Source organism: Cellulosimicrobium sp. KWT-B, assembly GCF_002127155.1.
Taxonomy (GTDB): domain Bacteria; phylum Actinomycetota; class Actinomycetes; order Actinomycetales; family Cellulomonadaceae; genus Cellulosimicrobium; species Cellulosimicrobium funkei.
Genome location: NZ_NEDO01000004.1, coordinates 459862 through 517532 on the forward strand (window position 1 = coordinate 459862; position 57671 = coordinate 517532).

Sequence of the window (57671 nt, forward strand, 5' to 3'; positions counted from 1 at the left end):
CACCGCCACCACTGCCGCCAGTCGCGCAGGTCGACCGGGCCCGCCGTCGGGGTGAACACGAGGCCCCCGGGCACCAGGTCCACCGGGTCGGCCCCCGGGAAGTCGGTCGGGTCGAGCGGACGCTCCGCGACCGTCACGTACCCGGTGTCCGCGACGAACGCCGCGAACTGCGCGTTCGTCACCGCGTGCCGCTCCAGGAGGAACGGCTCCACCTGCCGGTCGTGGGCCGGACCCTCCTCCGGGTAGTGCCGGTCCGAGCCCATGCGGAACGTCCCGCCGGGGACCGGGACCAGCACGGTGAGGGTCACGTCGCCAGGATAGGTGCGGCGCGCACCGGCGGCGCGGCGGCCACCGCGCTCGCCTCCCTCGCGCGCCGCGAGGCCCACTCGACGTCGGCGGCAGCGCGAGGGCCGCGATCGGGGCAGGAGGCTCCGGAAAAGACGAGACCCTCGCCGTCTCAGGTCGTCGACCTGGTCTGGCGAGGGTCTCTCCGGTGGAGCTAGGGGGATTCGAACCCCCGACCTTCTCATTGCGAACGAGACGCGCTACCAACTGCGCCATAGCCCCTCAAGCGAGGAACAGATTAGCACCCCGAGGGCGGGGTCTCGCAAACCGGCCGCCCTCAGGGGGTCTACTGCCCTGCCGCCCGACGTCGCGCCAGGATCTCGTTGAGGTCCAGGCCGAGCGTCTCCGTGGAGGGCTTGCGCTCGTCGCCCGCGGCCGGGGCCGGGGCGCCGGACCGGGCGTCGGCGGCCACCACCGGCTCGACGCGGGCCGACACCGTGGGCGAGACGACGTCGTCGTCCGTGAGCGGGGCGGGCTCGCGGCGGGGGGCCGTGGGCTTCATGGTGTACGTCGGCGGGGGCACGGGCACGGGGTCCCACGCGCGGCCCGTCGGGACGCGCTCGGCGTCGACGACCTCGACCTCGACGACCGGGGTCGTCTCGCGAACGGTGGTCGGCTCGTCGGCCGCTGGGGCGGGCTCCTCGGACGCGGGGCCTTCGGCCGGACCGGACGCGGTGGCCCGCTCGCGGGACGACGCGCCCGTCGTGGCGGGCGCGCCGGCGTCCGCGGAGGCCGCGGCGTTCGCCCGCGCGAGGTCCTGCGGCGTGACGCGCGGGATCATCTGCGTGCTCACCTGCGACCCGTGGACGGCGCGCCCGGTGACGCGCGGGCGCGCGCCCCGGGGGGCGGGCGGTGCGCCGAGCACGGCGCCGCGCGCCGCGCGGGCCGCGGCACGACGCTCGGCCAGCCACGCGGCGTCGGACCGCTGGGCGGCGAGCACCGCACGACGGCCGAGCACGAGCACGAGCCCGAGGAACGCCGTCGGGACCACGCCCGCCCACCACGGGACGAGCCCGAGCGCGACGACGACCCACACCCCGACGGTCGCGAGGAGCAGCACGACCGTGAGCGCGAGACGACGGCGCGCCGCGGCGGCACGCCGCTCGAGGAGCTCGAGACGGGACTGCTCGGAGGCCGGCTGACGGCGCGGCGGTGCCCCGCGCGAGGGTGACGCGCTGACGGTGCTCCCCATGGCGTGCGTTCCCTCCTCGTCGTGCGTCCGGCCCTCGGACCGGCTCTGCGTCCCGGCGGCCCCGAGCAGGGGGCGCCCTCCGGCTCCGGCGGGACCGGAGGCGATCGCCGCGACGGTCGTGACGCCGTCGAGCCGGGCGTCCCAGCGGTCGAACCCCCCGCCGCCCGGGCCGGCGACGGCCAGGACGCGCAGGGAGCCGGAGAAGCGGTCGTCCGTGCGCGCGTCCAGCAGCTGCTGCCGGTGACGCACCCGGTGCGGGACGTAGAAGCCGACCCACAGCAGGAACACCGCGAGCGCGACGATCCCCGAGGCCGATTCCACATCACGACCGTAGGCGAGGCCCGCGGCCTCGCTCCGCACGCGCCCCGGCGTGTCGGGCGGCTCAGATGCTCTCGCGGCGTGTCGCCTGCCAGCGCGCGAGGAGGCCGTCCGGGACCTCCTCGCTCGTGACGGCGAACGTCCGGTGGTCGCGCCACTCCCCCTGGATGTGCAGGTAGCGCTCGCGGACCCCCTCGTCGCGCAGCCCCAGCTTCTCCACGACGCGCAGGCTCGGGCCGTTCTCCGGGCGGATGTTGATCTCGATCCGGTGCAGGCCGAGGATCGTGAAGCAGTAGTCCGTGGCCATCGCGACGGCGGTCGGGATGACGCCGCGGCCCGCGACGTGCTCGCTCACCCAGTAGCCGATGCTCGCGCCGCACAGCGAGCCGTACGTGATGGACGACACGGTGAGCTGGCCGACGAGCTCGCCGTCCAGCTCGACGGCGAACGGCAGCGAGGACCCCGCGCGCGCCTGCGCCGAGAGGACCCGGACGTACTCCGCGAACGTGGGCGGCCCGCCCGGCGTGCCGGGGCGCGGCGACGTGCCCTCCCACCGCTCCAGCCAGTCCGCGTTGCGCGCGCGCAGGCGCATCCACGCGTTCGCGTCCCGGCGCCGCAGCGGACGCAGGACCACGGACCCGCCCAGGGTGTCGTCCCGCAGCGTCACGGGCCACGGCTTGGCGACGGTCCAGCCGCGCGCGATCTTGTGGGTCATGCGGCGGTGTACCGTCCTCGGCCTGTCGGTGGGCTTGGCGACGAGGACCGACGGTGCGCCCGGCCCTCGGTGCACAGGGTGACACCACCGGGCGCCCGCGCGCCACCGACCGGTGACGCGGGCACCCGGTGGTGTCCCCGTGCTCAGACCCCTGCTCGGCCCCGTCCTCAGCCCAGCGTGACGACGACCTTCGCCTCCGTGCCCGCGGGCAGCGCCGGGATCGGGGTCGCCGGGTCGTGCTCGACGCCGTCGACCGTCACCGAGCGCACGCCCTTCGACACGTGGTCCGGGTTGCGGACCTCGATGTCGTAGACGGCGCCGCGCCACTCGCGACGCACCTCGAACCCGTCCCAGTCCTTCGGGATCGACGGGTCGACGACCAGGCCGTCGAGCGCGAGGCGGACGCCGAGCACGTACTTGGTCACGGCGGTGTACATCCAGCCGGCCGTGCCCGTGAGCCACGGGTTCTGCGCCTTGCCGAACCACTCGTGGTCGCGGCCGTAGAGGAACTGGACGTACGCGTAGGGCTCCGCCCCGCGGACCTCGATGTTGTCGTTCTGGTGGTACGGCAGGATCGCGTCGTAGAACTGCACCGCCTCGTCGCCGCGGCCCAGCATCGCCTCGGCGATGATCGGCCACGCGTTCGGGTGGGAGAAGATCGCGGCGTTCTCCTTGATGCCCGGGTACACGCGCGTCACGAAGCCGACCGTGTCGTCGACCTTCGTGAACGCCGGCCAGTTGAGGTGGTTGCCGTACTCGGAACCGAGGAGCTCGCGCACCGCGTCCATCGACGCCTCGCCGCGCTCCTGGCTCGTGATGCCCGCGATGACGGGCCAGGCCTGGTGCTCGAGGAAGATCTTGCCCTCGTCGTTCTGCGCCGAGCCGATCTTCACGCCGTCGCGCGTGTAGCCGCGGATCCACCAGCGCCCGTCCCAGAGCTGCGCGTCCGCGACCTTCGCGATGCGCTCGCGCTCCGCCGTGAACCGGACGACGTCCGCCTCGGCGCGCTCGTCGCCCGCCGCCGCGAGCGGCTCCGCGACCTCGAGGAACGCGCCGATCGCCCACGCGTGGAGGAAGGTCACGAGCGACGTCTCGCCGCCGCCGAGGTTGAGGCAGTCGTTCCAGTCGGCGCGCAGGCCGAGCGCGACGCCGTTCTGGCCCACCTGCTCGGCGGAGAACTCGAGCGCGCGGACGAGGTGGTCGTAGACGGTCGCGGGCGTGCCCTCGGCGAACGGGATCTCCAGGTCGAGGAACGCGCGGTCGCCCGTCTCCTTGACGTACTCCACGACCGACGGCACGAGCCACAGGTGGTCGTCGGAGCACGTGTCCTCGAGGCCGTGGATGAGGTCCTTCGGGTCGACCGTCGGGACGATCGTCGGCGACGGGACGTCGGGCAGCTTCTCCGCGTCGGGGTCGAACGCCTTGGGGTCGAACAGGTGCAGGCCGTAGCCGGCCTCCGTCTGGGCCCGCAGCAGCTCGACGATGCGCTGCCGCGTCTTCGTCGGGTTCGAGTGGATGACGCTCATGACGTCCTGCGCCGTGTCCCGGTAGCCGAGCCCGGCGCGCCCGCCCACCTCGACGAACGACGCGAACCGCGACCACACGACGCACGTCTCCGCCTGGAGCAGCGTCCACGCGTTGATCATCGTGTTCATGCCCTCGTGGGGCGTGCGGATGCGCAGCTTGTCCTGCTTGGCGCGCCAGTAGTCGCGCAGACGCTCGCGCTCGTGGTCGACGGCCGCGACGTCCGAGTACTTCGCCTGGATCGCGCGCCCGGCCGCGTCGCGCGAGCCGTAGCCGAGCATGAAGACGAGGCGCTTGGTCTCGCCCGGCGCGAGCGTCACCCTGTGCAGCAGGGCGCCGCAGTGGTTCTGCGTCGTCGCGCTCGCGTTGGAGCCCTCGCCCCGCTCGATCGCGACCGGGTTGCTCTCGGTGCGGTACGGGCCGATGAAGCTGTCGCGCAGCGAGTCGTACGACGACGGCGTCTCGCTCGACGCGAAGTAGTGGTACGTCCAGGGCTCGTAGTAGAAGTCGTACTCGATGATCCCGTCCTCGTACGAGGAGCCGGACGCGTAGAGCGACATCTGCAGGTTCTGGTTGTCGATCGTGATCGTGTGGAACGAGAACTCCACGTACGACCCGACGGTGAGCTCGCGCACCTCGTCCGTCGTGTTGGTGACGCGCACGTCCCACAGCTCGACGTCGTCGTCGAGCGGGATGAAGACCGTCTGCTCGGCGTCGATGCCCTTGTACTCGGAGCGGAAGGTCGTGTAGCTCAGACCGTGGCGCGTGGTCCAGCGCCCCGCGCCGCCGGCCGGGTCGAGCTCCTCGTCCGGCCCGACGAACGGCTTGCCGACCGGCTGCCAGGACACCGACCAGTAGTCGCCGTCCGCGTCGTCGCGCAGGTAGACGTAGTGACCGGGGCGGTCGAGCGGCACCCCGTTCTGGCGGAAGCGCGAGATGCGCCCGTACTGCGAGCTCTTGTAGTACGAGTACCCGCCGCCGTGGTGCGACAGGACCGTGCACATGTCCCGGGTGCCGAGGTAGTTCGTCCACGAGACGGGGACGTCGGGGCGCTCGACGACGTACTCGTCGTGCGCGGTGTCGAAGTGGCCGTAGCGCATCGTTGCTCTGGTTCCTGTCCTGGGGTGGGGCTGGGGGCTGGGTGCGGCGGGGGTGCCGGGTGGGGGCGCGGGCGTCAGACGCCGGCGGTGACGAACCCCTGCAGCCACTCGAGGAGCTCGGCGGCCTTCTCGGGGGTGTCCGCCTCGACGAACATGCGCAGGACGGGCTCGGTCCCGGAGAACCGCAGGAGCGCCCAGTTGTCGTTCTCGAGGAGGATCTTGGTGCCGTCGAGGTGGGAGACCGAGACGACCGGGTACGGCCCGACGTGCGTGAGGGGCTGCGCCTCGAGCCGGCGCGGCACCTCGACGCGCATCTCCGGGGTGGCCGGCACGCCCGCCTCGAGCGTGTACAGGCGGCCGGTGATCTCGTAGAGCATCGCGCGCAGCTCGGAGATCCGCTTGCCCGTGCGCGCCAGCATCTCGGCCACGAGGGCGCACGCGAAGATGCCGTCCTTGCCGAGGATCCAGCCGCGGATCGTCAGCCCGCCGGACGACTCGCCGCCGAGCACGGCGCCGATCTCCGCCATGCCCGCGGTGACGTGCTTGAACCCGACCCTGACCTCGCGCGACTCCTCGCCGAAGTGCGCCGCGAGCCGGTCGAGCAGGTGCGTCGTCGCGAGGTTGCGCACCACGCCGCCCTTCTCGCCGCGGACCTCGTGCAGGTACCAGTACAGGAGGAGGAGCAGGTCGTTCGTCGAGATGTACTCGCCCGTCTCGTCGACGATCCCGATGCGGTCCGAGTCGCCGTCCGTCGCCATGCCGAGGTCGTAGCGGCCGCCGCCCTGCTGGATCATCGTCACGAGCGTGCTGAGGCGCTGGAGGTCCGGTGCCGGCGCGACGCCGCCGAACAGCGGGTTGTGCGCCGCGTGGATGAACTCCGACCGCACGCGCATGTCGGACAGGATGGTGCCGAGCGTCAGCTGGCTCGTGCCGTACATCGGGTCCACGACGACCTGCAGGTCCGAGCCGCGCACGGCCTCGACGTCGATGATCCGCTCGATCGCGTCGACGTACGGGTCCGTGAGCGACCGGTCGACGACGACGCCCGTGCGGCGGGCCACGTCGATGTCGAGAGTGATCACGTCGTCGACCGACAGCGCGTTCGCCTCGTCCTGGTAGCGGTCCGTCTCGTCGTCGAGCGGGAGCGAGCCGTCCTGGCGGAACACCTTCATGCCGTTCCACTCGGGCGGGTTGTGGCTCGAGGTGACGATGATGCCGTAGGCCGCCCCGAGGTAGGGCGCGGCGAAGGTCACGAGCGGGGTCGGGACGTCGTCGGGCAGGAGGGTCACGGCGATGTTGTTGCCCGCGAAGACCTCGGCCGCGGCGATGGCCGACTCGCGCGAGAGGAAGCGGCGGTCGCCGCCGATCACGACGCCCTTCCCGTCCAGCCCGCGGCGGATCGTCTCGTTCGCGATGGCCTGGCACAGCCGGCGCACGTTGGCGAGCGTGTAGCCCTCGCCGATGACCGCGCGCCAGCCGCCGGTGCCGAACACGATCTTCGTGTCCGTGTTCTTCTTCGGCACGAACAGGCGCTTGAGGACGATGTCCGCCGCCTGGGCGAGCTCGTCCGGGGTGTTGATGCCGCGGACCTCGTCCACGTCGACGATGCGGTACGACGAGATGCGCTTGCCCGCCCCGATGACGCGGCGCGCGAGCTCGGTGAGCCGGTGCTCGCCGTCGGCCGCCATGCGCTCCAGCTCGCCGAACAGCAGGCGGGGCGCCGCGACGTACGCACCCACGTTGATCTCGGTGCCCGGCTCGGGCGTGACGTCCGCGACCTCGGACGACTCGAGGATCGCCGTGATCTCGCCCCCGGCGCGGACCACGCGCCCGTAGCCGTCCGGGTCGTCCACGACCGCGGAGAGCAGCGACAGGTCCGCGCCCGTGAGGGTGTGGCGCGTCAACAGCCCGAGCAGCGACTCGGAGCGCAGCAGCGGCGTGTCCGCGTAGGCGACGAGGACCGGCTCGTCGACGCCCGGCCCGAGCACCGACGCGATCGCCTCGCGCGCCGCGAGGACCGCGTCGCCCGTGCCGAGCGGCGACTCCTGCTCCACGTAGACGACGTCCTCGCCGAGCAGCTCGCGCACGGTCGGGTCGTCGGGCGACACGACCACGACGATGCGGCCCGCGTCGACGACGCGGCGGACGTTCGCGACCGCCAGCTCGACGACCGTCGCGTCACCCAAGGGCCGCGACAGGAGCTCGCGCGACGCGTCGTCGTGGCCCGCGGCGAGCACGACGGCGGCCCGACCGGTCCTCGGGTGGGCGCCCTCTCGTGGGGTGGTCTCGGTGGGGTTCGCGGTCGTCGCGGTCATGGCGTCCTCACTGTCGGCACCTTGTCGGACGGCGACCCATTTGTCAGGAGTCCGAACTACTGGCTCCCTCCGATCATAGGCACCCCGGACGCGTCCGCGGAACCCGCTCCGGGCCTCCGGGGCCGAAGGTCACCCGCGCGGCGTCGGCGCGGACGCGCGCGCCGGGTGACAATAGGGACATGAGTGGCCCGGTCCAGCCATACCCCCTGCACGGAAGCATCGAAGCCGAGGACGCGAAGGAGATCCTCCGCAAGGCCATCCGCACCCACCGTCAGGCGCGGTCGGAGCGGCTCCGCAAGGAAGCGGACGCCGCCATCGCCGACGTCGTCGAGACCATCCCCGAGGTCGCCGCCGCCACGTGCGTCGCGACCTACGCCGCACGCCCGGGTGAACCCGGCACGTCGGCGATGCTCGAGCGCCTCGCCGCGCGCGGCGTCCGCCTGCTGCTCCCCGTGCTCGGCGCGGGGCTCCAGCGGGACTGGGCCGTCTACGACGGCCCCGCCGACCTGCAGGTCCGCGCGCCCGGGCGGCCGCCCGAGCCCGGCACCCCGACCCTGGGTCCGGAAGCGATCGCCGAGGCCGACGTCGTCGTCGCGCCCGCGCTCGCCGTCGACTCGCGCGGCGTCCGGCTCGGCCAGGGCGGCGGGTGGTACGACCGCGCGCTCGAGCACGTGCGCCCCGGCACCAAGGTCGTGGCCGTCGTGTTCCCGGAGGAGGTCTACGACGCGAGCGACCGGCCGCTGCCGGTCGAGCCGCACGACCGCACGGTCGACGCCGTCGCGACGCCCCTCGGCTGGCGCTGGCTGCCGTAGCGGGCCGCGCCGTCCGCCACCGCGCCGTCCGCCACCGCGCCCGCGCACGGGGCGGACGCGCCGGCGGCTCCGCTACGGCACGAGGGTGAGCTCGTCCTTGCTCGCCTCGGCGACCGCCTCGGTGGAGAACGGCCACGCGTACGTCTCGCCGCGGGACCAGGTCTTCAGCTGGTCCGCGTAGTGCTTCGACGCCGGGTGCCCCGAGGTGCCCGTGACGGTCACCCACGTCGAGCGGTCGAGGTCGCCGAGGTCGACGACCATGCGCATCGACGGCCCGGCCGTCACGTCGAACGACCCGGACGCGGCGTCCCACGCGGTCGCGTTGACGATCGACGAGCCGCCCGGCATGCCGACCGGGGTGGGGTTGACGTAGTCGCGCACCGGCCCCGGGATCGACTCGCCGCCCAGCACGGGGTGCTTCAGGGCGAGCACGTGGATCTTGCCCCACGCCCAGTCCGACGGCTGCTTGCTCTGCTCGACGGTGAGGTCGAGGCGCGCGGAGACGAGCGCCTGCGTGAGCACCTCGTCGCGCGTCTCGACGACGCTGACGGTCTGGCGGTCGTCCCAGAACGGGTCCGTCGGGTTCTCCAGGAGGTTCTGCACGACGGCGAGCCAGCGGCTGCCGCCACCCGGGCGCGCCGACTCGGGCAGGTCGTCCCAGAACGTGAGCTGGAGCAGGTTCCGCCACACGGCGGCGAAGTACGCCGCCGCGGCGGAGTCGGTGTCGGTCCGGTAGTCCCAGTCCGCGAGGAGCTGCTGGCCCTCGGCGGCGAAGTCGTCGTCGATCTCCTGCTCGAGCAGGGGCTGCACGAGCACCTCGGCGTACGGGCTGCGGTCGTCGACCTGGACCTCGTTCATCGTGTCGACGTCCACGGTGCGCCCGGCCGAGATCTCGGCCTCGAGGAGCTGGCGGATGCGCTGCGAGCGGTACCCGTAGTCCCAGTCGGTCGTGAGGAACGGCGCGACGCCGTCCGGCAGCACGGCCTGGTTGGCGGCCACGATGAAGCCCTCGGCCGGGTCCACGACGCGCGGCATCTGCTCGCTGGGGACGTAGCCCTGCCAGTCGTAGCGCTCGTCGGAGCCGTCGCGCGGCCACGTGCCGTCGGAGGGCACCTCGGCGTCGGGGACCGCCTGTCGCACGGGGATCTTCCCGGGCGCCTGGTAGCCGATGTGGCCGTCCGCGGTCGCGAAGACGATGTTCTGGGCCGGCACCTCGAAGAGCGCGGCGGCCGCCTGCATGTCCTCGGCGTCCTGCGCGAGGTTGAACGCGAAGACGGCGTCGGCGGTGCGGCCCGGCTCGAGCGCGGTCCACTGGAGCGCGACGGCGTACTCCCCCAGCCGCGTGTCCAGCGCGGGCGTGTCGACGGCCGCGTCCGTCGCCGGGATCGCCTCGGAGACGATCGGCCCGTGGAGCGTCGAGCGGACCTCGATCTCGATGTCGTCGCCCCCGGCGACGCGCAGCGTCTCGGTGCGGGTCTCCAGCGGGACCCACTCGTCGCCGCGCAGGTAGGTGTCGTCGCGCACGCGCTCGACGAAGAAGTCGGTGACGTCGGCGCCCATGTTCGTCAGGCCCCAGGCGAGCTGGGCGTTGTGCCCGATGACCACGCCGGGGAAGCCGGCGAACGAGAAGCCCGCGACGTCGAACCCGCACGCCGGGGAGACCTCGTTGCAGTGCAGCCCCACCTGCGCCCAGATGCCGGGCGCCCCGAGGGCGAGGTGCGGGTCGTTCGCGAGGATCGGCTTGCCCGACGCCGTGTGCTCGCCGGAGACGACCCACGAGTTCGAACCGGTGCCCTCGCCGCGCCCGATCAGCACGGGGACGGCGCCGAGCGCGCGGTCCGCTGCCTGGAGCGCGGCCTGGAGGTGGTCGGAGCCGTACTCGGCGCGGGCCTGCGGGCCCAGGTCGAGCGCGACCTCCTGCGGGTTCTCGAGCTCGCCGGGCTCGAGGATCGGCGCGTTGAGCTCGGACGGGTAGGCGGGGAACAGCTCCCCGACGCGCGCCGTGTCCTGGAGCGTGCCGTAGGCCAGCGCGCGGTCGAGCTCGTCGTCGTAGTTGCCGCGCAGGTCCCAGGCCATCGCCTTGAGCCACGCGAGCGAGTCGACCGGGTCCCAGGGCTCGGGCTCGGCGACGTCGACCTGCAGCCCCAGCACCGTGTACTCGAGCGCGATCTCCGACGGGCTGCGGTCCTCCAGGTAGGCGTTCACGCCCTCCGCGTACGCCTGGAGGTACGCCTTCGTCTCGGGGGAGACGACGTCCCACTCCTCCTCCGCGACCTGGCGCCAGCCGAACGTGCGCGTCACGGTGTCGGCGGCGATCGCGTCCGGGTTGTCGCCGACGAGCTCGGCGAGCCGCCCCGACGTGACGTGGCGGCGGTAGTCCATCTCGAAGAAGCGGTCCTGCGCCTGGACGTAGCCCTGGGCGCGGAAGAGGTCCTCGGGAGTGTCGGCGTAGATCTGCGGCACGCCCTGGGCGTCGCGCAGCACGGTCGCCTCGCTGCCGAGGCCGGGCACGGAGATCTCGCCGGACGCCTGCGGGAGCGGGCGCCGGACGGTGACCACGACGAACGCGGCACCCGCGACGAGCGCGACGACGAGCAGCGCCGCCACGCCGATCAGGACGCGCCGGCGCGCGGACCGGCGACGGCGCCGTGGCGGGGCCGCGGCCTCGCCCGGGGTCGCGGGGTCGGCACCGGTGGCGGGGTCACCGGCGGGGGCCTCGGCGGGTTCGTGCACAGACACGGATGCGAGACTACCCCGGCCCTGCCCGGGCGCCGGTCCGCGTATGATTAGCACTCGGAAGTTTCGAGTGCCAGGCGGTGTTGACACCGTCGACCAGGCCGAGACCGTCCCGATCCCGACCCGCCGGTGGCCGCCTCGACGGCCGTCTCGTGAACGAGGAGAACCCGTGCCCACCTACGCCTACACCTGCACCGCCTGCGGTCACGCCTTCGACATCCACCAGTCGTTCAGCGACGACGCCCTCACGGTGTGCCCCGAGTGCTCGGGCCGCCTGCGCAAGGTGTTCTCCTCCGTGGGCGTGACGTTCAAGGGCTCCGGCTTCTACCGCACGGACTCGCGGTCCGGCGGGAAGACGTCGACGGCGCCCGCCGCCTCGACGTCCAGCGCGTCGTCCTCCTCGTCGTCGTCGGGGTCGTCGTCGTCGGGCGGCACGAGCTCGGGCGGCGCGTCGAGCAGCTCTGCCGCGTCGTCCTGACCTGACGCGGCGCCGTCGGGTCGCTCGCCCCTGACGCGCCCGCGCTCCGGCGTCGCGCCGCACCGGTGCGCGGCCGACCACAGCGGGTCGGTCGGCTCACGGTGCGCGGGCCGCGTGCCGCGTCGTCCACAGACCGCCGCGCACCGCGGCCACCGGCTCGCCGCGCGCGGCTACGGTCGCGCCATGCCTCGCTCCTCCCGCCCGCCCGGCCCGTCAGCCCACCCCGGCCGCGCCGCCGCCCGACGGCGGCTGCTGCACGGCCTGTGGTGGCGGTCCCGGTTCGTGGTCGCCGCGCTGTGCTGCGGGCTCGCCGCGTCGGTCGTCGTCGGTGCGCTGCGGCCCCCGCCACCGCCGACGGCTCCCGCCGTCGTGACGGCCCGCGCCGTGCCGCCCGGCACCACGCTCGCGGCACCCGACGTGCGGGTGGACCACGTCCCGGCCTCCCTCCTGCCCGCCGGGGCACCGACCCGGGCCGACGACGTCGTCGGGCGCCGCGCGACCGTCGCCCTGCCGGAGGGCACGCTCCTCCAGGACGGCCTCGTCGCCGGAGGAGAGCTCGCCGCCGGGGCGCCCGACGGGACCGTGGTCGCCCCCGTCCGGCTCGACCCGGGCGTCGCCGCGCTCCTCGGGCCGGGCGACCGCGTCGACCTGCTGGCCGCGGGCGACCCCGCGCTCGCCCCTGCGCCCACGGAACCCGCGGAGACGGGGTCCGCTCCCCCGGACGACCCGTACCTGGCCCGCGCCGCGGTCGTCGTGCCGGCACCCGAGCCCGACGACGGCGGCGGCCTGCTCGGCAGCGGCGGGTCGGGCTCCGACGTCGTGACGCTCGTCGCGGTGCGCCCCGAGGAGGCCGTCCGGCTGGCGGCGCGGTCCGGGCACGCCCCGGTCACGGCCGTCCTGGTCCCGTGACGACACCACGAGACCGCCGACCCGCCGGGCGAAGCCGTTGCCGCTCGCCGCGCCCGTTGGCAGGATCGCGCGTGCACGTGTCGTGGCGCCGCCGCCACGCGTGGCCGTCGACAGGAGAGGGAAGCAGCACATGAAGGGCGTGTTCCAAGGGTTCAAGGAGTTCGTGCTCCGGGGCAACGCGATCGACCTGGCGGTCGGCGTCGTCATCGGGGCCGCGTTCTCCGGCGTCGTCACGGCGATCGTCGAGGACTTCATCAACCCCCTCATCGGGGCGATCTTCGGCAAGCCCGACCTCACCGGCCTGTGGGACATCACGCTGCGCGCGGGGAACGAGGCGAAGGACATCCCGCCCTCCGTCATCTCCGTCGGCGGGGTCCTCAACGCGATCCTCCAGTTCCTCATCATCGCCGTCGCCCTCTACTTCGTCATCGTCCTGCCGATGAACAAGCTCGCGGAGCGACGCAAGAAGGACGTGGAGCCCGAGCCTGAGGCACCGGCCGAGGACGTGCGCGTGCTCCAGGAGATCCGCGACCTCCTCGCCGCCCAGGCCGGCAGCGGCCCCGGCGCGGCGCCCGGCGGGACGGCGCCCGGCGGGACGACGCCCGGCGGGACGACGCCCGGCGGGCCGACGCCCCCGCGGCACCTCTGACGCCGCTCGGCCGGTCGCCCGGCGAGCCGTCAGTGGCGCCCGTAGTGGGGCGGCACGTCGCCCAGCAGGCGGTCGTCGTTCTCGCCCGGCGCGCCGCGGCGGGGGGCTGACTCGTCGCCCCAGCCCTCGGCCCGCTCGTCGGCGCTCGTGCCGGACACCACCGTGCTCTCGGTCCCCCGTCGCACGGCCCGCCGCGGACGCCGACGGCGCCCGGCCTCGGCCTCGGGCTCGGGCTCGGGCTCGGGACGGTCGCGCACGTCGTCGGGCAGGTGCCGCGGGTCGGGGCTCGGGTCGGCGGTCGTGCTCACGCGTCCCATGGTCCCACCGGCCGGCTACAGGTCCTCGTCGCCGTGCTGCTCGTCGTCGTCGATCACCGGCACGACGACGATCCGGTCGCCCCCGCCCGTCTGCGCGACGCCGCCCGTCTCCGGGAGCCGCGCGTCGCGCACGGCCTGCACGACCCGCCGGATGCGCTCGGCCTCCTTGGCGGGGTCGAGGAACGCGGCGGCGGACCAGACCTGCGCGACCGTCCAGCCGATGCGCTCGAGCCGCTCGGCGACCTGCCGGTCGCGCACGCGGACGCTGCGCTCGGCGACGTAGGCCGCGTCGTCGGTGAGGACGGCGACGAGGAGCTCGCCGGGCAGGTCCGGGTGGCCGACGACGAGCGGGATGCGGTCGCCGTCGCCGATGCCGTAGTCGGTCTCGACGACGAGCCCCGCGCGCCAGAGCCGCTCGGCGAGGTCCAGGACGAGCCGGTCGGGGCTGCCGCCGAGGTCGACGCCGTTGCCCAGCGTGACCTGGTCGGCGGCGCCGCTGCGCTGCTCGGCCAGGTCGAGCACCTCGGCGAGCAGCCGGGCGCCCGCGCCGCGCAGGCGCTCGGGGTCGAGGTCGCCCGCCGTGAAGCACGAGACGACGTGGAGACGCCGCCGCGTCGCCCCGACGGCGTCGAGCAGCATGGCCTCGGCGCCCGGGGTGTTGAGGATGCCGAACCGGTGCAGCACGCGGCCGTGCGGGGTCTTCCCGAAGCCGACGGACAGCACGATCGTGTCGCGCACGAGCCCGGCGACGCCGGAGACGTCCGCGACGACGACCGGCTCCGCGCGGGCGCCGGAGAAGAACCCGGCGAGCGCCGGGTTCTGCCGGACCTCGACGAGGAGCGCGTCGCGGATGCGGTCGGCGTGCAGGGGCGTGACGGTGACGATCGCGAGGGACTCGTCCGGCCGGGTGAGCGCGTGCTCGATCGCGACCTCGACGACGCGGTCGACCTCGGCCTGCGTGCTCTCGACCGCGCCGGACGCCGTGTCGGGCATCCCGGCGCCGTCGACGACGTCGAGCTGGACGAGGACCTCCGCGCGCGGCAGCGGCGACGGGCGCAGCACGCCCGCGTAGCCGTGCTCGGCGAGGAACGTGGTGACGAACGGGTCGCGTCGCGAGCCGTCGGCGAGCAGCGCGACCGTGGGCAGGAGCTCGGCGAGCTCGCGCACGGTGTCCGTGGACGCCGCCCGCGGGTCGCCGACGGCGACGACCTGGCGCCCGCGCGCGAGCGCCGACAGCACGAGCTCGACGGGCGTGTGCTCGATCGCGTCGAGCACCACGAGGTCGACGGTGCGGGTCGCCGGCACGAGGTGCGGGACGAGCGTCGGCGTGGCGACGAGCACGGGGCGCAGCCGGCGCAGCACGGCCGGGTGCTGCTCCGCCGTCTCGCGCAGGCTCACGAGCCGGCCCTCGAGCAGCTCGGTGAAGAGGGCCTCCGCCTCGTCGCGGTGCTCGCGCATCGCGGTCCCGAGGTGGTCACGGACCGCCGCCCGGACGGGCGCCGCGAGGGACGCGACGTGCGCGCGGTCGAGCTCGCGGAACCGGCGCGCGAGCGCGTCGAGGCCCGCGCCGTCCTGCCCGGCGAGCGCCTGGTCCTGCGCGAGGATCTGCTCGAACACCGAGCTCCACCAGGCGAGCTCCAGCTCGGGGCCCACCTCGTCGGGCTCGACGCGGCGCGCCGCGAGGTCGGTGAGGAGCTCGCCGAGGCCGAGGTCGGTGAGCCGGTGCTGGATCGCGGTCCGCGCCGGGAGCGCGTCGAGCGCGGCGGCGTCCTCCGCGAGCGCGTCGAGGCGGGCGGCGAGCGCGTCGAGCGGCATGTCGAGCAGCCCGCCGCCCGCAGGCGTGCCCGCGAGCACCGGCTCCAGCTCCTCGGCGTCGATGCGGACGGCCTCGTGCGTGTCCTCGATGGCGGACAGCCCCTCGGGCAGCACGGGCCAGCCGCCACGGGGGCACTGCTCCTGCCAGACGGCGCGCTGCGCCTGCACCTCGACGAGCGCGGCGTGCAGGTCGGGCACGCGGACGCCCGGCCGCACCATGTCGCGCGCCTGCCGGCGCAGCCGGCGACGCGCGAACCAGCCCATCTCGATCCCGTGCTGCTCGCGCCACTGCTTCGACGCGGTCGCCTCCACCATGTCCTGCGCGGTGCGCTCGAAGATGAGCGGCTGGAACACGTCGAGCGTGCCCCGCATCCCGCCGAGCATGGTGAGCTGGTCGCCCCACTGGCGGAGCGTCGTCGCGGTCGTGAGCCCGGTGCGCTCCGCGACCTGCTCGACCTGCGCGCGCAGCTGCGGCAGCGTGTGGGCGCGCAGCCGCTCCACGCGCACGAGGGCGTCGTGCGCCTCCTGCGGCGTGGTGAGCGCCGCGCCGTACCAGGGGGTCGACGTCGCGCGGGCGGTGAAGGCGCCGAGCATCGCGGCCTCGCGCAGCTCTGCGGCGACCCGCTCGCGCTGCGGCCCGACGGCGAGCACGACCTCGGTCGTGAGCCGCACCCGCGTGTCCGGCGCCGGGCGCTCGGCGGTGAGCCGCGCGAGGGCCTGGAGCGCGTCGTACGCCGACACGCCCCACGGGTCGCGCACGAGGTGCAGCGCCTCGATGTACCCCGCGAGCCGGGCGCGTGCACCGAGCAGGGCGTCGCGCGTGCGGACGAGGTCGTCGTCCTCGACCGGCTCCGGCTCGGTCGCCATCGCGGCGAGCAGCCGGTGCGAGGCGGTCTCGCGCCACGTCGGCTCGGGGGCGACGTCGAGCGCGAGCCCGTCGAGGCCCAGCGCGTCGAGACGGGCGAGGAGCGCGTCGGCGGCGCGGCGGTGGCCCGGCACGTAGAGGACGTGGCGCCCCGACGCCGCGGCCTCGGCGACGACGGCGGCGAGCGTGCCCGCGACGTCGGACCCGGTGGGGGCGTCGACGAACAGGTGCGAGCCGGTCGCGAGGACGTCGACGACGTGCCGCTGGGACGGGTCGAGGTCGCCCGCGCCGCGCTCGAGCACGGGGTCGGCGTCGCCGACGCGCGGTGCCGGGAGGTCGGCCCGCAGCGCGGCGGCGGACCGCTCGTCCCCGGCGAGCGCCGCGACGACCTCGTGCCGCTCGAGCGCGGGCGCGAGCTCGTCGAGGTCGTCGACCAGCACCTGGCCCGGGTGCACGAAGGTCCCGACGAGGACCCGGTGGGTGAGGTCGAAGTCGTCGAGGACCGCCTGCCCGAGGGCCGCGATCCGCCGGGTCGCGTCGCCCGGGTCGAAGCCCGCGCCGGTGAACGTGGACCGTGCCAGCGTCACGGGGTCGAGGAGCGCGCCGTGCGCCCGGAGCGTGCGCGCGAGGAGCGGGTTGATCTCGGCGGTGGGCTCGAGCGTGAGCTCGTAGTCCGTCTCGCCGTCGCCCCGGGGCGTGACGGTGAGCGGGCGCAGCAGGACGGGCGCGCGCACCGTCCGGGGCGCGGGCTCCTCCTCGGGGCCCGGCACGCCGTCGGACGGGTCGCCGGGGCGCGTGAGCAGCGCGTCGGGGGCGTCGGGTGCCGACGCCGCGGGCTCGACGTCCGTCGGGCCGTTCGCGTCGCCGTCGGCGGGCACCACCGTGGGCGCGCGGCCGGCGACGCGGGCGAGCGCCGCGACGTCGTCCTCGGCGAGGGGCGCCGTCGGGCTCTGGGTCCAGGTCGCCACGCCGATCGCGAGGTACGTCGGGGCGACGCCGTAGCGCTGCGCGTGCTCGGCGGCCCGCACGACGACGGCGCGCGCCCGCCGGCGGGCTGCGGGCAGGGAGCCGCCCTCCCGGAAGAGGTTCGACAACCGGGTCGGCCGCCCCGCGAAGAGCTGGGCGACGCCGGAGGGGTGCGCGGCGGTGAGGTCGACGACGGCGTCGCCGAGGAGGGAGACGTCGGCGAGCGACGAGCCTCCGGCGAGCTCGACGAGCCCGGCGCGCCAGCGGGCGACCGCCTCGTCGACGAGGTCGGACGTCGTGGGCTCGGGCACGAGCACGGGGCGCGACGACGTCACGTCGGCGGCCTCGGCGTCGGGCCGGTCGGTCCCGCCGGGAGGGGTCGAGGGCAGCCGAGCAGGATCGGCCACGCTCCGGGCGGCTGAGCTGGTGCGGGCTGCGGCATTCACCCTCCGACGCTAACCGTCCGCCTCCCGCCGCTCGACGCGGCGCGCCGGGGAGGACGCGACCCGCTGCGCCGCACGGCGCCGGGCCGCGACCACACCCGGGCGCGGGCCGCCGCGAGAACGACGAACGGCCCCGGATCACGAGAATTCGTGTTCCGAGGCCGTCGTTTCCGAGCAATTCCGAGATGTTCTCCCGGAGAAGTGTGAAACAGCGCGCACCGCGCAGGGGGCAGGCGATGCGCGCTGTCGAGAACTATCTTGCACGGCGCGCAGCCCAGGCGTCAACACGGCTCGGGGCCCTGGACGCACGACCACCGAGCGAGCCGCACAAACGCCTGAGAACGACCTGGACGGGCGTCCACCAGGAGGCGCGGCATTCCGCGGGTCGCGGGCCACCGGTCCGCCGTCGCACCGTGTGGCGCGTCTCACACCGCACCCTGCTGGGCGGCCCCCGTACGGTCACGACGACCCTCGGCAGGATACGGCCCTCCTCCGCCGTGCGGCACGCCCGGAGCGCCCTGCGACCCGGCGGGTGCGGCGTCCGACGACCTGACCGGCGGCGTCACAGGATCTTCCCGGTTCCTCTGAGGGCCGGGCACGGCCCCCGTGAGCGAGGTCCACACGGACGTCCTACCGTGGAAGGACGCCCGTGGCCCGACGCCGGTCCCTGGCGCGCGGCCGTCACGGCCGGTGGCGGCGGGCGGACCAGCCCGCCGACGACCGGAAAACAGCACCACGTGACCACGCCCTCCGAGAACCCCCGCCTCGACCGCGACGCCCCGCGCGTCCCGCGCGACGAGCCCGGCCCCGACGCCGGGCCCCCCGCGGGACGCACCACGGAGCCGGCTCCCGAGAAGGAGCGCGAGGCCCCGGCCCGCCTCTCGCTCACCCAGGTCATCGCGAGCGCGCTCGCCGCGGTGAGCACCACCGTGCTCCTCTCCTACTTCGGGACCGCCGGGACGATCATCGGCGCCGGCATCGCCAGCGCGCTGACCGTCGTCGCGAACTACGTCTACACGCGCTCGATCCAGAAGACGCGCGAGCAGCTCGTGCCCGTCGTGGGCAAGGTCGTGCAGGCCACCGCGGGCACGGGCACCACGCGTACCCGCACCACCACGGCGGTCGCGTCGGTGCCCCGTGGGGCCGTCGAGCCCGACGCGCGGGCGGACACCGTCGAGACGGCGGTGGCCACCGCCGTCGGCTCGGCAGGGGCCGACGGCGAGGCGACCGGGGCGGCCGAGGCGGCCGGGGCGGCCGGGGCGGACGGGGCGGACGGCTCCGAGGGTGGCCAGAACCGCTGGCTGCGGCTCATCGACCGGTACGGGCGCGGCCGCGTGCTCACCGTGACGGCGCTCGCGCTGTTCGTCGCCGTGATGGGCGTGGTCCTCGTCGTCGAGCTCGTCCTCGGCAAGCCCCTCGCGGACGCCGTCCGCGGCGTCGAGGGGTCGGGGACGACGATCAGCCACCAGCGGACCCCGAGCACCGAGGACCCGGCGACGCCGGTGCCCAGCGGTCCCTCGCAGGACCCGTCGACCGTCCCGACGCCGGGCCCGAGCCCCTCGCCGTCGACGACGCCCTCCGACGAGCCGTCCACCACGCCCACGCCCACCCCGGAGCCGACCGTGGACCCCACCCCCGACCCGACGACACCGGAGGAGCCGGCCCCGACGCCCTCGCCGGGCCCGGGCGAGGGGGCGGGAGGCACCGGGGGGACCGGCGGCGGTACCGAGTCCGAGGCGGAGACCGGCACGGGCAACGGGAGCACCGGGACCGCGCCGACGCCGTCGACACCCGGCAGCGCGCCCGCCCCGACGCCCGCGTCGGCCTAGCCGGGCCCGGGGCGACCCGACCACGTCCGCACGCGCGAGAGCCCCGCACTCCCGTCCGGGAGTGCGGGGCCCTTCTCGCCTGCGGTGCCTACCGCAGGATCGCGTCGACGCGCTCGGCGCAGTCCCCGCCGGCGCGTCCCGCCTCGTCGACGACGACGGAGGCGAGCTCGCGCAGGCGGACGTTCTTGTCGTTCGAGACCTGCTTGAGGCGGGCGAACGCCTCGTCGGCGCTCACGCCGTGCGTGGCGATGAGGATGCCCTTCGCCTGCTCGATCGGGCCACGGCCCTCGGCGGCCGCGGTGATGTCCCGGCGCGCGCGCTCCTGCGCGCGCCCCGCGACCGTCGCCGTGATGTCGACGAAGTAGCCGAGCAGCTCGACGACCTCGCCGGAGTCGCGGTCCCGGCGCCCCTGCCCCACGAGGACGACGTACCGCTCGACGCCGTGGGCGTCCATGATGCGGTGGACGCTCGAGAACGGCTCGCCCGTGGTCGCGGCGCGGTCGAGGACCGCACGCACGTGCTCGCGGTCGTCGGGGTGCTTGTGCGCCAGGACGAGCTCGGTGGTCGGCACCACGTCGCCCGGCTCGAACCCGTGGACCCGGTACGTCTCCGACGACCACCACCAGGTGCCGGTACCCAGGTCGAGGCGATACTGGCCGATCTTCTGACCCGCCCCGCGGGTCAAGGAATGGTCGAGGGCATGGTCGTCCACGGACATGTCGTGCTCCGTCTTCTCCAGAGGATGAGGAGCCAGGTCCAGACTCAACCCTTCGACCGTACTCCCGAACCGGAGAAGGCGACAGGTGGCGAGCACGGGGAAACGGTTCTTAGGGTGTCCGTGCGGCCGAGGTGCCGCAGGGGGCACCGGCCCGTGAAGAAGCCCGCAGCCGGTGTACCTCTTGCCCGGACGGCGGCGGGGCTGGAGCGAGACGATCGCGGTGCCCGGCGACGAACGCCCCTGCGGACGCACGCGACCGGGCCCGGACCTCACGGCCCGGACCCGATGCTGGTGCGGAGGTCCCGCGTCTACTGCTGGCCCAGGTGCTCGTCAGCCCGCTCGGCGCCCTTGTCGATCTGGTCGTCGTGCTTGCCGCCAGTCGCCTTCGACGCAGCGTCGCCACCCTTGTCCAGCGCGGCGTCGGACGCCTTCTCGCCCTTGTCGCTGTCGAGCGCGTCGGACGCCTTGCCCTTCAGGTCGTCGATCCCCACGATGTCACCTCCGTCCGTCGGCCCGGTCGGGCCGAGACCGCCATCGTGTCCACCGGACGCTCCCGGTCGCACCCTGGCAGGCCCGGCCCGGACCGGCCGTGCGCTACGGCGTGACGATCGGGAAGTTCGGGTCGAACTCGTCGAGGACCGACGCGTAGGCGTCGAGCACGGAGGTGTCGCCGTCGAGCGTCACCTGCCCGGCGTGCGCGAGCTTCGCCGCCGCCGCGGGCTGCAGCAGCACGGCCGCGACGAGCGGCTTCGGCGCGCGGACCGTGAGGGGTGCGCCGTCGGACGCGCCGGGACGGGCGTTGAGGACGCCGTCGCGCACGCGCACGTTCCACGTCTCGTCCCGGTCGGTGAAGTCCACGTCGAACCGGACGTCGACCTCGGCCGCCTTCTCCCCGATCACGTGCACGGCGGCGTAGTCGAAGAGGATGTCGATCGGCATGCCCGCGACCGTGTCCGGGCTCGCCGTCGCGAACCTCGCGGCGAGGATGCCCTCCCGGAGCTCCCGGGCCGCGGTGAGGAACACCCCGCGCCACTGCGGGCCCTCGGCCTGGTAGCCCATCTGCTCGTAGGCGTCGGCCTGGAGGTTCTTGGCCTCCACGTCGTCCGGGTCCGCGAAGACGAGGTGGTGCAGCACCTGCGCGGCCCACCGGTAGTCGCCGGCCTCGACGGCGCGACGCCCCTCGGCGAGGATCGCGTCGCGCCCGAACGCGGCGACGTAGCGCGTCGCGGTGTCGACGGGCGGGTGCGGGTGCAGCGACACCGGGTCGCCGTCCCACATGCCGAGCTCCTTGGTGAAGACGGCGCGGACGTCGTGGTGGAGCGTCCCGTGGTAGCCGCGGTTGTACCACTTGCGGCGCAGGACCTCGGGCAGCTCGACGACCTCCGCCGCCTCGAGCGGCGTGTACCCCTTGTTCGCGAGGCGCAGCGCCTGGTCGTGGATGTACTTGTACGTGTCGCGCTGCGACTCGAGGAACGCGACGACCTCCGCGTTGCCCCACACCGGCCACGTGTGCGGGCCGTAGTGCACCTCGACCTCGTCGCCCCACCGCACGAGCGTCTCGTCGAGGTAGCGCGCGAAGTTCCGGGCGTCGCGGGTGCGCGCCCCGCGCAGCGTCTGGATGTTGTGCAGCGAGTGGTTCGCGTTCTCCGCGCACGTGAGCGCCTTGAGCTCCGGGATCCAGATGTGCATCTCCTCCGGCGCCTCGGTGTCCGGCGCGTAGAGGAACTCGAACGTCAGGTCCGCGATGTGCCGCGACTGCCCCGTCTCGGTGATCGGGTCCGTGGGCGAGATGTAGGAGACCGTGGGCCCGTCCGCCGTGCCCGACCCGATGCCCGAGCTGACGAACTGCCGCGGGTCGCGGTCCAGCAGGCTGCCGAACGCGTACGACGCGCGACGGCTCATCGCGTTGCCCGCGACGACGTTCTCGCCGATCGCGTACTTGTCGAACGACGCGATCGTGCCCGGGGCGATGATCGGCACCTTCCCCGAGGCGACGTCCGCCTCGTCGACCACGCCCTTGACGCCGCCGTAGTGGTCGATGTGGGTGTGCGTGTAGATCACGGCGACGACCGGCAGGTCGACCACGTGCTCGCGGAACACCGCCATCCCCGTCCGGGCGAACTCGACCGACGACGCGCAGTCGACCACGATCAGGCCCTCGTCGCCGACGACGATCGTCAGGTTCGCGATGTCCGCGTTGCGGAACTGGTAGATGCGGTCGACCACCCGGTACAGGCCCGCGCGGTGGATGACCTTCGCCTGGCGCCACAGGCTCGGGTTCACCGTGTCCGGGTTCTCGGACGCGTCGTCGTCGAGGAACGCCACGGCGGTGGTGTCGTAGCTGACACGGCCGTCGTCGAGGAGGATCTTCCCGCCGGGGACGTCCGCGAGGTGCCCGCGCCGGGCGGTCTCGAAGTCCTCGACGTCGTCGAGCGCGTACAGGGCGCGCGCGTCACGGTTGGCGGTGGCGGTGGTGGGGGTGGCGTCCTTCGGCGTGTACGGCACGGTGGCTCCCTCGGCAGGCGGATGACGCGGTCGCGGGAGCGGTCCGGGCGTCGCGCCCCCCACGGCGACGCTGCCCGCGGGGCGGGAGAACCGCAACCGGAAGCCGCGGGCCGACGGCGGACGCCCGCCCGGCCTACCCTGAACGGGTGATCCAGGCGACGGACGAGGGGCCCTTCTTCCACGGGACGAAGGCCGACCTGCAGGCGGGCGACCTGCTGACCGCGGGGTTCCGGTCGAACTACCGGCCCGAGATCGTCATGAACCACGTCTATTTCACCGCGCTCGTCGGCGGCGCCGCGCTCGCCGCCGAGCTCGCGGCCGGGGACGCCGCACCGCGCGTCTACGAGGTCGAGCCGACCGGCCCGTTCGAGGACGATCCGAACGTCACCGACAAGAAGTTCCCGGGCAACCCCACGCGGTCCTACCGGAGCAGCGCGCCCCTGCGGGTGGTCCGCGAGGTCGCCGAGTGGCCGCGGCTGAGCCCCGAGGAGCTCGCGAGCTGGCGCGCGCGCCTCGCGGCCCTGCGGACCGAGGAGCGCGGCGAGATCATCAACTGACCGCCGGGAGTCAGGACGTGCGCCGGTGCCGAGCCTCGCGTCCGGCGCCGGAGGCGACCCGGCGCGACCATCTCCGGGTCCGCCACGCGGCGACGCCGACGATGCCGAGCAGGGCCACGGCGATCACCGGGGACAGGAGCCACGAGCGGTCGCCCGGCCGGTAGACCACCTGCGGGTCGGAGAAGGCGTCGTGGTGGAGCGTGGGGTGGACGGGGCCTGGCGGCGGGTCCCCCTCGCCCGTCCCGAGGTCCTCGTCGAGGAGGACCCCCTCGATGGTCCGGCCTCCCGTGTCGGACGTCCACGTCCCGGTCCAGGTGCAGATCACCGCGCTCCGGGACCGGTTGCAGCTCTGCTCGACCGGCGTGAAGGTGCCGACCTCGCCGTCGTGCTGCGCGCTCCAGCCGTTGATGGTGCCGGACACCCCGGAGCCGACCGCGAGGACCGCGGCGCAGGCGAGGACGACGTAGACCGCCACCTCGACCGAGGTGGCGATCGCACGCTGGGTCCTCGGGGAGCGCATGGCGGCCACCTCTCGGCACGGTCGTCGGGCGAGCCACCGGGCTCCGAGTCCCGCGGAGCCGCAGCGACGTCGGCGCGGGGCGCCGCCGTCCGCGCACCGTGCGCCTGGCCAGATTCGAACTGGCGACACCCGCTTTAGGAGAGCGGTGCTCTATCCCCTGAGCTACAGGCGCGTGGCCCCGGGTCAGGGCCGCAGCACAGCCTAGCCGTCACGGGCGCCCGGACGCGAAGCGCACCGGCGGCCCCGGACCCCGGGGACGCGCGAGGATGGGTCGATGTCCGCTCACGTCCCGGCCCAGCCCGTCCCGCCGACCCCCGACTCCCGCACGACCCCGCCCCGCCGGATCGTCCTCGACTGCGACCCCGGCCACGACGACGCGATCGCGATGCTCCTCGCGCACGGGAGCCCCGCCGTCGACCTGGTCGCGGTGACGACGGTCGCCGGGAACCAGACGCTCGAGAAGGTGACGCGGAACGCGCTCGCCGTCGCGGAGCTCGCCGGGATCGACGTGCCGGTCGCTGCCGGGTGCGACCGTCCGCTCGTCCGGCCCCGGATCGTCGCGCCGGACATCCACGGCGACTCGGGCATGGACGGGCCGGTGCTGCCCGCCCCGCGCCGCGCCCTCGACGACCGGCACGCGGTGGACCTCATCATCGAGACGGTCCTGGCGGCCGAGCCGGGCGAGATCACGCTCGTCCCGACGGGCCCGCTGACGAACGTCGCGATGGCCGCGCGCAAGGAGCCGCGGATCGTGCCGCGCGTCCGCGAGGTGGTCCTCATGGGTGGCGGGTACCACGTGGGCAACCGGACGCCGGTCGCGGAGTTCAACGTCCTCGCGGACCCGGAGGCGGCGCACGTCGTGCTCACCGAGGCGTGGCCGGTGACGATGGTGGGTCTCGACCTCACGCACCAGGCCGTCGCGACGGCGGACGTGCTCGACGGGATCGCCGCGCTCGGCACCGCCCCGGCCCGGTTCGTCGGCGAGCTGCTGGACTTCTACGGGACGACGTACCGCACCGCGCAGGGCTTCCCCTCCCCGCCCGTGCACGACCCGTGCGCGGTCGCGTACGTCGTCGACCCGTCGGTCATGACGACGCGCCGCGCGCCGCTGGACGTCGAGCTGCACGGCGGGCTGACGACCGGCATGACCGTCGCCGACCTGCGCGGCGACGAGCCCGGCCCCGAGGAGTGCCGCACGCAGGTCGCGGTCGCCCTCGACCACGGCCGGTTCTGGGACCTCGTGCTCGACGCCCTGCGCCGCGTCGGCGACCCCGCCTGACCGCTGGGTGCGTGATCTCGTCGCGCTCCGACCGGGCGAGCGCGACGAGCTCACGCACTCAGCGAGGGGGGCGGGTGTGGGTGACGACGCGGTAGCGCAGACCGGTGGACGACGTCGCCCAGTCGCCCGCTAGCACCGACCACCCGGCGGGGACCTCGGGGGCGAACGTGTCGCCGTCGACGACGGTGTCGATCTCCGTGACCACGCACCGGTCCGCGGCGGCGACCGTCGCGGCGTAGAGCTGGGCGCCGCCCATGACCCACACCTCGTCCGAGCCGCTCGTCCGGGCCGCGGTGCACGCGGCCGCGAGCGCCGCGTCGACCGACCCGGCCACGCGCACGGGCGCGCCGCCGTCACCCTCGGGGCGGCCGCCGTCGGGCACCCACGACTCCTGGCGCGTGACGACGACGTTGAGGCGCCCCGGCAGGGGCCGGAACCGCGGCGGGAGCGAGTCCCACGTGCGGCGGCCCATGACCACGGGGTGGCCCGACGTGACGCGCCGGAAGTGCGCGAGGTCCTCGGGCAGGTGCCACGGCATGGTGCCGCCCGCGCCGATGACGGACCGCCCGGCGGCGTCGCGCGCCTGGGCCCAGATCAGTCCGAGCATCAGACAGCGATCGGCGCCTTGATGGTCGGGTGGTGCTGGTACCCGACGACCTCGATGTCCTCGTACTCGTAGGCGTCGATCGAGTCGCGGGGCGCGAGGCGCAGCGTCGGGTACGGGTACGGCTCGCGCGTGAGCTGCTCGCGCACCTGCTCGACGTGGTTGTCGTAGATGTGCACGTCGCCGCCGGTCCACACGAAGTCGCCGACCTCGAGGCCGGCCTGCGCGGCGACCATGTGGACGAGCAGCGCGTACGACGCGATGTTGAACGGCACCCCGAGGAAGAGGTCGGCCGAGCGCTGGTAGAGCTGGCACGAGAGCCGGCCGTCGGCCACGTAGAACTGGAAGAACGCGTGGCACGGCGGCAGCGCCATGTCCTCGATCTCCCCGACGTTCCACGCGGAGACGATGTGCCGCCGCGAGTCGGGGTTCGCCTTGATCTGCTCGATCACCTGCGCGACCTGGTCGACGTGGCGGCCGTCCGGCGTCGGCCACGAGCGCCACTGGACGCCGTAGACGGGGCCGAGCTCGCCGTCGGCGTCGGCCCACTCGTCCCAGATCCGCACGCCGCGCTCCTGCAGCCAGCGCACGTTCGAGTCGCCGCGCAGGAACCACAGCAGCTCGTACGCGACGGACTTGAGGTGCACGCGCTTGGTCGTGATCAGGGGGAAGCCCTGCGACAGGTCGAAGCGGAGCTGCCGTCCGAACACGCTGCGCGTGCCCGTCCCCGTGCGGTCGCCCTTGGGCGTCCCGTGCGCCAGGACGTCGCGCAGGAGGTCCTCGTACGGGGTGGGCACGGGCCCGGGCGCGCTGCCCGACGGCGCGGGCTCGGCGGTGCGCACGGGTGCGGTCGGAACGTCGGTTGCGTCGAGGGCCACGCCCGCCAGTCTAGGCACCGGTCCGCCGTGGCGCCGGTGACGCTCGGCACGCGCGCGGGAATCGCGCGCGCCCGCCGCACGTTCCCCGGAGGGCGGACGCCCCGACGCCGCGACCCGACGAGTGCGAGGATTCACGCATGACGACGCAGCCAGCCGAGAACACCCTGAGCGCCGCCGACGAGGCCGCGCACGACGTCCCCGCGCCGTCGCCCGCCCCGGCCGACGCGCTGTGGGTCGAGCGCACGGGCACCCGCACGTACACGGGCCGGTCGGCGCGCGGCGCCGAGGTCTCGATCGGCCCGGCGAGCGAGGGTGCGGTGTTCACGCCCGGCGAGCTGCTGAAGATCGCGCTCGCGGCGTGCGCGGGCATGAGCACGGACCGCACGTTCGCGCGCCGCCTCGGCGACGACTACGCCGTGACGATCCACGTCCAGGGCGACAAGCTCCTCGAGGAGGAGCGCTACCCGAAGATCACGGGCACGTACGACATCGACCTCACGTCGCTCGACGACGACGCGCGCGACCGGCTCGTCACCGTCGCCGCGCGAGCGATCGACAAGGCGTGCACGGTAGGACGGACGGTCAAGGCCGGCGCCGAGGTCGACTACCTGTTCCAGCCGGAGGGTGCCGGCCGCGAGGTCGAGACCCAGGACTGACCGCGGGATGACGGGAGGCGCCATGGCGTACCAGCAGGACCCCTCGAGAAACCCCGTGCCGCGCGGCGGCGTGCCCGAGTACGGGACCCCGCCCCCGGACGCCGGGCGCAGGGACCTCTCGACGCAGGACGCGGTCGAGTGGTCCGCCTACCGGCCGACGCCGCTGCTCGACGCCGCGCTCGACAAGGCGGTCACGATCCCGTCGCACGTCATCCGGGCGCACGTCGACTCCGTGCGCCGGCGCAACCCCGAGGCGAGCCCCGCGCAGATCGTCCGGATCCTCGAGCGCGAGTACCTGCTCGTCATCCAGACGGCGGGCGGCGCCGTCGGCGCGGCAGCCGCCTTCCCGGCGGTCGGGACGGGGGTGGGGATCGCGCTGACGTCGAGCGACGTCGCGACGTTCTTCGCGTCCTCGGCGGCCTTCGCGCTCGCGGTGGCGGACGTGCACGGCATCGCGGTGGACGACGTGGGCCGCCGTCGGGCGCTCCTGCTCGCCACGGTGCTCGGCGAGAAGGGCGCGCGCGACGTCGAGCGCGCGACCCAGGGGTCGGGCCTCGCGTGGGGCAAGGTGCTCCTGACGAGCATGCCCGCCGGGACGCTCGTCAAGGTCAACAAGGCGCTCGGCAACCGGTTCCTGCGCACCCAGCTCGCGAAGCAGTCCGGCCTCGCGCTCGGCCGGCTCGTGCCGTTCGGCGTCGGCGCCGTCGTGGGCGTCGCGGGGGCGCGGGCGCTCGGGCACGGCGTGATCGCCCAGTCGCGGCGCGCGTTCGGGCCGCCGCCGTCGGTGTTCGGCCGGCTCCTCGAGGTCGTGGAGTCGCCCGTGCAGGACGCACCGCCGCGGCTCGTCCCCGTCCCCGAGGACGCGCAGCCGCGCCGCCGTCGTCGGCTGCTGCCGGGGCGGGGGCGTCGCGACCGCTCCCCCGCCCGCGACGCCGAGTGACGACCCGGGGCGTGCGGCGCGTCGCCGTCGCGCGCGAGCTCGACGTCGACGCGTCCGTCGCGTTCGCGTGGGTCGCGGACCCGCGGACCCACCCGCGGTTCATCCCGCTCACTGTGATGGCGACCCCGGCGGGCCGAGGCCCCGAGGTGGGCGACCGGTTCACCATGGTGAGCGGCCCGCTCGTCCGACGCACGGGCCGCGGATTCCCGGACCGCATGGTCGTCGAGTCCCTCGACCGCCCGTCCGTGGCGGCGGGCCGCCCGGGCAGCACGCGGATCCGCAAGCTGGGCCCGGCGCTGCTCGGCGACGCGGGCTTCGAGGTCGTGCCGCTCGGCACGGGCCGCTGCCGGGTCGTGTGGTGGGAGGAGGCGTACCTCGCCGGTCCCGTCCCCTGCGGGATCACGGCGCCCCTCGTCGGGGTCGCGCTGCGCGTCATGATGCACGTCTCGCTGCGCCGCCTCGACGCGCGCCTGCGCGCCCGCCGGTAGCCGCGAGCGGACCCGACGGCCGGGCCGCGCCGCGCGGACGCGACGAACCCGGGGCCCCACGGGACCGACCAGCGTCGGTATCGCGCGACCCCGGGTCCGGGGTGGTGGGTTCAGGCCGTTGGCCCGTCCTCCACCGAGGTGTCCTCCGTCGGGCTGCCCGACGACGCGCGGTCGCCCGCGGTGGTCGCCGTGGCACCCGGCGCCGTGCCGGGCGAGGTGTCGGGGACGGCCGGGCCGGCGAGGATCAGGTAGAGCTCGCGGCGCGTGCGCTCGAGGAGCTCTGCGGCCGCCGTCGTCTGCTCGTCGGTGCCGGTGCGGGCGACCTGGTGGACCGCCGCGGCCACAGCCTCGACGCCTGCGCGCAGCTCGCGCCGCGGGCGGCCGCCGCGACCGGCGGCGTCGGCGAACGGGTCGCCCAGCTCGTCGGCGTGCTCCGCGACGTACGCGGTGCCCGCCTCGGTGAGCGTCGCGAGGCGGCGCCCGCCGTCGGCCGAGAGCTCGACGAGCCCCTCGTCCTGGAGCAGGTTCAGGGCCGGGTAGACCGCGCCGGGGCTCGGGCGCCACTGGCCCTCGCTGCGCTCCGCGATCTCCTGGATGACCTGGTACCCGTGCATGGGCTGCTCGGCGAGGAGCAGCAGGACGGCGGCGCGGACGTCGCCGCGACCGGCGCGCCCGGGGCCGCGACCGCGGCCCCCGTGCCGGCGACCGCCGTGACCCGGACCGAAGCCGGGCCCGCCCGGGCCGAACCCGGGGCCTCCCGGGCCGAACCCGCGACGGTCGTCGGCCGGGCCGCCGGGGCCGAAGCCCCGGCCGCCGTCGGCCGGTCCGCCGAACCCGCGTCCGCCACCGCGGCGGGCTCCGCCGCGGCCACGGGGGCCGTCGCCGCGGAACCAGCCCGCGTCGTCGGGCACGGGCGGGAAGCCGTCGCGACGACGGCGGTCCGGGCGCGGCCCGGGTCGCTCGCCGAACGGCTGGGACATGTTCTGGACGTTCTCCGGGGTCCTGCCCCGGTGCTGGTGTGCGTGGTGCATGAGAGGTGTCTCCTGTCCGTGGATGTTCGAGGGCTCCGGGTGGTCCGCGGAGCGTGGCGGGCCGGTCCGGCCGCGCGGTCGTCGCGAGCCGCATCTCGGGCTCAGCGATACGGTAACGATATATCGATGGAATATCGCTGTCAACACCCTTGCTGCTCGCGTGCCGTCCCAGGACGCGCACACCTCCCGGACGTACGCTGACTTCCAGCAGCCAACCGGCAGCCACCAGCAGCACCGGGCGCATCCCCCGTCCGGCACCCACCCGGGCCGCACCACCCCGGCGGCCCGGCTCCCGCGAGGAGGCGGCGATGCGCCCAGGCCAGCCCCGGCACTACCTGATGTGCCGGCCGACGTACTTCACCGTCAGCTACGAGATCAACCCCTGGATGGACCGGCGCACACCGGTCGACACCGCGCTCGCGGTCGCGCAGTGGGAACGCCTGCGCGACACCTTCCGCGACCTCGGCCACACCGTCGAGACGATCGACCCCGTCCCCGGCCTGCCGGACATGGTCTACGCGGCCAACGGCGCGACCGTCGTCGACGGCCTCGTCTACTCCGCGCGCTTCACCCACCCCGAGCGCGGGCCCGAGGGCGCCGCCTACCTCAAGTGGTTCGCCGACCACGGGTACGTCACGCACCTCGCGGAGCACGTCAACGAGGGCGAGGGCGACCTGCTGCTGGCCGGCGACGTCGTGCTCGCCGGCACCGGCTTCCGCACCGAGCGCGCCGCGCACGCCGAGGCCGCGGCCCTGTGGGGCCGGGAGGTCGTGACGCTCGAGCTCGTGGACCCGCGGTTCTACCACCTGGACACGGCGCTCACCGTGCTGCGCGGCAACGAGGGCACCGCCGGCATCCCGGGGGCCGACGACGCCGCGCACCCCGACGACACCACCCACCCCGCGCTCACCGGCCCGCCGGCCGTCGACGTCGTCTACCTGCCCGCCGCGTTCTCCCCCGCCGCGCAGGAGGTGCTGCGCGAGCGCTACCCCGACGCGCTCCTCGCGACCGAGGAGGACGCCGCCGTGCTGGGCCTCAACGCGGTGAGCGACGGGACGCACGTCGTGCACTCGCCGCGTGCGGGCCGGCTCGCCGCGGCGCTGCGCGAGCGCGGCTACGAGACGGTCGCGGTGGACACGTCGGAGCTCCTGCGCGGCGGCGGCGGGGCCAAGTGCTGCACGCTCGAGATCCGCGAGCCCGCCGTCCACTCCCCGGCGCCGGCCGGGAGCGCGTCGTGACCGCCCAGGAGGTCCGCGCGTCGGACGGCCGCAGGGGCGGGAGCAGCGCCACCGGCCCGCTCGGCGGTGACCGGTCGGCTGACGGCACCGGCGGCGGTGCGCTCGCGCACAACTACCACCCGCTGCCCGTCACGGTCGCGAGCGCCGAGGGGTCGTGGGTCACCGACGTGACCGGTCGCCGCTACCTCGACCTCCTCGCGGGGTACTCGGCGCTCAACTTCGGGCACCGGCACCCCGCGCTCGTCGACGCCGCCACGCGCCAGCTCGGCCGCGTCACGCTCACGTCGCGCGCGTTCGACCACGACCTCCTGCACCCGTTCGCCGAGGCGCTCGCGTCGCTCGTCGGGCCGCTCACCACGGGCGGGGCGGACTCCCTCGTCCTCCCGATGAACACGGGCGCGGAGGCCGTCGAGACCGCGATCAAGACGGCGCGCAAGTGGGGCTACGACGTCAAGGGCGTACCCCCGGGCGAGGCGACGGTCGTCGTCGGCTCCGGCAACTTCCACGGCCGCACGACGACGATCGTGTCGTTCTCCGACGACCCCGACGCCCGACGCGGGTTCGACCCGTACACGCCGGGGTTCCGCCTCGTGCCGTACGGCGACGCCGACGCGGTCGCCGCCGCGATCGACGACACGACCGTCGCCGTGCTCCTGGAGCCGGTGCAGGGCGAGTCGGGCGTCGTCGTGCCGCCCGACGACTACTGGCCGCGCCTGCGCGCGATCACGACCGCGCGGGACGTCCTCCTCGTGGCCGACGAGATCCAGTCCGGCCTCGGGCGCGCCGGGGCGACGCTCGCGACCGAGACGTGGGGCGTGCGACCCGACCTCGTGACCCTCGGCAAGGCGCTCGGCGGCGGGATCGTGCCGGTCTCGGCCGTCGTCGGGCGGCGTGACGTGCTCGAGGTGCTCACGCCCGGGACGCACGGCAGCACGTTCGGCGGCAACCCGCTCGCGTGCGCGGTCGGGCTCGCGGTCGTCGAGCTGCTGCGCACGGGCGAGCCGCAGCGACGCGCACGCGAGCTCGGCGCCGGGTTCCAGGACCGTCTCAGCAACCTGGCCGACGCGGGCCTGCTCGACGGCGTCCGCGGCCTCGGCCTGTGGGCGGGCCTCGACCTCGACCCGGCGCGCGGGACGGGCCGCGACCTCTGCGAGGCGCTGCTCGCGCGCGGCGTCCTCGCCAAGGACACGCACGGCTCGACCATCCGCCTCGCTCCCCCGCTCACCATCGCGGCCGAGGACCTCGAGACCGGGCTGTCCGCCCTGGAGGACGCCCTGACGGACCTTGCGCGGGGTCGGTAGAGTCCGGAGGGTGACCACGCCCGAGCCCACCGCACCCGGTACCACCACCCTCGCGTCGTCCCTCGACGACCTGCGTCGCGCGTACGCCGACCTGCAGGCGCTGGGGCTGAAGCTCGACCTCACGCGGGGCAAGCCCTCGGCCGAGCAGCTCGACCTCTCCGAGGCCCTGCTCGCGCTCCCGGGCGAGGGCGTGCACACGGACGCCGACGGCACGGACGTGCGCAACTACGGCGGCCTCGACGGGCTGCCCCAGCTCCGGCGCATCTTCGCCGAGCTGCTCGGCGTGCCCGTCGAGCAGCTCCTCGCAGGCGGCAACGCGAGCCTCACGCTCATGTACGACACGCTCGTGTACGCGACGCTCTTCGGCGTCCCCGGGTCCGAGCGCCCGTGGGGCCGCGAGGAGAAGGTCCGCTGGATCTGCCCCGTGCCCGGCTACGACCGCCACTTCTCCGTGTGCGAGGCGCTCGGCATCGAGATGGTCACCGTCCCCGTGACGGCGGACGGCCCCGACGCCGCGGCCGTCGCCGCGCTCGTCGCCGACGACCCGACGATCAAGGGCATGTGGGTCGTGCCGACGTACGCGAACCCTGACGGCTCGGTCGTCACGGAGGAGGTCGCGCGGGCGCTCGTGTCCGTGCCCGCCGCCGCCCCCGACTTCCGCATCCTCTGGGACAACGCGTACGCCCTGCACCACCTCACCGACGACGAGGTCCGCAGCGCCGACGCGATCGCGCTCGCCGCCGAGGCCGGTCACCCGGACCGCGTGATCCTCTACGCCTCGACGTCGAAGATCACGTTTGCCGGCGCGGGCGTCGCGTTCCTCGCGTCGTCCCCCGCGAACGTCGCCTGGTACAAGAAGCACCTGTCCGCCCAGTCCATCGGCCCGGACAAGGTCAACCAGCTCCGGCACGCGCTGTTCTTCGGCGACGCCGACGGCGTGCGGGCCCACATGCGCAAGCACCGCGACATCATCGCCCCCAAGTTCGACGCCGTGACGAGCATCCTCGCCGACCGCCTCGGCGGCACGGGCGTGGCGTCGTGGACCGAGCCGAAGGGCGGCTACTTCGTCAGCCTCGAGGTCGTGCCGGGCACCGCGTCGCGCGTCGTCGAGCTCGCGAAGGCCGCCGGCATCGCGCTCACGCCCGCGGGCGCCCCGTTCCCCTACGGCAAGGACCCGGAGGACAAGGTCCTCCGCCTCGCCCCGACCCTCCCCCCGATCGAGGAGGTCCGCGTCGCGATGGACGGCGTCGCGACGTGCGTCCTCCTCGCGGCAGCGGAGCACGCCGCTCGGTAGAGGACCCCGGACCCGCGAGGTAGAGCCTCCGGTCGCGAGGTAGAGCCCCCCGGGTTCTCCCTCGCGGCCGGAGGCTCTACCTCGTTCCGGCGCATCTCTTCGCTCCTGGCGCATCTCGCTGGTCAGCGTCCCCTTCTCCGGCGCACGATGAGGGGGGTGCACGACCGATGAGTTCTGCCGGCCCGGGCGGTCGGTGGGTGCGTGGGTGGCCCGGACGCTCCGGGCGGCCCGTCGGCAACGGCCAGGAGGGGACATGACCGAACCTGCACGCGGCGACCTCGCCGTCGAGGCGCGCGGCCTCGTCAAGCACTTCGCGACCGGGAAGTCGGTGACCAAGGCGGTCGACGGCATCGACCTCCTCATCCCCGAGGGCACCGTGTTCGGCGTCCTCGGGCCGAACGGCGCGGGCAAGACGACCGCCGTCCGCATGCTCGCGACGCTCCTGCGCCCCGACGCGGGCACGGCGCGGGTCCTCGGCCACGACGTCGTGCACGACGCCGACAAGGTGCGGTCCGTCGTCGGGCTCACCGGGCAGTACGCGTCCGTGGACGAGGACCTCACGGGCACGGAGAACCTCGTCATGCTCGCGCGGCTGTACGGGTTCCTCGGCGGCACGGCACGCGGTCGCTCGGCCGAGCTGCTCGACGCGTTCGGGCTCGGGGACGCGGGCGACCGTCAGGTGAAGACGTACTCGGGCGGCATGCGGCGGCGCATCGACCTGGCGGCCAGCCTCGTCATGAGCCCCCGCGTCATCTTCCTCGACGAGCCGACCACCGGGCTCGACCCGCGCAGCCGCAACCAGGTGTGGGACATCGTGCGCGTCCTCGTCGCCGACGGCGCGACCGTGCTGCTCACGACCCAGTACCTCGAGGAGGCGGACCAGCTCGCCGACCGCATCGCCGTGATCGACCACGGCAAGGTCATCGCGGAGGGCACCGCGACCGAGCTCAAGCGGTCGGTGGGCGAGGGCGCGGTCCACCTGCGCCTCGCCGACGCGACGCAGCGGGGCCGGGCCGCGGAGGTCGTGGGCGCGCTGCTCGGCACGGACATCACGCTCGCGAACGACCCGTACGCGTTCACCGCGCGCGTGCCCGACGACGGCGCGGCGGACGTCGCGCGGATCCTGCCCGCCCTCGGCGACGAGGGGATCGTGGTGCCCGAGTTCACGCTGGGGCAGCCGAGCCTCGACGAGGTGTTCCTCGCGCTCACCGGTCAGCCCATGGACGACGACGAGACGATCGAGGAGGTGGCCTGATGGCCGCGGACCCCATGACCACCGCCGCGGAGCTGCGCGCCCCGGAGGCGAACGCGCTGCGCGCGGCGGTCGCGCTCGACCGGCGACCGGACCGGCCGTCGCCCGTCTCGGCGACCCTGACGTACACGTGGCGCGCGCTGCTGAAGATCAAGCACGTGCCCGAGCAGCTGTTCGACGTCACGGTCTCGCCGATCATCTTCACGCTGATGTTCACGTACCTGTTCGGCGGCGCGCTCGCCGGCGACGTGCAGAGCTACCTGCAGTTCCTGCTGCCCGGCATCCTCGTGCAGGCGGTGCTCTTCACGACGATCTACACGGGCTACACGATGAACACGGACATCAGCAAGGGCGTGTTCGACCGGTTCCGATCGCTGCCCGTGTGGCGGCCCGCGCCGATCGTCGGCGCGCTGCTCGGCGACACCGTGCGCTACACGATCGCCTCGGTCGTGACCCTCGCGCTCGGCCTCGTGCTGGGCTTCCGCCCGCCGGGCGGCGTCGTCGGCGTGGTCCTGGGGATCGTGCTGCTGCTGGTGTTCGCGTTCGCGCTCAGCTGGGTGTTCACGGCCCTCGGGCTCGTGCTGCGCTCCCCCAACGCCGTCATGGGCACGTCGATGCTCGTGCTCATGCCGCTCACCTTCGCGTCGAACATCTTCGTCGACCCGTCGACGATGCCCGTCGTGCTGCAGCGCTTCGTCGACGTCAACCCGGTCACGCACCTCGTCACCGCGGTGCGCGGGCTCATGGCGGGCGAGCCCGCGACGGAGGGGATCGTGTGGGTCCTCGTGGCGTCCGTCGTGCTCACCGCGATCCTCGCCCCGATCACCATGCGGCTGTACCGCAACCGGAGCTGACCCCGCGCCGGGGCACCACGCGCCGTGGTGCCCCGGCGTGCCGGCCGCTCAGCCCTCCTGGGCCGTCGGCTCGTCGTCCTCGCACTTCTTGGTCACGACCATGACGGGGCACGCGGAGTGGTGCAGCACGGCCTGGCTCGTGGAGCCCAGCAGCAGGCCGCGGAAACCGCCCCGCCCGCGCGAGCCCACGACGATGAGGTCGGACGCCGTGGAGAACTCCGTGAGGAGCTCCGCACCCGTGCCGTCGAGCACGATACGCTTGATCGTCAGCCCGGGGTGCTCCGCCTCGTGGCGGTCGATGATGACGTTCAACCCTTCGGTGACGTCGGCCAGGACCTGCTCGTGGTCGATCGACGCCGGCAGCCACGCGAGGAGACCCGCACCGGCACCGACGGGGACGCCGGCGACCGCGACGAGCTCGGCGTCCCAGGCGCGGGCCTGACGGATCGCGTGCCGCAGCGCGATCTCCGCGGACGGCGACCCGTCCACCCCGACGACGATCCGGCGCAGGTCCCGCACCGGCGGCAGCTCCTGCGCGCCGCCCTCGTCGCCCTTCCCGCCCGCGCGGTACGGCACGACGACCGTCGGGCAGTGCGCGTGCGCGGGCAGCGCGGAGGAGACGGTGCCGAGCAGCCGCTCGGTGAAGCCGCCGCGCCCCCGCGTGCCGACGACGACGAGCGCGTGCTCGCGCGACATCTCGACGAGGACCCCCGCGGCGTCGCCGGTCGTGACCGTCGCCGTCGTGCGGACCCCGGCGCCCTCGGCGCGGGCGCGAGCCTCTTCCAGGACGGCGCGCGCGCCCTCCTGGATGGCCGAGTCGTCGAGGGCCGCGTAGCCGCCGTCGAGCGACGCCGCCGTGAACGACGGCAACGAGTAGGTGCACACGATGTGGAGGGGCCACCCCACGCGCAGCGCGTACGCCGCCGCCCAGTCCAGGGCGTGGAGGCTCGGCGCCGAGCCGTCGACACCGACGAGGACGGATTCCGTGCGGGTCATGAGCGACTCTCCTCTCGACGGCCCGGTGCCATCGGACGACCAACCTAGCCGAGACCAGGCCCGGCCGTCCGTCTGCCACGAGTCACGAACACGTCAAGAATGCCACGAACCCCGCCCGCTCGCGCAGAGTGCGAGCGGACGGGGTTCGTCCAGCCAGTGACCGCGGGGGTCCTGATCGGGTGAGCGATCAGGCCACGCGGATGAAGGTGGGGTTCGACTGCCAGATCTGGCGGAACTGGACCGACTTCCCGGGACGCGGGGCGTCGATCATCATGTTGTCGCCCGCGTAGATGGCGATGTGGCCCGGCGTCCAGATGAGGTCGCCCGGCTGCGCCTGGTCGCGCGACACCTTGGTGCCGACCGAACCCTGGGCGCCCGACGTGCGCGGCAGGTTGATGCCGACCTGGGCGTAGACGTAGCTGGTGAAGCCCGAGCAGTCGAAGCCGTCGGGGGTGGTGCCGCCGTAGACGTACGGGACGCCCACGTAGCGAGCCGCGATCGAGACGATCGACGAGCCGTAGGCCGACGCCGGGGCGCCGACGGAGGCCTCCTGCTGGGCCGATGCCTGCGACTCGTCGGACGACGACGACGGCGTGGACTGGCGCTCCTGCGTGCGGCTCGTCTGCGTGGTGCGGACGGGCTCGGGCTCGGGCTCCGGCTCCGGCTCAGGGGCCGGGGTCACGGTGACCGGGGCCTCCTCGATGGTGAACGCCGCGTCGGCCGCGACGGTCACGGCCGGGGCGGCCTCGAGGGCCTGGCGGGCCTGCGCGGTGAGGGCGCTGAGGTCGACGGCGTTGAGCTTGCCGGACTCGTTGTCGACCGGGGCGGCCGTCGCGGGGGCGGCGGCGCCGATCATCGAGACGATGAGGCCGGAGGACGCGGCGACGACGGCGGTACGACGACCGACGCTCGACATCTGGTCCGATGCGGCCTGGGCGATGGTGCTGAGTGGCGTCACGGGACGCCGCGCCGCGCGGTGGCGGGCGCGAGTCGTGCTCACGGTCACTGTTGCCTCTCCTGGACGCCTGCGAGGTCAGCTGTCGGGTTCGGGTGGAAGAGTCACCCGGCCTGGCGGACCGGAGTCCGTCGGGCTTCACCCCAAGGGCGCTGTCTCCAGCACCCGGAAGTGGGTCCCCCGTCCCTGTCATCGGGTCGTCGTGGGCCTCTCGCGGTGACAGGGTTAGGCGTTCCGCGCGAGGTCTCCGCCAGATGGGTATCCCGACGGAGCAGGACGACCGTACAGGACCCCTCGGCAAAAGTCACGTTCCCATTACGACGGAACGCGGCCCCTCGCATCGCCGCAGGTCACGGCGTTTCCCCCGGTGAACGGGCGGCTATCCGCGGGCGACGAAGAGGTGGCGCGCGACGTCGTCGGGCAGGTCGAGGACGACCGGCGCACCCTCTCCCTGCACGGTGACCCCGCCGGCCGGCGCCGGGCGCACCACGAGCGTGCGGCGCGGCAGCACCCCGGCCTGGGCGAACCGCGCGAGGAGCTCGACGTCGACCTGGACCGGCTCGGCGATCCGCTGGAGCACGACGCGCACCTCACCGCCGCCGAGACCGTGCTGGGCGAGGTGGACGGGGAGCGACACGACGCCGTCGAGGAAGTCGACCTCCTCGAGCTGCTCCCCGAGCTCCGGCAGGCCCGGGATGGGGTTGCCGTACGGGTCGAAGTGCGGGTGGTCGAGCAGCCCGAGGAGCCGCTCCTCGACGAGCTCGCTCATCACGTGCTCCCAGCGGCACGCCTCGGTGTGCACGTACTCCCAGTCGAGCTTGATGACGTCCGTGAGGAGCCGCTCGGCGAGCCGGTGCTTGCGCATGACGCGCGTCGCCTTCTCGTGGCCCGCGAGCGTGAGCTCGAGGTGGCGGTCCCCCGTGACGACGACGAGCCCGTCGCGCTCCATGCGCGCGACCGTCTGCGACACCGTGGGCCCCGAGTGGCCGAGGCGCTCCGCGATGCGCGCGCGCAGGGGGACGATGCCCTCCTCCACGAGCTCGTAGATCGTCTTCAGATACATCTCGGTGGTATCGATCAGATCGGTCACGTCACGCTCCCAGTCGCTCGTCGGCTCGGGGCGCCCGGTCGTCGCTCCACGGGGCGCCTGCCCGCACCGGCGGGCCGCTGGGGGTCAGTCTATGGCGAGCCCGTGACCCGACCGGGGTGTCGTCCAGGGGCACCCGTGGTGCCTGGTGGCCCGCGCCTCCCCGCGGGACCCCGGCGCGGACCGTGCGGTGACGCACGGCCTGTGGACGAGGCTCCCGGGTCGCGCCGCGCGCGCGTAGGGTGACGCCGTGCCCGATCTCGCGAACACCTCGATCACGATCCCCTCGGACCTCCTGCCGGCCGACGGCCGCTTCGGGTCCGGGCCGTCCAAGGTCCGCGCCGCGCAGGTCCGGGCGCTGTCCGACGCCGGCACCTCGCTGCTGGGGACGTCCCACCGGCAGGCGCCCGTCCGGTCGCTCGTGCGCCGCACGCGCGAGGGCCTGGCCACGCTGTTCGCGCTGCCCGACGGCTACGAGGTCGTGCTGGGCAACGGCGGCTCCACGACGTTCTGGGACGTCGCGACGGCGTGCCTCGTCCGCTCGAAGGCGCAGCACGCGGCGTTCGGCGAGTTCGGCGCGAAGTTCGCCGCCGCGACGACCGCCGCGCCGTTCCTCGCGCCGTCCCAGGTGATCTCGGCCCCCGCCGGGACCGTCGCGCTCCCGGAGCCCGCCGACGACGTCGACGTGCACGCGTGGCCGCACAACGAGACCTCGACCGGCGCGATGGCGCCCGTGCGCCGCGTCCCCGGCTCGCGCGAGCGCGGCGCGCTCACGCTCGTGGACGCCACGTCCGGCGCGGGCGCGATCCCCGTGGACGTCGCGGAGGCCGACGTCTACTACTTCGCGCCGCAGAAGGTCTTCGGGTCGGACGGCGGCCTGTGGCTCGCGCTGTGCTCGCCCGACGCGCTCGCGCGCGCGGAGGAGGTCGAGAGCAGCGGCACGCGCTGGGTCCCGGAGTCGCTGTCGCTGCGCACGGCGGCCGCGAACTCGCGCCAGGACCAGACGCTCAACACGCCCGCGATCGCGACGCTCGTCATGCTCGCCGAGCAGGTGGAGTGGCTCCTGGGCAACGGGGGCCTGGAGTGGGCCGCCGCCCGGTCCGCCGAGTCGGCCGCGCACCTCTACGGGTGGGCGGACTCGCGCGAGTGGGCGACGCCCTTCGTCGCGAACCCGGCGGAGCGGTCGACGGTCGTCGGCACGATCGACCTGGACGACGCGATCGACGCGACGGCCGTCGTCGCCGCGCTGCGCGAGAACGGCGTGCTCGACGTCTTCCCGTACCGCAAGCTCGGCCGCAACCAGCTGCGCGTCGCCATGTTCCCGGCGATCGAGCCCGACGACGTCCGCGCCCTCACCGCGTGCGTGGACCACGTCGTCGACCACCTCGGCTGACGAGCGCGACCGAGGTCCGCGCCCAGCACGAGGCCGGTGCCGCCCGGGAGACCGGGGCGGCACCGGCCTCGTGGCTCGGCGGGAGGGGCGGCGTCAGGCCGCCCGGGCGGCCTCCTGCGCGTCCTCGGCCTCGATCCGGCGCCGCGCCTCGGCGCGGGCGGAACGGTCGGTCGGGGTCCCGGCGTCGAGGTAGCGCACCACGAGGTGCGGGCGCTGCAGGACGCGGTACCGGACCTCGAGGTGCCAGTTGCGCACGGCCCAGACGGCGGCGCCCACCGCGACGAGCGCGGCGGTGATCGACCCGACGCCGATCGCCCAGCGCGGGCCCCACGCCTCGGCGATCCAGCCGACGAGCGGGGAGCCGACGGGCGTCGCACCGAGGAACACGATCATGTAGAGCGACATGACGCGCCCGCGCATGACGGGGTCCACGGACATCTGGATGGTCGAGTTGGCCGCGGTCATCATGGTGAGCGACGCGAGCCCCACGGGGATGCACGCGACGGCGAAGCTCGCGTACGTGGGCATGAGCGCCATGACCCCCGTGGCGACGGCGAACCCGAACGCGGACCCGATGACGAGCCGGACGCGCGGGCGCTCCCGGCGCGCGGCGAGCAGGGCCCCGGTGAGCGACCCGATCGCGAGGATGGACCCGAGGATCCCGTACTCCCCCGGACCCATGCCGAACTCGACCTTCGCCATCATCGCGGACGTGAGCTGGAAGTTGAGCCCGAACGTCGACACGACGCCGACGACGACCATGATGACGATGATGTCCGTCCGTCCGCGCACGTACCGGATGCCCTCGCGGATCTGACCCTTCTCGCGCGGCGCGCTGGGCAGCACGTGGAGCTCGCGCGTGCGCATGTACAGCAGCGCGAGGATGGTCGCCCCGAAGGTCACGCCGTTGATGATGAACAGCCAGCCGGAGCCGACGGCCGCGATGAGCAGCCCGGCGACGCCCGGCCCGACGAGGCGCGCCGCGTTGAACGACGCGCTGTTGAGCCCGACGGCGTTGGAGAGCTTGTCGGCGGGCACCATCTCGGCGACGAACGTCTGGCGCACGGGGTTGTCGAACGCCGAGACGACGCCGAGGAGGCCGGCGAACACGTAGACGTGCCACAGCTCGACGTTGCCGGACAGCACGAGCGCGCCGAGGCCGAGCGCGAGCAGTCCCATCGCGCCCTGGGTGGCCATGAGGAGCCGACGGCGCGGGAGCCGGTCGGCGAGCAGGCCCGCCCACGCGGACAGGGCGAGCACGGGCGCGAACTGCAGCGCGGTGACGACGCCGACGGCGACGCCGGAGTTGTCGGTGAGGTCGCTGAGGACGAGCCAGTCCTGCGCGACGCGCTGCATCCAGGTGCCGACGTTCGCGACGAGCGCGGCGCCGAACCAGACGCGGTAGTTGTAGTACTGGAGGGAGGAGAACGTGGTGCTCATCGGGCGGCGATCCGGGTCAACAGCTCACTGGCGCGGGCCAAGGTCTCTCTTTCGTCAGGGGTGAGGGAGGACAGCTGCTGCGTGAGCCACGCGTCCCGGCGGCGCCGCGTCTCCTTGACCTCGCGCACGCCGGCGTCCGTGAGGCGCACGACGACCTGACGGCGGTCGCTCGCGTGCTCCCCCTTCTCGACGAGACCCATCTCGACGAGGGCGTTGACGGCGCGGGTCATCGACGGCGGCCGGACGCGCTCGTGCTCCGCGAGCTCGCTGGGCGACATGGCGCCGTGCTTGTGCAGGACGGTGAGGACGCCGAACCGCCCCTCGGGGAGGTCCGCCTCGCCGCGCTGGGCACGCAGCCGCCGGGAGATCCGGGTGAGCGCGACCCGCAGGTCGCCTCCGAGCGTCGCGGGCCGGTACTGGTTCCGGGTAGGAGCAGTGAGGTCCGCAGCAGGCATGATAGTTACCCTAACTCATTACCCTAGGTAAGGAAAGAGGTGCAGGTCACGTCCAGGGGCGCGCCGGAGAGGCACCACGCCTGGGCGCGGGCAGCGCCTCGGCAGGTGCCTGTCGGCCCTGCGGCGAGGACGCGAGGGCGGCCTGCCCGGCGGTCGGGTCAGGGCACGTAGGCGACGACGACGTCACCCTCGCCGTCCACGACGACGGCCCCCGTGCCGTGCGGGACGAACACGGACTCCCCCCGCACGAGCCGCGTCCCGGCCGCGGTGTCCGCGCTGGACGCGGCCGCGAGCGTCACCGCGCCGTCGAGGCACAGCACGACGCGCGGACCGGCGGCGGGCAGCGGCACCGCGCCCGCGACCCGGCCGGCCCGGAGGGCGAACTCCGCGACGGGCGGGCGGTAGGCGACGAGGCCGGTGCCGTCGTCGACGAGCCGCGGTCGCGCGGCCGGACCGGGCGTGCACGTGGCGCACTCGAGCAGGGCGTCGACGTCCACGAGCTTGCTCGTCAGCCCGGCCCGCAGCACGTTGTCGGAGCTCGCCATGATCTCGACGGCGCACCCGGACAGGTACGCGTGCACGTGCCCCGAGGGGACGAACATCGACTCCCCGGGCTCCAGGGTGACGCGGTTGAGCATGAGGGACACGACGGCGCCCGGGTCGCCCGGGTGCTGCTCCGCGAGCGCGAGGACGGTCGCGTCGGCGCGGCGCGACGTGCGGCGGCCCCCCGGCGCGGGCACCGCCGGCTCGCGCTCGGCCCGGGCACGGACGGACGCGACGGTCAGCGCGAGGTCGGCCGCGACGTCGGGCTCCGCGCGGGCGTGGAGCGCGAGGGTGAACGCGTCGCGGACGCCCGCCTCGGTGGGGCGGGCGCGCAGGGTGTCGCGCATCCGTCCGGCGAGCGCGCCGTCGAGCCCGTCGAGCAGCTCGAGGATGCGCGCCGGCCGGCGGAACCCGGAGAGGCCCTCGAAGCGGGAGACCGCCACGACCATCTCGGGCTTGTGCTGGTCGTCGTGGAAGCTGCGCAGCGGCGAGTCGTGCGCGACGCCCTCCCGGTTCTCGCGATTGAACCCGGCGCGCGCGAGGTGCGGGCGCGGGTGCACCTGCAGCGAGAGCGCGCGGTCGGCGGCGAGCACCTTGAGGAGGTACGGCAGCCGGGGACCGTACTGGTCGAGGACGCGTTGGCCCAGCACCCCCACCGGGTCCGCGCGCACCAGGTCCGCGAGCGTCGTGCCCGACGCCGTCTCCGCGCCCGGGTGCGACGTCCCGCCCGGGCGGGCGCCGCCGTCGGGCACGACGCGCGACGGCGCGAGCGGGTGCGCCCCCATCCACAGCTCGGCCGCCGGACGACCGTCCGGTACCACCCCCAGGAGGTCCTGGATCGCCGACGTCGAGCCCCAGTCGTACCGCTGGACGGTGTTCTCCAGCCGGTAGAACGCCGACGGACGAGCGCCGGGGAGGGCGTCGTCCACCGACGCCTCCCCCGACCGCTCGTCCGCCGCGCTCGTCATGGGCCGAGCCTAGAGGCCCAGGGCGTCCCGGATGGGGCCGAGGAGGAAGTACACGACGAACATCGCCGCCGCGACCCACATCAGCGGGTGGATCGCCCGGACCTTGCCGAGCGCGAGCTTGATGAGCACGAAGGCGAGGAAGCCCGCCCCGATGCCGTCCGCGATCGAGTACGTGAACGGCATGACGATGATCGTGAGGAAGGCGGGGATGCCGATCTCGACGTTCTTCCAGGAGATGCCGGCGATCTGCGTCATCATGAGGAACCCGACGAAGACGAGCGCGGGCGCCGCGGCCTCGTACGGGACGAGGGCGACGAGCGGCGACAGGAACGTCGCCAGCAGGAACGCGACACCCGTGACGACCGACGCGAGGCCCGTGCGGGCGCCCTCGCCGGCGCCCGTCGTCGACTCGACGAAGCTCGTGTTCGAGGACACGGACCCGGCACCACCGGCCGCCGCGGCGATGGAGTCGACGACGAGGATCGCGCGCGAGCGCGGCGGGACGCCCTCGGCGTCGTTGAGGCGCGCCTCGGCGCCGACGGCGACCATCGTGCCCATCGAGTCGAAGAAGTCGGCGAGCAGGAGCGAGAACACCAGCAGGATCACGGTGACGGTCGCGATGTTCTGGAACGAGCCCAGGAGGGAGAACTGGCCGAGGAGGCCGAAGTCCGGGACCTGCACGACGCCGTCGAACGTGGGCGCGTTGAGGTTGAAGCCGTCCGGGTTCGAGCCGTCGGGGGCCTTCGCGCCGATGTGGAGCGTGTTCTCCAGCACGACGGCGAGCACGGTCGCCGTGAGGATCGCGACGAGCAGCGCGCCCTTGACCTTGCGCACCCACAGCACGATCGTCAGCACGAGGCCCACGACGAACACGAGGATCGGCCACGTGCCGAGGTTGCCGAGCGCGAGCAGCGTGCCGCTGCCCGCGGTGACGAAGCCCGCGTTGACGAGGCCGATGAGCGCGATGAACAGGCCGATGCCGACGCTGATGGCGGTCTTCAGCTCGAGCGGCACGGCCCGGAAGACGGCCTCGCGGAACCCGGTGAGCACGAGCACGAGGATGATGAGGCCCTCGATGACGACGAGGCCCATCGCGTCCGCCCACGTGACCCCGGGCAGCGACGCGATCGAGTACGCGACCACGGCGTTGAGGCCGAGCCCGGCCGCGAGACCGAGCGGGAAGTTCGCGAAGACGCCCATGGCGAGCGTCATGACGCCCGCGACGAGCGCGGTGGCCGCGGCGATCTTGCCGAAGTCCGGCTCGGCGCCCCCGCCGAGGAACTGGCCCGTGCCGTCCTGGACGGTCCCGATGATCAGCGGGTTCAGCACGATGATGTAGGCCATCGCGAAGAACGTCACGAGACCGCCGCGGATCTCGGTGCCGATCGTCGAGCCGCGCTCGGTGATCTTGAAGAAGCGGTCGATCGCGCCGCGCGCAGGCACGGGGGCGTGCTCGTCCTCACGGACGGAGGTGGGGGTGGACATGGGGAGAATGCTGCCAGAACCGTGTGACCGCGCGGTAACGCGCCGGACACGGTCGGGCATCGCCCGCCGGGGTCGTCCGTGCACGTCAGGCCGCGCCGACGGCGTCGAGCGCCGTCCGGGGTGTGCTCGACGCCACGTCGGTCCGCCCGGACGTCGCGGCGACGTCGTGCGCGCGGGGCGCCCCGTGACCGTGCCCGAGGGACTCGGCCGTCGCGAGGTCGGTGAGGCTGCGCGGCGCGCCCGAGGCGAGCTGGACCGCGTGGAGGACGTCGAGGATCGCGTTCGCCCGCTCCCCGGCGGGGCCCGCGGGGACGCCGTGCACGACCCGGGCGGGGTGCAGGAGGTCGACGACGGCGTGGCCCGGCCGGTGCTCGTCGGGCACCCAGGCGACCGTGGCCGGGACGCCGTCCGCGGCGAGGCACGCGGCGAGCAGCTCGGCGGTGCCTGCGGGGACGCGGGCCCGGCCGACGACGAGGTCGCCGGGGCCGAGGTGCGGGGCGAGGCCGTCGAGCGCGTCCCGCAGCGTCGCGACGCGCGCCGCACCGCCGGCGTCGGGTGCGGCCCCGGCGCCGACGCAGAGCAGGTGCACGCGCGCACCGGCGACGGCCGTGCGGTCGGTCGTCGGGCGCAGGCGCCCGCTCACGAGGCCGAGCGCGAGGAGCCGGGGCAGTCGCGGCTCAGCGGTCCTCGGACCCGACCGGAGCGCGGCGAGCGCGCGCGGGTCCGGGTCGAGGAGCACGACCTCGTGCCCGGCGGCGGCGAGGCAGGCCGCGTGCAGGACGCCGCGGCGCCCGCCTCCCGAGACCGAGACCCGCACGGCGCACCTCCTCCTGCCCGCCCCGACACCCCGGCGAGCCTCAGTAGGCCCCGGAGCCGGAGAACACCGCGCGCGCCGTGCGCGCGAGGATGAGGAAGTCGCCGAACATCGTCCAGTTCTCCACGTAGTACACGTCGAGGCGGACGCTCTCCTCCCACGACAGGTCCGACCGGCCGCCGACCTGCCACAGGCCCGTGAGACCGGGCTTGACCAGAAGCCGACGGCGGACCTTCTTCTCGTACTTCTGCACCTCGCGCGGCAGCGGGGGCCGCGGGCCGACGAGGCTCATGTCGCCGCGCAGGACGTTGAGGAGCTGCGGCAGCTCGTCGAGCGAGTAGCGGCGCAGCACCCGGCCGACGGGCGTCACGCGCGGGTCGTCGCGCATCTTGAACAGGAGGCCGGAGCCGTCGTTCTGCTCCTCGAGGTGCTCGACCTCGCGGTCGGCGCCCACGCGCATCGAGCGGAACTTGTACATCGAGAACGTGCGGCCGTTGCGCCCGACGCGCTCCTGGCGGTAGAGGACGGGACCGCGGCTCGTGAGGCGGACGGCGAGGGCGACCGCGACGAGCACAGGCAGCGCGACGAGCGTGATCAGGGCCGCGCCCGTCCAGTCCACGACCGACTTCACGGCGAACTTGGGCCCCGTGAAGCGGGGCGCGTCCACGTGCAGGAGCGCGACGCTCTCGGCAGGCGTGATGGTGATGCGGGGGCCGGCGACGTCCGCGAGCTCCGCCGTGAGCATGAGGTCGACGCCGAACGGCTCGAGCTCCCAGCCCAGGCGGCGCACGACCTCGGCCGTGATGGCGTCCGAGCCGGAGACCGCGACGACGTCCGCGCCCACCCGGGTCGCGACCTCGCCCGCGTGCCGGAGCTCGCCGAGCACCGGGACGCCGTGGATCTCCTCGCCCGCCCCGAACCCGCCCGACGGGACGCACACGCCGACGACGCGGTAGCCCGACTCGTCGCGGGAGTTGAGGTCGCGGATGAGGCGCTCGGCCTGGTCCCGGTGCCCGATCGCGAGCACCGCGGACCGCATGCCGCCGTGGGCGCGCTGACGGTGGAGCCACTGGCGCCACGCGTACCGGCCCGCGAGCAGCCCGCCGAGGCCGAGGGGGAACGCGAACGCGAGGTAGCCCCGGGTCTCCGGGAAGCGGAGCAGGAAGGCGAGGACGGCGAGCACCGCGAAGAGGCGCCACGACGCGTCGAACACGCGGTGGTACTCGGTGGGCCCGCTGCCCATGACGCGGGGGTCGCGCGTCCGGCTGGCCACGAGGGACACGGACCAGGCGACGCCCACGAGCACGGACAGGACCACGTAGGGGACGCGGGCCCGGCTCACGGGCTCGTCGATCACGGCGTCCCAGCGCAGGAAGTAGGCGACGAGCACGGCCACGACGATCACGACCGTGTCGGTGACGAGCAGCCGGCGGCGGTAGGCGACCTCCCAGCCCTGCGCCGCGAACGCGGCCCGCGCGGCACGGATGCGTGCCGCGGGCGACGCCGTGAGAAGGGTGCGCAGACCTCGTCTCGTGTCGTCGGTGACGCTGTGGGACATGCGTCCACCTCCGGTCGGCTCCACACCCTGCATGGCGACTCATCCTAGGTTCGAGAATGTGCGATAACGAGGGTTGACGAGGGCTTTCACCCGGGTGAGAAGGCGTTCCGGACGACTGCTGTCCGGAAGGTCCCGGGCCGCAGGATCCTGCGGTTCTCGCCGTGTCCGCGCGTCGTGAAGGAATTCACTGGACAGGTGTCCAGGTCTGACGTTCCGCCGCGCGCGACACTGTGTGCGGAGAAGTCGTGGAGGAGTGCCCGCCCGGATACCGGGTCGGTTCGAGCTGGACGGGCGACCACGAGCGGGAGAGCGTGGTGGGCCGCTTGCATCGTAGCGCGCGGTTGCGGGTGCTCCGGACGTGTGCTCACACCGGAGGGGAAGAGGCGCAGGTCACGCCTGTGACGCGCCGTGGGGGTGAAAAAACCTGCGCGTCGCTACGATGCTCGGGTGCCCTCGGTCGTGACCCTCCTCCTCCACCCCGAACGCCGGCGCCCCGACCCGGCGCCCTGGCGAGTCGACCTGCGCGTCGTCATCCTCGCCGGCATGGCGCTCTGGACGGTCGCGCTCGTCGTGTGCGCCGTCCTGCTCGCCACCGGGACCCTCGCGCCCCGCGCGGTCGCGACGTGCGCCGTCGGGCTCGCGCTCGGCGCCCTCGGGCTCGGCTGGGAGCGGCGGAACCGGACCCGCTACCGCGCGTCCGCCGACGACTGAGGGTCGTCCCAGGCCGTCCGCGCCACCGCGCCCTGCGCCCCGCGCGGGTCGCGGAGCACCTCCTCGAGCACGTGCCGCGCGCCGTAGCGTCCCGCGACGACGGCGAGCGCCGCCGCGAGCCCCGCCGGACCGGTCGCGTGCACGACGACGTCCGCTCCCCCACGACCCTCGACCCACCACGGGACCACGACCCCGCCGACACGGAGGTCGTCGTGCCGTTCCCAGGTGCGCGGCAAGGGCTCGCCGACGACGGTCCCCGCCTCGGCCGGGACGTCCTCGCGGTGCCCTGGCTCGTCCGGCGCGGGCGCGGGGCCCGCGACCGTCGCGACGTCGAGCAGGTCCGCGAGGTCGTCGACCAGGCGTCGCGTGGCCGGGACGAGCGGACGCAGCGGCGCCCACATCGGGTCCGGGGCCACCGCGACGTCGTCGGCCGCCGCGACGACGACCGTCCCGCCGTGCAGCGCGGGCACCCGCGCGGGGGCCGGGTCGAGCCGCACGCCGCTCTCCGCCAGCGTCTCCAGGGCGCGCCACAGGGCCAGCGCGGCCGCGGCGTCGACCGGTGACCCGACGGGCGGCAGCCCGTCCAGCAGGTCGGCCCACTCCTCCGGGTCGAGCTCGGCGAGGTCGTGCACGCCCCCGACGGCGGCGAGCGCCGCGTCGTCGAGCCCCGCCACCTCCGGCGGCGCCGGACGCAGGAACGCCGTGGCGGGGCCGCCGTCGAGCGCGAAGGGCCCGCCGAGCTCCTCGCGCAGCCACCACGCCGTGTACGACCGGGCCGACGCCGCACGCCCGCCCTCCGCGCGCACGGGCGTGAGCATCGCCTCCCGCGCCGCGGGGTCGCCCGCGAGCCGGGCGAGCACGTCGGGCCATGCGCCGTCGGCCACCGCGTCCAGGTCCGCGACGGCGAGCACGTCCCCCACGTACGCCTCGGGGCCGAGCGTCGACGCGAGGTGCTCGAGGTACCCCGCCCAGTCGGAGAGCCAGCCCTCCGGCGCGTGCGGGTCCAGGTCGGGCTCGTCGTCGTCCGGCGCGGGCGTGAGCACGTCGCGCACCCGCAGCACGGTCGGTCCCGCCGCCGCGCCCACCGCGCGCAGCGCCGGCTCACCCCAGCGGGCGACGACCCCCGGGTCGACGACGTCGAGCCCGTCGAGCACGTCCGCCGCCCAGGTGCCCGGCAGGGCGCAGCCGCGCGCGGGCGACCAGCCGCCGTCCGTCGTCGGGACCGGGACCTCGCCCCACCAGAACGGCAGCACGTCACCGGCCGGGTCCCGGACGTCGCGGAGGGCGGCGGTGACCAGCGCGAGCAGCCGCTCGACCTCCGCCGCGGGGTCGTCACCCGCGTCGGCGGCGTCGGCCGCGGCGAGCACGCGCTCGCGCACCGCGCCGTCGGCGAGCACCGCGCGCAGGTCCGTCGCGCGGGCGCCCAGCCGTTCGAGCAGCGGGTGCGCGGCCCGCGGGTCGACGACGCGCAGACCGAGGTCGACGGCGTCCCGCGGGTCGAGCGCCCCGCCGTCCGCGCCGTCGTCGAGGAGCAGGAGGCCGCGCGCCCCGCGCACGACCTGCCCGCCGAGGAGCGGGACCGGGAGCGCGCCCAGCGCCTCGAGCACCGACCGGTCCCCCGCGTGCGGCGCGAGCGCCTCGTACAGCGCCCGCCAGCGCTCGGGGTCGGCGACGAGCGGGAGGTCGTCCACGACGTCGGCCAGGTCCACGACCTGCGCCCCGAGCGACCGCGCGACCGCGCGCAGCGGGCCCGGCACGTCCACGAGGTGCGCCGCCCCGAGCTCGGCACGCACACGCGCGTCGCCCACGTCCCCGGCGAGGACGCGCGCCTCGGCGGGCGCGAGGAGCCGCCGCTCGCCCCGCTGCGGCGCACCGTGCTCGTCACGGTCCGCGAGGATCGGCGGGTCTTCCAGGGTCTCGTCCCGCGCGCGACCGGGCTGGTCGGGCGGCAGGTCGAGCGGGAGGAGCGGCGTGCGGGCCAGGGCCGCCGTCGCCGCCGTGCGGACCGCCTCGTCGACCGCGCTCGCCGGCAGCCCGGTCGGGACGAGCGCGAGCACGTCGGCGCCGCGGCCGGCCGCGAGCGAGCCGAGGAGCGCCGCGAACGCGCGACCCGCCTCATGGGCGACGTGATCCGTCACGGCACCGCGCGGGACGTGCCGGCGCGCGGGGTCGAGCGGGAACGTCGCCAGGAGCAGGGCCGGGAAGGTGAGCCGCTCGTCCGTCGGGGTGGGCGCGTGCAGCGCGGCCGGTGCCGCCGCGTCGTGGGGCAGCGCCCAGGTCACCGACCAGCGGTCCGCGCCGCGCTCCTCGACGGGACGGTCCGCGAGGAGCGCGGGGTCGAGCGTCCCCTCGCGCCGCAGCACCGTCCAGCGCTCGTCGACGTCCGCGACCCGGCGCTCCGCGACGCCGTCGCCCGCCACGACGACCTCCGTGAGCGCGGGCAGCGCGAGCAGCAGCGGGTCGCCGACGTCCGCGAGCTCGGCCCGCACGGCGTCGAGCGCCGCGTCGTCGCGCAGCTCGACCTCGACCACCGTGTCGTACCCCGCCGGCACCTCGACGCGCGCCGGGAACGGGAGGCGCAGCACCGGGAGCCGGTCACCGCGCCCCGCGACCTCGGCGGCGAGGTCCGGGCGGTCCGCCACGACGTCGGCGAGCGCGACGCGCGTGCGGTCGAGCGAGAGCTCGACGGCGTGGTCTCCCGCGCCGACGCGTACGCGGTCCGCGACCGAGCGGACCGCCGCGAAGCCGACCCCGAACCGACCCACCGTGCGCGGGCCACCGGCTGCGCCCGCGCCCCGACCCGTGGCCGAGGCCCGCATCGCGACGAGCGACGCGACACCCGCCGCGTCGAGCGGCTCGCCCGTGTTGGCCGCGCGCAGCACCCAGCGCGCGTCGGGGTCGGACGGCGCGTGCAGGCTCAGCCGGAGCCGACCGGGGACACCTGCGCGGGCGGCGGCGTCGGCGGCGTTCTGCGCGAGCTCGACGACGACCCGCCCCCGGTACGACCCGTGGGCGTGGTCCTCCTCCGTGTTCGCGTCCTCGCGCAGGCGCGTCAGCGAGGACCGCCACGCCTCCAGGACCGCACGGCGCAGCGCGGCCGTCCCGAAGACGTCCTGCGTCACTCCCGCGGCTCGTCCGGCGCGGCGTCGACGGCGGGGTCCGGCGCGGTCTCGGACTCGTCCGGCGCGGCCTCGGGGTCAGGGGCGGTCTCCGCGTCGTCCGGCACGGCGTCGGGGACCGGGGCGGTCTCCGCGTCGTCCGGCGCGGTCTCCGCGCCGTCCGGCTCGCCGGCCACGGGGTCCTCCGGCGCGGTGTCAACGGGCGTCGGGGCGTCGGCCACCGGCGTCGGCTCGTCCTGCGCCGCCGGAACCGTCTCGTCCGGGGCGGTCTCCGTCGGCGCGGCCCCGTCCCGGGCCGCCTCCTTCCGGGCGACCGCGGACTCGAGGAGCGTGACGATCTCGACGTGCAGCTCGTCGACGAGCGGGTCCGGGTCCGGCCACTCGCTGCGCTGCGGCTCGACGTCCGTCTCCGAGTGCGCACCGCAGCCGTGGTCGAGGCTCACGACCTTGCCGTCGTCGGGCGACCACTCGTTCGCGCACACGCCGAAGACCTGGCCGAGGCTGCCCTGGAGCGGCACGAGGAAGCCGCACGACCCGCAGTCGGCCGCGGCGGCGACGGCGCCGCGCGTCGTCGGGCCGCGCGACCCGCGGTACCAGCGCTCCGCGGCCTCGTCGCGGCCCTGCGGCGACAGCACGCGGGCACGCGCGAGCGCGAGCTCCTCGATCGCGACGGCGTCCTGCTCCTCGTCGCCCGTGGGCACGTAGCCGGGCTCGAGGCGCGGGTCGTCGGCGCGGAAGGGCAGCACGTCGCCCGGGCCGACGTCGCCCGGGCGCAGGCGCTCGGACCACGGGAGCCACGACGGCGCGAGCAGCGCACCGTCACCGGGCAGGAGCTCGACCTCGCACACCGTGGCCGTCCGGCCGCGCGGCACGCGCGCGAGCGTCACGGTCCAGTGCCAGCCGCGGTAGCCGCGCATCGTGCACGCGAAGCGGTGGGAGATGAGCCGGTCCGCCTCGGCGACCGTGCCGAGGTGCTCGCCCACGTCCTCCGGGCTCTCGGCCACCTCCTGCGCCGCGGCGCGCGCGAGCTCGACCGCGCCCGTGAGCACGGCGTCCCGCGCCGCGCGTGCGGAGACTCCTCGGACGCGCTCCTCTGCGGCTGCCACGGCGGACATCGTCAGGCCTCGATCTCGTCCGCGACCGCGCGCAGGACCGCGGCGACCTTGGTGGCCTTGCCCTTCTCCGGGTAGCGGCCACGGCGCAGGCCGTTGCCGATCCCGTCGAGCTCCTTGATGAGGTCCTCCACGATGACCGCCATCTCGTCCGCCGAGCGACGCTTCGCCTTGACGACCGAGGGCGCCGGGTCGAGGAACGTGACGGCGAGCGCCTGCGGGCCACGGCGCCCGTCGGCGACGCCGAAGTCGACGCGAGCGCCCGGCTTGGGCGCGGGGGCGTCCGCGGGCAGCGCGGAGGCGTGCAGGAAGACCTCGCCGCCGTCGTCGTTGGCGATGAAGCCGAACCCGCGTTCGGTGTCGAACCACTTGACCTTGCCGGTGGGCACGTGGACCTCGTTCGTGCTCGTAGGAACCAGAACCCCCAGGTTACCGGCCACGCGGCGGCAAAGCCGCATCCATACCGCGGGCGAGCCCAGGGCGAGCCCGGACGACCGGCCGCGTCCCCGCCGTCGTCCGGGTCAGCGCGGGGCCGACCGCGGGACCACCCCGGCGTCCGCCCCGACCCGCAGCGCGACGGCGTCGAACCAGTCGGCGTAGTCGGCGACCGTGCGGTGGAGGTGGCCGAACAGCTCGAACGACACCGTGCCGAACAGGGTCGTCCACGCCATGAGCGTGCGCACGACGGCCTCGGGCGGGACGTCGGGCGTCGTGAGCCCGCGGGCGCTCACGTACGCGACGGCGGGGGCCACGAGCGCGGCCGCGTCCCCGCCCGACGGCGGTGCGGGCGCGGGGCCCTCGCCGTCTGCCCAGGAGTCGGCGACGACCCGGACCAGGGTCCGCACGACGCGCGTCGCGGGCTCGACCGTGTCCTGCGGCGCCGCGTACCCCGGCACGGGGGTGCCGTAGAGCAGCCCGAACTCCCCGGGCCGCGCGACGCACCAGGCGCGCAGCGCGCGGCACGCGGCGAGCCAGCGGCCGGGCAGGTCGTCCCGCGCGACGGCGGCCTCCGCGGCCTCGACGGCGACCCCGAGCTCGTCGTAGCACTCGACGAGCAGCGCGGTGAGCAGCGCGTCCCGGCTCGGGAAGTAGCGGTAGACGGCGGACGACACCATGCCGACGTCGCGCGCGACGGCCCGCAGCGAGAGCGCGGCGGGTCCGTCAGCCACGAGCCGCGTGCGGGCGGCGTCGAGGATCTCGCGCGTGAGGGTCTCGCGCGCCAGGGCGCGCGCCGTCCGAGGTGCCGTCATGCCGTCAGGGTCGCAGACGAGAGCGCTGACCACCAGCGAGAGCGGCGCTCTTGCTTTGTCGTGGCCGTCGTGCCAGGCTGCTGTCGAAACGAGAGCACTGCTCTCGGAAAGGAGCCCTCATGTCCAGCACCTCGTCCTCCGACGACCGGCACGTCGTCGTCGGCGCCGGCCCCGTCGGTCGCCACGTCGCCGCCGAGCTCGCGGCCCGCGGGTCGCACGTCACCGTCGTCACCCGCAGCGGACGTGACACCGGGCTCGCCGGCGTCACGCACCTCGCACTCGACGCGTCCGACGCCGACGCGCTCAGCCGCGCCGCGGACGGCGCCGCCGTGCTCTACAACTGCGCCAACCCCGGCGACTACACGCAGTGGGAGAAGGTCTGGCCGCCGCTCGCCGCCGCGCTGCTCACCACGGCGGAGCGGACGGGCGCCGTCTACGCGATCACGGGCAACCTCTACCCCTACGGGCCGGTCGACGGGCCCATGACCGAGGACCTGCCGGACGCCGCGACCGACCACAAGGGCATCCTGCGGGCCCGGCTGTGGGCCGACGCCCTCGCCGCGCACCACGCCGGCCGCGCGCGGGTCGTCGAGGTGCGCAGCTCCGACTTCGTCGGGCCTGGGGTCGGCGCCAACGGCCACGTGTCACGCGTCGTCCCCGCCGCGCTGCGCGGCCGGGCCGTGACGATGATCGGCCGCACCGACCTGCCGCACTCGTTCACCGACGTGCAGGACGCGGCGCGCACGCTCGTCGCGGCGGCCGCGGACCCGGGGGCGCTCGGCCGCACCTGGCACACCCCGAGCAACCCGCCGCGCACCCAGCGCGAGGCGCTGACCGACGTCCTCGCGAGCGTCGGGCACCCGCCGGTCCGGGTCCGCTCGCTGCGCGGCCCCGGGCTCGCCGTCGCCGGGCTGTTCTCGCCGCTGCTGCGCGAGCTGCGCGACCTCGCCTACCAGTGGGAGCGCCCCTACGTCCTCGACGACACCGCGGCCCGCGATCGCTTCGGCATCGAGCCCACGCCCTGGGACGAGGTCTGCCGGCGGACCGCCCGCGGCTGACCGGTCGCTACCGTCCGGCCGCGCGAGTCGGCACGTCGTGCGCTGTTCGGCACCAGGGGTTGCCGAGGTCCCGCACGTGGTGCCGAACCGCGTCCGCATCGCCGAAGCGTCTGACCGTCGCGCACAGGCGCCGTCGACCGGGGACCGTCCACAGGACCGGTCCGGACGACCCGCGCGAGCTCCCGGACCGGGCACGCTCGCCCGGTGCACGACGACGACCCCCTCGCCCCCGGCGGCCCTCGACGACCCGCGTCGCTGCTCGCGGCGGAGCACCCGCCCCAGCTCGTGCGGCAGGCCGCGTCCTCCGGGTCCTGGGAGCGGGTGCGTCGGGGCGTCTACCGCGAGACCGGCACGGGCAGGAGGATCGGACCCGCCGACGAGCGCGAGCTCGTGCTGGACCGGGCGACCGCGCTCCATCGCACCCTCCGCGCGGACCACGTCCTCAGCCACACCACCGCCGCCCTCGTCCACGGCCTGCGTCTGTGGACGACGCCCCGCGACGTGCACGTGGTGCAGCCCTACCGGCGGTCCGGGCGCGCGGACCCCACGGTCGCGAGGCACCTCGGACTCGTCGACGCCGTCGACCGGTGCGTCGTCGGCGGTCTGCCGGTGACGACGCCCGCCCGCACCGTCGCCGACTGCCTGCGCGCCCTGAGCCCGCTCGAGGGGCTGGTCGTCGCGGACGCGGCGCTCGCGCGGGGTCTCGCCCGCGAGGACGTCGCGGCCTGCCTCGCGCGACAGCCCCGGGCTGCCGGGGCACCTCGCGCCCGGCACGTCCTCCGGCTCGCGGACGCCGGCGCCGAGTCGGTCTGGGAGACGTGGTTGCGGTACCTCGTCCTCCGGCTCGGCCTCCCCCGCCCGTCGACGCAGGTCCCGGTCCGTACCTCGGTCGGCCGGGTCCGCGCGGACCTGGGGTGGGAGCCGTGGCGGCTGCTGCTGGAGTTCGACGGGCTGGTGAAGTACCGCACGACGGGCGACGGCCTCGCTCCCCGTGAGGACCCGGGCCGCGTCCTCGTCGCGGAGAAGCGACGGCACGAGGCGATCGAGGCGACCGGACGTCGCGTGCTGCGGTTCACCGCGCGGGACGCGCCCGACGCCGTCGGCGAACGGGTCCTGCGCTGGGTGCCGCCGGACGTCGTCGCGTCGCTGCGCCCTGACCGTCACCTTCCCCCGCTGCGCTGACCGGTCGGCACCCCGGCGGCGGTTCGGCACTCGCAGCACTCGTCGGCACCTCGAGGTGCCGACGAACGACAGGAGGTACCGAACCGTCAGCACAACCCGCGTAGCATCGGACGGATGGCCACCTCCCGGCCCGAGCGGGCTCCGACGTACAGCGAGTCGCTGCGCCAGCGCGACGACGACGCGCTGGTCGCCCTGCTCGCGGGGCGTCCCGACCTCGCCACGCCCTCCCCCTCGACGCTGCTCTCGCTCGCCGCGCGCGCGATGAACCGCACGAGCCTCGAGCGCGCGCTCGCCGGTCTCGACGAGCTGACGCTGCACGTGCTCGAGTCGGTGCTCGTGCTCGACTCGGTGGGCACGCCCGCGACGGCGGCCGCGGTCGCGCGCGCGACGGGGGTGGACCGCGCGTCGGTCACCGCGGCGCTCGCGCGCCTCGACGAGCTCGCGCTCGTGTGGTCGCCCGGCTCGCGCTCGGCCGGTTTCCGCCCGGCGCCCGGGACGGCCGAGGTGCTCGGCCCGCACCCCGCAGGCCTGGGCCCGGTCTCGGGCGACGCGCGCGACGCCCCGGCACCGTCCGCCGTCCTGCCCGACGACGCACCCCCGGGCGCGCGCGCGATCCTCGACGCGCTCGCGTGGGGGCCGCCCGTGGGCGTCGCCCCGCGCTCCGACGCGTCGGCGCGCCGGGCGACGGCCTGGCTGGTCGAGCGGGGGTACCTGCGCGCGACCGACGAGCGGCACGTCGTCCTGCCGCGCGAGGTCGGGCTCGCGCTGCGCGGCGGCCGCACCCACCGCGACGTGCGCACGACCCCGCCCGTGCCCGACCCGCGCGAGCTCCCCGCGGCGACGGTCGAGGCGGAGTCCGCGAGCGCCGGGCTGGAGGCGGTGCGCCTCGTCGCGCGCCTCGTGACGCACTGGACCGAGCACCCGCCCGGCGTCCTGCGCGCGGGCGGCCTCGGGGTGCGCGACCTGCGCCGCGCGGCCCTCGCCCTCGAGGTCGACGACGCGACGGCGGCCGCGGTCGTCGAGGTCGCCGCGGCGGCGGGCCTCGTGGCCGACGACGGCGACGACCCGCCCACGTTCGCCCCGACCCCGACGGCCGAGGACTGGCTCGACGACGACCTGGGCGACCGGTGGGCCGCGCTCGCGCGCGGGTGGTGGCGGTCGCGCCGCACGCCGTGGCTCGTCGGGAGCCGTGACGAGAGGGGCGCCCTGCGCGCCGCGCTCGACCCCGAGCTGTGGCGGCCCTGGGTCCCGCGGCTGCGTCGCTCGGTCCTCGACGTGCTCGCCCTCGCGCCCGACCGGCCGCTCGGCCCGGCCGCCGTCGTCGCGGTCCTGCGCTGGCGCACGCCGCGTGCGGTGCCGCCGGAGCAGGCCGTCGCGGGGCTGCTGCGCGAGGCCGCGCTGCTCGGCGTGACGGGCGCGGGGGCGCTCGCTCCCCCGGGCCGGGCGCTCGTCGCGGGCGACGACCCCGCGCCGTCGTCGGAGCCCGTGGACCTGGGCGTCGCGTTCGAGGCCGTGCTCCCGCCCGAGGTGGACGACCTCCTGCTCCAGGGCGACCTCACGGGCATCGTGCCGGGCCGGCCGTCGCGCACGCTCGAGCGCCTCGTGGAGGTCGCGGCCGACGTCGAGTCGCGCGGCGCCGCGACCACGGTCCGGTTCACGCCGGAGTCGGTGCTGCGCGCGCTCGACCGGGGCGCGACGGCCGACGAGCTGCTCGCCGAGCTCGCGTCGCACTCCCGCACGCCCGTGCCGCAGCCGCTGGAATACCTGGTGCGCGACACCGCGCGCCGCCACGGGCGCGTGCGGGTCGGGACGGCGTCGTCGTACGTGCGCGCCGAGGACCCGGTGCTCCTCGCGGGCATCGCGGAGGACCCCGCGCTGCGCGGCCTCGGCCTGGTGCTCCTCGCGCCGACCGTGCTCGCGTCCGGCGCACCGGCCGGGGAGCTGCAGGACGCGCTGCGGGCGCGCGGCGTGCCGTCGGTCGTGGAGGGCCCGGACGGGCGCGTGCTCGTCGCGGACCGTGCGGGCCGTCGCGACCTGCCCGACGCCGCGGGCCCGGCGCGGCGAGGACGGGCCGGGGCGGTCGTCGGGCGGCGCGGGAGCCG

48 protein-coding genes, 2 tRNA genes and 1 riboswitch (2 of these 51 only partly in view) are annotated in these 57671 nt (G+C 75.2%); of the genes, 20 read left to right on the top strand and 30 right to left on the bottom strand.

The genetic code is table 11. The features are described 5' to 3' along the window. The 6 genes from B9L22_RS14775 to B9L22_RS14800 form a co-directional block, all read right to left on the bottom strand. On the bottom strand, nucleotides 1-263 hold the beginning of the coding sequence (locus B9L22_RS14775) for a formylglycine-generating enzyme family protein (protein WP_233140179.1). 589 nt of this gene lie to the left of the window's left edge; the window shows 263 of its 852 coding nt (coding positions 1-263); it begins with the start codon at nucleotides 261-263; its stop codon lies off the left edge, out of view. Nucleotides 264-494: 231 nt separating this feature from the next. Then, nucleotides 495-567: transfer RNA gene (locus B9L22_RS14780), tRNA-Ala, on the bottom strand. Between the two features lie 64 nt (nucleotides 568-631). Continuing rightward, a complete protein-coding gene (locus tag B9L22_RS14785) occupies nucleotides 632-1858 on the bottom strand; it encodes a hypothetical protein (RefSeq protein WP_086150933.1) in 1227 nt (408 codons plus the stop codon). 61 nt (nucleotides 1859-1919) lie between these two features. Beyond that, a complete protein-coding gene (locus B9L22_RS14790) occupies nucleotides 1920-2570 on the bottom strand; it encodes a GNAT family N-acetyltransferase (RefSeq protein ID WP_021479886.1) in 651 nt (216 codons plus the stop codon). 167 nt (nucleotides 2571-2737) lie between these two features. Next, nucleotides 2738-5194, bottom strand: coding sequence for a GH36-type glycosyl hydrolase domain-containing protein (locus tag B9L22_RS14795; protein ID WP_086150934.1), 2457 nt, complete (start codon nucleotides 5192-5194; stop codon nucleotides 2738-2740). A gap of 74 nt (nucleotides 5195-5268) precedes the next feature. Then, a complete protein-coding gene (locus B9L22_RS14800; protein ID WP_086150935.1) occupies nucleotides 5269-7509 on the bottom strand; it encodes an NTP transferase domain-containing protein in 2241 nt (746 codons plus the stop codon). Nucleotides 7510-7688: 179 nt separating this feature from the next. Between B9L22_RS14800 and B9L22_RS14805 the strand changes: the two genes are divergently transcribed. After that, nucleotides 7689-8321, top strand: a complete 633-nt coding sequence (locus B9L22_RS14805; RefSeq protein ID WP_034654285.1) for a 5-formyltetrahydrofolate cyclo-ligase — start codon at nucleotides 7689-7691, stop codon at nucleotides 8319-8321. 72 nt (nucleotides 8322-8393) lie between these two features. Here B9L22_RS14805 and B9L22_RS14810 read toward each other — a convergent pair whose 3' ends face one another. Beyond that, complete coding sequence (locus tag B9L22_RS14810; RefSeq protein WP_369824851.1) at nucleotides 8394-10937, bottom strand: penicillin acylase family protein; 2544 nt, start codon at nucleotides 10935-10937, stop codon at nucleotides 8394-8396. 289 nt (nucleotides 10938-11226) lie between these two features. Between B9L22_RS14810 and B9L22_RS14815 the strand changes: the two genes are divergently transcribed. The 3 genes from B9L22_RS14815 (at nucleotide 11227) to mscL (ending at nucleotide 13093) form a co-directional block, all read left to right on the top strand. Continuing rightward, nucleotides 11227-11535: an FmdB family zinc ribbon protein gene (locus B9L22_RS14815; RefSeq protein ID WP_086150937.1), complete on the top strand. Its 309-nt coding sequence runs from the start codon at nucleotides 11227-11229 to the stop codon at nucleotides 11533-11535. A gap of 183 nt (nucleotides 11536-11718) precedes the next feature. Beyond that, nucleotides 11719-12444 (top strand): SAF domain-containing protein, encoded by a 726-nt coding sequence (locus B9L22_RS14820; protein ID WP_086151033.1) that lies wholly within the window; start codon nucleotides 11719-11721, stop codon nucleotides 12442-12444. 130 nt (nucleotides 12445-12574) lie between these two features. Next, nucleotides 12575-13093, top strand: a complete 519-nt coding sequence (mscL, locus tag B9L22_RS14825) for a large conductance mechanosensitive channel protein MscL (RefSeq protein WP_233140162.1) — start codon at nucleotides 12575-12577, stop codon at nucleotides 13091-13093. A gap of 29 nt (nucleotides 13094-13122) precedes the next feature. Here the strand turns inward: mscL and B9L22_RS14830 are convergent, their stop codons facing one another. Next, nucleotides 13123-13401 (bottom strand): hypothetical protein, encoded by a 279-nt coding sequence (locus tag B9L22_RS14830; RefSeq protein WP_143317326.1) that lies wholly within the window; start codon nucleotides 13399-13401, stop codon nucleotides 13123-13125. 24 nt (nucleotides 13402-13425) lie between these two features. Continuing rightward, a complete protein-coding gene (locus B9L22_RS14835) occupies nucleotides 13426-17463 on the bottom strand; it encodes a hypothetical protein (protein WP_233140163.1) in 4038 nt (1345 codons plus the stop codon). A 773-nt stretch (nucleotides 17464-18236) separates the two neighbouring features. On the opposite strand from B9L22_RS14835, the gene B9L22_RS19780 reads away from it, so the two are divergent. Beyond that, a complete protein-coding gene (locus tag B9L22_RS19780; RefSeq protein ID WP_143317328.1) occupies nucleotides 18237-19328 on the top strand; it encodes a hypothetical protein in 1092 nt (363 codons plus the stop codon). A gap of 88 nt (nucleotides 19329-19416) precedes the next feature. Here the strand turns inward: B9L22_RS19780 and B9L22_RS14850 are convergent, their stop codons facing one another. The 3 genes from B9L22_RS14850 to B9L22_RS14860 form a co-directional block, all read right to left on the bottom strand. Continuing rightward, a complete protein-coding gene (locus tag B9L22_RS14850; protein WP_143317329.1) occupies nucleotides 19417-20094 on the bottom strand; it encodes a PAS and ANTAR domain-containing protein in 678 nt (225 codons plus the stop codon). A 260-nt stretch (nucleotides 20095-20354) separates the two neighbouring features. Then, a complete protein-coding gene (locus tag B9L22_RS14855; protein ID WP_076406227.1) occupies nucleotides 20355-20537 on the bottom strand; it encodes an antitoxin in 183 nt (60 codons plus the stop codon). Nucleotides 20538-20640: 103 nt separating this feature from the next. Beyond that, nucleotides 20641-22551: an alkyl/aryl-sulfatase gene (locus B9L22_RS14860; RefSeq protein ID WP_086150941.1), complete on the bottom strand. Its 1911-nt coding sequence runs from the start codon at nucleotides 22549-22551 to the stop codon at nucleotides 20641-20643. 146 nt (nucleotides 22552-22697) lie between these two features. Here B9L22_RS14860 and arr point away from each other — a divergent pair, with 146 nt between their 5' ends. Beyond that, nucleotides 22698-23108 (top strand): NAD(+)--rifampin ADP-ribosyltransferase, encoded by a 411-nt coding sequence (gene arr / locus B9L22_RS14865; RefSeq protein WP_021481156.1) that lies wholly within the window; start codon nucleotides 22698-22700, stop codon nucleotides 23106-23108. Between the two features lie 10 nt (nucleotides 23109-23118). On the opposite strand, the gene B9L22_RS14870 is transcribed toward arr, so the two are convergent. Further along, the gene (locus B9L22_RS14870; protein WP_143317331.1) at nucleotides 23119-23628 is read right to left on the bottom strand and encodes a hypothetical protein; all 510 of its coding nucleotides are present in this window, start codon (nucleotides 23626-23628) and stop codon (nucleotides 23119-23121) included. A gap of 99 nt (nucleotides 23629-23727) precedes the next feature. Further along, a tRNA-Arg gene (locus B9L22_RS14875) sits at nucleotides 23728-23800 on the bottom strand. Nucleotides 23801-23902: 102 nt separating this feature from the next. Between B9L22_RS14875 and B9L22_RS14880 the strand changes: the two genes are divergently transcribed. Continuing rightward, nucleotides 23903-24907: a nucleoside hydrolase gene (locus tag B9L22_RS14880; protein ID WP_086150943.1), complete on the top strand. Its 1005-nt coding sequence runs from the start codon at nucleotides 23903-23905 to the stop codon at nucleotides 24905-24907. A gap of 58 nt (nucleotides 24908-24965) precedes the next feature. Here B9L22_RS14880 and B9L22_RS14885 read toward each other — a convergent pair whose 3' ends face one another. Further along, entirely contained in the window at nucleotides 24966-25514 is a 549-nt protein-coding gene (locus tag B9L22_RS14885) for a dihydrofolate reductase (RefSeq protein WP_198947309.1), read from the bottom strand. Continuing rightward, the gene (locus tag B9L22_RS14890; RefSeq protein ID WP_143317341.1) at nucleotides 25514-26308 is read right to left on the bottom strand and encodes a thymidylate synthase; all 795 of its coding nucleotides are present in this window, start codon (nucleotides 26306-26308) and stop codon (nucleotides 25514-25516) included. The genes B9L22_RS14885 and B9L22_RS14890 overlap by 1 nt, the downstream gene beginning before the upstream one ends. 218 nt (nucleotides 26309-26526) lie before the next feature. Here B9L22_RS14890 and B9L22_RS14895 point away from each other — a divergent pair, with 218 nt between their 5' ends. From B9L22_RS14895 to B9L22_RS14905, 3 genes are read left to right on the top strand one after another with little or no spacing between them, the layout of a single operon-like run. Next, on the top strand, nucleotides 26527-27045 hold the full coding sequence (locus tag B9L22_RS14895) for an OsmC family protein (protein ID WP_086150944.1): 519 nt from the start codon (nucleotides 26527-26529) through the stop codon (nucleotides 27043-27045). A 22-nt stretch (nucleotides 27046-27067) separates the two neighbouring features. After that, the gene (locus B9L22_RS14900; protein WP_233140164.1) at nucleotides 27068-27985 is read left to right on the top strand and encodes a hypothetical protein; all 918 of its coding nucleotides are present in this window, start codon (nucleotides 27068-27070) and stop codon (nucleotides 27983-27985) included. A gap of 11 nt (nucleotides 27986-27996) precedes the next feature. Next, on the top strand, nucleotides 27997-28473 hold the full coding sequence (locus tag B9L22_RS14905; protein WP_086150945.1) for an SRPBCC family protein: 477 nt from the start codon (nucleotides 27997-27999) through the stop codon (nucleotides 28471-28473). 110 nt (nucleotides 28474-28583) lie between these two features. Here B9L22_RS14905 and B9L22_RS14910 read toward each other — a convergent pair whose 3' ends face one another. Continuing rightward, nucleotides 28584-29504: a PadR family transcriptional regulator gene (locus B9L22_RS14910; protein WP_233140165.1), complete on the bottom strand. Its 921-nt coding sequence runs from the start codon at nucleotides 29502-29504 to the stop codon at nucleotides 28584-28586. 308 nt (nucleotides 29505-29812) lie between these two features. Here B9L22_RS14910 and ddaH point away from each other — a divergent pair, with 308 nt between their 5' ends. The 5 genes from ddaH (at nucleotide 29813) to B9L22_RS14935 (ending at nucleotide 35443) form a co-directional block, all read left to right on the top strand. Then, nucleotides 29813-30742, top strand: a complete 930-nt coding sequence (gene ddaH / locus B9L22_RS14915; protein ID WP_086150947.1) for a dimethylargininase — start codon at nucleotides 29813-29815, stop codon at nucleotides 30740-30742. Continuing rightward, nucleotides 30739-32043: an ornithine--oxo-acid transaminase gene (rocD, locus tag B9L22_RS14920; RefSeq protein ID WP_086150948.1), complete on the top strand. Its 1305-nt coding sequence runs from the start codon at nucleotides 30739-30741 to the stop codon at nucleotides 32041-32043. Before ddaH ends, rocD begins: the two co-directional genes overlap by 4 nt. A 10-nt stretch (nucleotides 32044-32053) precedes the next feature. After that, on the top strand, nucleotides 32054-33337 hold the full coding sequence (locus tag B9L22_RS14925; protein ID WP_086150949.1) for an aminotransferase class I/II-fold pyridoxal phosphate-dependent enzyme: 1284 nt from the start codon (nucleotides 32054-32056) through the stop codon (nucleotides 33335-33337). 253 nt (nucleotides 33338-33590) lie between these two features. After that, the gene (locus B9L22_RS14930) at nucleotides 33591-34592 is read left to right on the top strand and encodes an ATP-binding cassette domain-containing protein (RefSeq protein WP_086150950.1); all 1002 of its coding nucleotides are present in this window, start codon (nucleotides 33591-33593) and stop codon (nucleotides 34590-34592) included. After that, nucleotides 34592-35443: an ABC transporter permease gene (locus B9L22_RS14935; protein WP_233140166.1), complete on the top strand. Its 852-nt coding sequence runs from the start codon at nucleotides 34592-34594 to the stop codon at nucleotides 35441-35443. The genes B9L22_RS14930 and B9L22_RS14935 overlap by 1 nt, the downstream gene beginning before the upstream one ends. Nucleotides 35444-35491: 48 nt before the next feature. On the opposite strand, the gene B9L22_RS14940 is transcribed toward B9L22_RS14935, so the two are convergent. From B9L22_RS14940 to B9L22_RS14950, 3 genes are all read right to left on the bottom strand, one after another. Next, the gene (locus tag B9L22_RS14940) at nucleotides 35492-36439 is read right to left on the bottom strand and encodes a universal stress protein (RefSeq protein WP_086150951.1); all 948 of its coding nucleotides are present in this window, start codon (nucleotides 36437-36439) and stop codon (nucleotides 35492-35494) included. A 187-nt stretch (nucleotides 36440-36626) separates the two neighbouring features. Continuing rightward, nucleotides 36627-37439 (bottom strand): C40 family peptidase, encoded by an 813-nt coding sequence (locus B9L22_RS14945; RefSeq protein ID WP_369824843.1) that lies wholly within the window; start codon nucleotides 37437-37439, stop codon nucleotides 36627-36629. Nucleotides 37440-37446: 7 nt separating this feature from the next. Continuing rightward, nucleotides 37447-37636: riboswitch (cyclic di-AMP (ydaO/yuaA leader) on the bottom strand. Between the two features lie 137 nt (nucleotides 37637-37773). Beyond that, nucleotides 37774-38484, bottom strand: a complete 711-nt coding sequence (locus tag B9L22_RS14950; RefSeq protein ID WP_086150952.1) for a metal-dependent transcriptional regulator — start codon at nucleotides 38482-38484, stop codon at nucleotides 37774-37776. Nucleotides 38485-38731: 247 nt separating this feature from the next. Here B9L22_RS14950 and serC point away from each other — a divergent pair, with 247 nt between their 5' ends. Continuing rightward, complete coding sequence (gene serC, locus B9L22_RS14955) at nucleotides 38732-39874, top strand: phosphoserine transaminase (RefSeq protein WP_233140168.1); 1143 nt, start codon at nucleotides 38732-38734, stop codon at nucleotides 39872-39874. A 93-nt stretch (nucleotides 39875-39967) separates the two neighbouring features. Here the strand turns inward: serC and B9L22_RS14960 are convergent, their stop codons facing one another. From B9L22_RS14960 to B9L22_RS14985, 6 genes are all read right to left on the bottom strand, one after another. After that, nucleotides 39968-41314 (bottom strand): MFS transporter, encoded by a 1347-nt coding sequence (locus B9L22_RS14960; protein ID WP_061268052.1) that lies wholly within the window; start codon nucleotides 41312-41314, stop codon nucleotides 39968-39970. Then, nucleotides 41311-41769 (bottom strand): MarR family winged helix-turn-helix transcriptional regulator, encoded by a 459-nt coding sequence (locus tag B9L22_RS14965; RefSeq protein WP_021483075.1) that lies wholly within the window; start codon nucleotides 41767-41769, stop codon nucleotides 41311-41313. The genes B9L22_RS14960 and B9L22_RS14965 overlap by 4 nt, the downstream gene beginning before the upstream one ends. A 158-nt stretch (nucleotides 41770-41927) precedes the next feature. Next, entirely contained in the window at nucleotides 41928-43280 is a 1353-nt protein-coding gene (manA, locus tag B9L22_RS14970; RefSeq protein ID WP_086150953.1) for a mannose-6-phosphate isomerase, class I, read from the bottom strand. 9 nt (nucleotides 43281-43289) lie between these two features. Beyond that, nucleotides 43290-44765, bottom strand: coding sequence for an NCS2 family permease (locus B9L22_RS14975; RefSeq protein WP_034651820.1), 1476 nt, complete (start codon nucleotides 44763-44765; stop codon nucleotides 43290-43292). 85 nt (nucleotides 44766-44850) lie between these two features. After that, a complete protein-coding gene (locus tag B9L22_RS14980; RefSeq protein ID WP_086150954.1) occupies nucleotides 44851-45582 on the bottom strand; it encodes a hypothetical protein in 732 nt (243 codons plus the stop codon). 40 nt (nucleotides 45583-45622) lie between these two features. Beyond that, nucleotides 45623-47137, bottom strand: a complete 1515-nt coding sequence (locus B9L22_RS14985) for a sugar transferase (protein WP_021482865.1) — start codon at nucleotides 47135-47137, stop codon at nucleotides 45623-45625. A gap of 447 nt (nucleotides 47138-47584) precedes the next feature. Here B9L22_RS14985 and B9L22_RS14990 point away from each other — a divergent pair, with 447 nt between their 5' ends. Continuing rightward, nucleotides 47585-47848 (top strand): DUF2530 domain-containing protein, encoded by a 264-nt coding sequence (locus B9L22_RS14990; protein WP_051028378.1) that lies wholly within the window; start codon nucleotides 47585-47587, stop codon nucleotides 47846-47848. On the opposite strand, the gene B9L22_RS14995 is transcribed toward B9L22_RS14990, so the two are convergent. The 4 genes from B9L22_RS14995 to B9L22_RS15010 all read right to left on the bottom strand — a co-directional run bounded on the left by B9L22_RS14995 (nucleotide 47824) and on the right by B9L22_RS15010 (nucleotide 53329). Further along, complete coding sequence (locus tag B9L22_RS14995; protein ID WP_143317333.1) at nucleotides 47824-50970, bottom strand: sacsin N-terminal ATP-binding-like domain-containing protein; 3147 nt, start codon at nucleotides 50968-50970, stop codon at nucleotides 47824-47826. The two genes, B9L22_RS14990 and B9L22_RS14995, sit on opposite strands and share 25 nt — an antisense overlap. Then, nucleotides 50967-52082, bottom strand: coding sequence for a DUF3027 domain-containing protein (locus tag B9L22_RS15000; RefSeq protein WP_086150955.1), 1116 nt, complete (start codon nucleotides 52080-52082; stop codon nucleotides 50967-50969). The genes B9L22_RS14995 and B9L22_RS15000 overlap by 4 nt, the downstream gene beginning before the upstream one ends. Nucleotides 52083-52084: 2 nt before the next feature. After that, on the bottom strand, nucleotides 52085-52468 hold the full coding sequence (locus tag B9L22_RS15005; RefSeq protein WP_034651071.1) for a cold-shock protein: 384 nt from the start codon (nucleotides 52466-52468) through the stop codon (nucleotides 52085-52087). 132 nt (nucleotides 52469-52600) lie between these two features. Beyond that, nucleotides 52601-53329: a TetR/AcrR family transcriptional regulator gene (locus B9L22_RS15010; protein WP_086151040.1), complete on the bottom strand. Its 729-nt coding sequence runs from the start codon at nucleotides 53327-53329 to the stop codon at nucleotides 52601-52603. Between the two features lie 119 nt (nucleotides 53330-53448). Here B9L22_RS15010 and B9L22_RS15015 point away from each other — a divergent pair, with 119 nt between their 5' ends. From B9L22_RS15015 to B9L22_RS15025, 3 genes are all read left to right on the top strand, one after another. Then, nucleotides 53449-54387, top strand: a complete 939-nt coding sequence (locus B9L22_RS15015; protein ID WP_086150956.1) for an NAD-dependent epimerase/dehydratase family protein — start codon at nucleotides 53449-53451, stop codon at nucleotides 54385-54387. Between the two features lie 204 nt (nucleotides 54388-54591). Then, nucleotides 54592-55569: a hypothetical protein gene (locus B9L22_RS15020; RefSeq protein WP_086150957.1), complete on the top strand. Its 978-nt coding sequence runs from the start codon at nucleotides 54592-54594 to the stop codon at nucleotides 55567-55569. A gap of 114 nt (nucleotides 55570-55683) precedes the next feature. Next, on the top strand, nucleotides 55684-57671 hold the 5' portion of the coding sequence (locus B9L22_RS15025) for a helicase-associated domain-containing protein (protein WP_086150958.1). 457 nt of this gene lie beyond the right edge of the window; 1988 of the gene's 2445 nt are visible here — the first part of the coding sequence; its start codon is at nucleotides 55684-55686; its stop codon lies off the right edge, out of view.

Coding starts and splice junctions, on each gene's coding strand:
- B9L22_RS14790 (WP_021479886.1), bottom strand. CDS start 2,570: ATGACCCACAAGATCGCGCGCGGCTGGACCGTCGCCAAGCCGTGGCCC.
- B9L22_RS14795 (WP_086150934.1), bottom strand. CDS start 5,194: ATGCGCTACGGCCACTTCGACACCGCGCACGACGAGTACGTCGTCGAG.
- B9L22_RS14800 (WP_086150935.1), bottom strand. CDS start 7,509: ATGACCGCGACGACCGCGAACCCCACCGAGACCACCCCACGAGAGGGC.
- B9L22_RS14805 (WP_034654285.1), top strand. CDS start 7,689: ATGAGTGGCCCGGTCCAGCCATACCCCCTGCACGGAAGCATCGAAGCC.
- B9L22_RS14820 (WP_086151033.1), top strand. CDS start 11,719: ATGCCTCGCTCCTCCCGCCCGCCCGGCCCGTCAGCCCACCCCGGCCGC.
- mscL (WP_233140162.1), top strand. CDS start 12,575: ATGAAGGGCGTGTTCCAAGGGTTCAAGGAGTTCGTGCTCCGGGGCAAC.
- B9L22_RS14870 (WP_143317331.1), bottom strand. CDS start 23,628: ATGCGCTCCCCGAGGACCCAGCGTGCGATCGCCACCTCGGTCGAGGTG.
- B9L22_RS14880 (WP_086150943.1), top strand. CDS start 23,903: ATGTCCGCTCACGTCCCGGCCCAGCCCGTCCCGCCGACCCCCGACTCC.
- B9L22_RS14885 (WP_198947309.1), bottom strand. CDS start 25,514: ATGCTCGGACTGATCTGGGCCCAGGCGCGCGACGCCGCCGGGCGGTCC.
- B9L22_RS14895 (WP_086150944.1), top strand. CDS start 26,527: ATGACGACGCAGCCAGCCGAGAACACCCTGAGCGCCGCCGACGAGGCC.
- B9L22_RS14900 (WP_233140164.1), top strand. CDS start 27,068: ATGGCGTACCAGCAGGACCCCTCGAGAAACCCCGTGCCGCGCGGCGGC.
- B9L22_RS14910 (WP_233140165.1), bottom strand. CDS start 29,504: ATGCACCACGCACACCAGCACCGGGGCAGGACCCCGGAGAACGTCCAG.
- ddaH (WP_086150947.1), top strand. CDS start 29,813: ATGCGCCCAGGCCAGCCCCGGCACTACCTGATGTGCCGGCCGACGTAC.
- B9L22_RS14930 (WP_086150950.1), top strand. CDS start 33,591: ATGACCGAACCTGCACGCGGCGACCTCGCCGTCGAGGCGCGCGGCCTC.
- B9L22_RS14935 (WP_233140166.1), top strand. CDS start 34,592: ATGGCCGCGGACCCCATGACCACCGCCGCGGAGCTGCGCGCCCCGGAG.
- B9L22_RS14940 (WP_086150951.1), bottom strand. CDS start 36,439: ATGACCCGCACGGAATCCGTCCTCGTCGGTGTCGACGGCTCGGCGCCG.
- B9L22_RS14960 (WP_061268052.1), bottom strand. CDS start 41,314: ATGAGCACCACGTTCTCCTCCCTCCAGTACTACAACTACCGCGTCTGG.
- B9L22_RS14965 (WP_021483075.1), bottom strand. CDS start 41,769: ATGCCTGCTGCGGACCTCACTGCTCCTACCCGGAACCAGTACCGGCCC.
- manA (WP_086150953.1), bottom strand. CDS start 43,280: ATGACGAGCGCGGCGGACGAGCGGTCGGGGGAGGCGTCGGTGGACGAC.
- B9L22_RS14975 (WP_034651820.1), bottom strand. CDS start 44,765: ATGTCCACCCCCACCTCCGTCCGTGAGGACGAGCACGCCCCCGTGCCT.
- B9L22_RS14985 (WP_021482865.1), bottom strand. CDS start 47,137: ATGTCCCACAGCGTCACCGACGACACGAGACGAGGTCTGCGCACCCTT.
- B9L22_RS15000 (WP_086150955.1), bottom strand. CDS start 52,082: ATGTCCGCCGTGGCAGCCGCAGAGGAGCGCGTCCGAGGAGTCTCCGCA.
- B9L22_RS15010 (WP_086151040.1), bottom strand. CDS start 53,329: ATGACGGCACCTCGGACGGCGCGCGCCCTGGCGCGCGAGACCCTCACG.
- B9L22_RS15015 (WP_086150956.1), top strand. CDS start 53,449: ATGTCCAGCACCTCGTCCTCCGACGACCGGCACGTCGTCGTCGGCGCC.